This is a genomic window from Bradyrhizobium sp. USDA3010 (genome assembly GCF_056429065.1).
In genome coordinates this window covers 1-51700 of sequence record NZ_JBWJZD010000042.1, presented here as the reverse complement: position 1 = coordinate 51700, position 51700 = coordinate 1, and the positions used below count along the sequence as shown (strand labels likewise).

41 protein-coding genes and 3 pseudogenes are annotated in these 51700 nt (G+C 59.2%); 20 read left to right on the top strand and 24 right to left on the bottom strand.

What is annotated here, in order from left to right; genetic code table 11:
- The coding region (locus tag AC066Y_RS37395) for a hypothetical protein (RefSeq protein WP_478278225.1) at window positions 1-232 on the bottom strand (232 nt) is incomplete at its 3' end.
- A 1644-nt stretch (window positions 233-1876) separates the two neighbouring features.
- The gene (locus AC066Y_RS37390) at window positions 1877-2395 is read right to left on the bottom strand and encodes an N-acetyltransferase family protein (protein ID WP_478278224.1); all 519 of its coding nucleotides are present in this window, start codon (window positions 2393-2395) and stop codon (window positions 1877-1879) included.
- Between the two features lie 117 nt (window positions 2396-2512).
- Between AC066Y_RS37390 and AC066Y_RS37385 the strand changes: the two genes are divergently transcribed.
- Genes AC066Y_RS37385 through fabI form a run of 4 tightly spaced genes read left to right on the top strand, consistent with a single transcriptional unit; the run spans window position 2513 to window position 7723 of the window.
- Window positions 2513-4723 carry a DUF3141 domain-containing protein gene (locus AC066Y_RS37385; protein ID WP_478278229.1) on the top strand — a complete coding sequence of 737 codons (2211 nt, stop codon included), beginning with the start codon at window positions 2513-2515 and terminating at the stop codon, window positions 4721-4723.
- Between the two features lie 26 nt (window positions 4724-4749).
- A complete protein-coding gene (locus tag AC066Y_RS37380) occupies window positions 4750-5715 on the top strand; it encodes a phosphate acetyltransferase (protein WP_478278223.1) in 966 nt (321 codons plus the stop codon).
- A 5-nt stretch (window positions 5716-5720) separates the two neighbouring features.
- Entirely contained in the window at window positions 5721-6935 is a 1215-nt protein-coding gene (locus AC066Y_RS37375) for an acetate/propionate family kinase (RefSeq protein WP_478278222.1), read from the top strand.
- Window positions 6932-7723, top strand: a complete 792-nt coding sequence (fabI, locus tag AC066Y_RS37370; RefSeq protein ID WP_478278221.1) for an enoyl-ACP reductase FabI — start codon at window positions 6932-6934, stop codon at window positions 7721-7723. The genes AC066Y_RS37375 and fabI overlap by 4 nt, the downstream gene beginning before the upstream one ends.
- A gap of 16 nt (window positions 7724-7739) precedes the next feature.
- Here fabI and AC066Y_RS37365 read toward each other — a convergent pair whose 3' ends face one another.
- The 5 genes from AC066Y_RS37365 to AC066Y_RS37345 form a co-directional block, all read right to left on the bottom strand.
- Window positions 7740-8198, bottom strand: coding sequence for a MaoC family dehydratase (locus AC066Y_RS37365; RefSeq protein WP_478278220.1), 459 nt, complete (start codon window positions 8196-8198; stop codon window positions 7740-7742).
- 18 nt (window positions 8199-8216) lie between these two features.
- Entirely contained in the window at window positions 8217-8867 is a 651-nt protein-coding gene (locus AC066Y_RS37360; RefSeq protein WP_478278219.1) for a 3-oxoacid CoA-transferase subunit B, read from the bottom strand.
- A 3-nt stretch (window positions 8868-8870) separates the two neighbouring features.
- Entirely contained in the window at window positions 8871-9518 is a 648-nt protein-coding gene (locus AC066Y_RS37355) for a CoA transferase subunit A (RefSeq protein WP_478278218.1), read from the bottom strand.
- 93 nt (window positions 9519-9611) lie between these two features.
- Entirely contained in the window at window positions 9612-10217 is a 606-nt protein-coding gene (locus tag AC066Y_RS37350) for a hypothetical protein (protein ID WP_478278217.1), read from the bottom strand.
- Window positions 10214-11140, bottom strand: a complete 927-nt coding sequence (locus tag AC066Y_RS37345; protein WP_478278228.1) for an alpha/beta fold hydrolase — start codon at window positions 11138-11140, stop codon at window positions 10214-10216. The genes AC066Y_RS37350 and AC066Y_RS37345 overlap by 4 nt, the downstream gene beginning before the upstream one ends.
- Before the next feature lie 130 nt (window positions 11141-11270).
- On the opposite strand from AC066Y_RS37345, the gene AC066Y_RS37340 reads away from it, so the two are divergent.
- The 4 genes from AC066Y_RS37340 to AC066Y_RS37325 all read left to right on the top strand — a co-directional run bounded on the left by AC066Y_RS37340 (window position 11271) and on the right by AC066Y_RS37325 (window position 16949).
- A complete protein-coding gene (locus AC066Y_RS37340) occupies window positions 11271-13757 on the top strand; it encodes an alpha/beta hydrolase (RefSeq protein ID WP_478278227.1) in 2487 nt (828 codons plus the stop codon).
- Window positions 13758-14144: 387 nt separating this feature from the next.
- On the top strand, window positions 14145-15017 hold the full coding sequence (locus AC066Y_RS37335) for an alpha/beta fold hydrolase (RefSeq protein WP_478278216.1): 873 nt from the start codon (window positions 14145-14147) through the stop codon (window positions 15015-15017).
- Window positions 15018-15805: 788 nt separating this feature from the next.
- Complete coding sequence (locus AC066Y_RS37330; protein WP_478278215.1) at window positions 15806-16039, top strand: hypothetical protein; 234 nt, start codon at window positions 15806-15808, stop codon at window positions 16037-16039.
- Window positions 16040-16772: 733 nt separating this feature from the next.
- The gene (locus tag AC066Y_RS37325) at window positions 16773-16949 is read left to right on the top strand and encodes a hypothetical protein (RefSeq protein ID WP_478278214.1); all 177 of its coding nucleotides are present in this window, start codon (window positions 16773-16775) and stop codon (window positions 16947-16949) included.
- A 15-nt stretch (window positions 16950-16964) separates the two neighbouring features.
- Here the strand turns inward: AC066Y_RS37325 and cax are convergent, their stop codons facing one another.
- Window positions 16965-18068 carry a calcium/proton exchanger gene (gene cax, locus AC066Y_RS37320; RefSeq protein WP_478278213.1) on the bottom strand — a complete coding sequence of 368 codons (1104 nt, stop codon included), beginning with the start codon at window positions 18066-18068 and terminating at the stop codon, window positions 16965-16967.
- A 386-nt stretch (window positions 18069-18454) separates the two neighbouring features.
- Between cax and AC066Y_RS37315 the strand changes: the two genes are divergently transcribed.
- Complete coding sequence (locus tag AC066Y_RS37315) at window positions 18455-18829, top strand: Spy/CpxP family protein refolding chaperone (protein WP_478278212.1); 375 nt, start codon at window positions 18455-18457, stop codon at window positions 18827-18829.
- A gap of 83 nt (window positions 18830-18912) precedes the next feature.
- Here AC066Y_RS37315 and AC066Y_RS37310 read toward each other — a convergent pair whose 3' ends face one another.
- The gene (locus tag AC066Y_RS37310; RefSeq protein WP_165128458.1) at window positions 18913-19176 is read right to left on the bottom strand and encodes a hypothetical protein; all 264 of its coding nucleotides are present in this window, start codon (window positions 19174-19176) and stop codon (window positions 18913-18915) included.
- Window positions 19177-19207: 31 nt separating this feature from the next.
- On the opposite strand from AC066Y_RS37310, the pseudogene AC066Y_RS37305 reads away from it, so the two are divergent.
- Window positions 19208-19669: pseudogene (locus AC066Y_RS37305) on the top strand (universal stress protein).
- A gap of 275 nt (window positions 19670-19944) precedes the next feature.
- Here the strand turns inward: AC066Y_RS37305 and AC066Y_RS37300 are convergent.
- The 7 genes from AC066Y_RS37300 to AC066Y_RS37270 all read right to left on the bottom strand — a co-directional run bounded on the left by AC066Y_RS37300 (window position 19945) and on the right by AC066Y_RS37270 (window position 28795).
- Window positions 19945-20595 carry a COG3904 family protein gene (locus AC066Y_RS37300; RefSeq protein WP_478278211.1) on the bottom strand — a complete coding sequence of 217 codons (651 nt, stop codon included), beginning with the start codon at window positions 20593-20595 and terminating at the stop codon, window positions 19945-19947.
- A gap of 938 nt (window positions 20596-21533) precedes the next feature.
- Entirely contained in the window at window positions 21534-23522 is a 1989-nt protein-coding gene (locus AC066Y_RS37295) for an AI-2E family transporter (RefSeq protein WP_478278210.1), read from the bottom strand.
- Window positions 23523-23672: 150 nt separating this feature from the next.
- On the bottom strand, window positions 23673-24086 hold the full coding sequence (locus AC066Y_RS37290) for a DUF1236 domain-containing protein (protein WP_478278209.1): 414 nt from the start codon (window positions 24084-24086) through the stop codon (window positions 23673-23675).
- A 274-nt stretch (window positions 24087-24360) separates the two neighbouring features.
- Entirely contained in the window at window positions 24361-25551 is a 1191-nt protein-coding gene (locus tag AC066Y_RS37285; protein WP_478278208.1) for an HWE histidine kinase domain-containing protein, read from the bottom strand.
- Between the two features lie 434 nt (window positions 25552-25985).
- Window positions 25986-26237 carry a hypothetical protein gene (locus AC066Y_RS37280; RefSeq protein WP_478278207.1) on the bottom strand — a complete coding sequence of 84 codons (252 nt, stop codon included), beginning with the start codon at window positions 26235-26237 and terminating at the stop codon, window positions 25986-25988.
- 1572 nt (window positions 26238-27809) lie between these two features.
- Complete coding sequence (locus tag AC066Y_RS37275; RefSeq protein WP_478278206.1) at window positions 27810-28013, bottom strand: DUF3606 domain-containing protein; 204 nt, start codon at window positions 28011-28013, stop codon at window positions 27810-27812.
- Window positions 28014-28579: 566 nt separating this feature from the next.
- Complete coding sequence (locus AC066Y_RS37270) at window positions 28580-28795, bottom strand: hypothetical protein (protein ID WP_478278205.1); 216 nt, start codon at window positions 28793-28795, stop codon at window positions 28580-28582.
- Window positions 28796-28984: 189 nt separating this feature from the next.
- On the opposite strand from AC066Y_RS37270, the gene AC066Y_RS37265 reads away from it, so the two are divergent.
- The 5 genes from AC066Y_RS37265 to AC066Y_RS37245 all read left to right on the top strand — a co-directional run bounded on the left by AC066Y_RS37265 (window position 28985) and on the right by AC066Y_RS37245 (window position 34770).
- Window positions 28985-29440 (top strand): TspO/MBR family protein, encoded by a 456-nt coding sequence (locus tag AC066Y_RS37265; protein ID WP_478278204.1) that lies wholly within the window; start codon window positions 28985-28987, stop codon window positions 29438-29440.
- Between the two features lie 1054 nt (window positions 29441-30494).
- Complete coding sequence (locus AC066Y_RS37260; protein WP_478278203.1) at window positions 30495-31190, top strand: CarD family transcriptional regulator; 696 nt, start codon at window positions 30495-30497, stop codon at window positions 31188-31190.
- A gap of 277 nt (window positions 31191-31467) precedes the next feature.
- Entirely contained in the window at window positions 31468-31833 is a 366-nt protein-coding gene (locus AC066Y_RS37255; RefSeq protein WP_478278202.1) for a hypothetical protein, read from the top strand.
- 609 nt (window positions 31834-32442) lie between these two features.
- Window positions 32443-33036 (top strand): TMEM175 family protein, encoded by a 594-nt coding sequence (locus tag AC066Y_RS37250; RefSeq protein WP_478278201.1) that lies wholly within the window; start codon window positions 32443-32445, stop codon window positions 33034-33036.
- Window positions 33037-33333: 297 nt separating this feature from the next.
- Window positions 33334-34770, top strand: a complete 1437-nt coding sequence (locus AC066Y_RS37245; protein WP_092121980.1) for an alpha/beta fold hydrolase — start codon at window positions 33334-33336, stop codon at window positions 34768-34770.
- A 303-nt stretch (window positions 34771-35073) separates the two neighbouring features.
- Here AC066Y_RS37245 and AC066Y_RS37240 read toward each other — a convergent pair.
- Window positions 35074-35242, bottom strand: a pseudogene (locus tag AC066Y_RS37240) (tyrosine-type recombinase/integrase); the annotation flags it as partial.
- A gap of 219 nt (window positions 35243-35461) precedes the next feature.
- Here AC066Y_RS37240 and AC066Y_RS37235 point away from each other — a divergent pair.
- Complete coding sequence (locus AC066Y_RS37235; protein ID WP_478278200.1) at window positions 35462-36961, top strand: MmgE/PrpD family protein; 1500 nt, start codon at window positions 35462-35464, stop codon at window positions 36959-36961.
- 274 nt (window positions 36962-37235) lie between these two features.
- On the opposite strand, the gene AC066Y_RS37230 is transcribed toward AC066Y_RS37235, so the two are convergent.
- Window positions 37236-39020: an adenylate/guanylate cyclase domain-containing protein gene (locus AC066Y_RS37230; protein ID WP_478278199.1), complete on the bottom strand. Its 1785-nt coding sequence runs from the start codon at window positions 39018-39020 to the stop codon at window positions 37236-37238.
- 724 nt (window positions 39021-39744) lie between these two features.
- Here AC066Y_RS37230 and AC066Y_RS37225 point away from each other — a divergent pair.
- The 3 genes from AC066Y_RS37225 to AC066Y_RS37215 are packed head-to-tail and all read left to right on the top strand — an operon-like array spanning window position 39745 to window position 43528.
- Window positions 39745-41649: a DUF3604 domain-containing protein gene (locus AC066Y_RS37225; RefSeq protein ID WP_478278226.1), complete on the top strand. Its 1905-nt coding sequence runs from the start codon at window positions 39745-39747 to the stop codon at window positions 41647-41649.
- Window positions 41646-42509 carry a peptidyl-prolyl cis-trans isomerase gene (locus tag AC066Y_RS37220; RefSeq protein WP_478278198.1) on the top strand — a complete coding sequence of 288 codons (864 nt, stop codon included), beginning with the start codon at window positions 41646-41648 and terminating at the stop codon, window positions 42507-42509. The genes AC066Y_RS37225 and AC066Y_RS37220 overlap by 4 nt, the downstream gene beginning before the upstream one ends.
- Window positions 42506-43528: a HupE/UreJ family protein gene (locus tag AC066Y_RS37215; RefSeq protein WP_478278197.1), complete on the top strand. Its 1023-nt coding sequence runs from the start codon at window positions 42506-42508 to the stop codon at window positions 43526-43528. Before AC066Y_RS37220 ends, AC066Y_RS37215 begins: the two co-directional genes overlap by 4 nt.
- A 636-nt stretch (window positions 43529-44164) precedes the next feature.
- Here the strand turns inward: AC066Y_RS37215 and AC066Y_RS37210 are convergent.
- The 5 genes from AC066Y_RS37210 to AC066Y_RS37190 all read right to left on the bottom strand — a co-directional run bounded on the left by AC066Y_RS37210 (window position 44165) and on the right by AC066Y_RS37190 (window position 48509).
- The gene (locus AC066Y_RS37210; protein ID WP_478278196.1) at window positions 44165-44437 is read right to left on the bottom strand and encodes a hypothetical protein; all 273 of its coding nucleotides are present in this window, start codon (window positions 44435-44437) and stop codon (window positions 44165-44167) included.
- Between the two features lie 158 nt (window positions 44438-44595).
- The gene (locus AC066Y_RS37205; protein WP_478278195.1) at window positions 44596-45630 is read right to left on the bottom strand and encodes an IS110 family RNA-guided transposase; all 1035 of its coding nucleotides are present in this window, start codon (window positions 45628-45630) and stop codon (window positions 44596-44598) included.
- Between the two features lie 256 nt (window positions 45631-45886).
- Window positions 45887-46459, bottom strand: coding sequence for a TetR/AcrR family transcriptional regulator (locus AC066Y_RS37200; RefSeq protein ID WP_478278194.1), 573 nt, complete (start codon window positions 46457-46459; stop codon window positions 45887-45889).
- 32 nt (window positions 46460-46491) lie between these two features.
- Window positions 46492-46983, bottom strand: coding sequence for a DUF302 domain-containing protein (locus AC066Y_RS37195; protein ID WP_478278193.1), 492 nt, complete (start codon window positions 46981-46983; stop codon window positions 46492-46494).
- A gap of 62 nt (window positions 46984-47045) precedes the next feature.
- A complete protein-coding gene (locus AC066Y_RS37190) occupies window positions 47046-48509 on the bottom strand; it encodes an amidase family protein (RefSeq protein ID WP_478278192.1) in 1464 nt (487 codons plus the stop codon).
- Between the two features lie 553 nt (window positions 48510-49062).
- Here AC066Y_RS37190 and AC066Y_RS37185 point away from each other — a divergent pair.
- Window positions 49063-50505: a DUF1254 domain-containing protein gene (locus tag AC066Y_RS37185; protein WP_478278191.1), complete on the top strand. Its 1443-nt coding sequence runs from the start codon at window positions 49063-49065 to the stop codon at window positions 50503-50505.
- Between the two features lie 452 nt (window positions 50506-50957).
- Here the strand turns inward: AC066Y_RS37185 and AC066Y_RS37180 are convergent.
- A pseudogene (locus tag AC066Y_RS37180) lies at window positions 50958-51291 on the bottom strand (hypothetical protein); the annotation flags it as partial.
- Window positions 51292-51700 lie beyond the last annotated feature (409 nt).

Here is a 51700-nt window from a genome sequence, read left to right as displayed (position 1 = left end):
AGTTCGGTTGCGGGCAAGCCGCCACCGCCCCGTCCCATAACTGGTTCTTGAGTTCAAGCAGCTTCTTTTCTTGCTGGTCCGAGAAATCTTCCGCCCGCTGGACCAGCAAGAAATCATGCGCCATTTGCGCCTCCTCATCATCGGCAGCAGTGCGGTCGTGCAACAGGCGAGGAAACGCGGCGCGCCAAGGGAGTTCGTGGCTCGAACAGATGCTGGCTCGCAAACCGCGCATGCGCGGATCGTCTTGACGCTCCTTGTGAAGCAGGGGAACTACAGGGCTCCGGTTGCCGCCAAGGCGTGATCTTGGCGGCCCAGAGGTCGCCAGAGATGCAGTCGGTCGAAGGAGAGTATGGCGCAACAGTCGGCGAGACGGGGCCGGAAGAACCAGATGTACTCATCGTGCCTCGAGCACGCCTTTATGATTTGGTTCCGGTCCGTGAACTCCCTAACGGGCCCGCAGCTTCATCGCTGCACCATCAGATGCCGGACAGATCGCAGCATCCGACTACGTGCCGATCTTCTTTAGAAATCGCTTGCATCTCGCGGGGCGTCCACAGATGAGTATACGCCCTAACGAATCAGTAAGCTCGCGACCAACGCGACCAAGACAGAACCGTCGCCAAGCTGGCCGCGCATCCCCGGGCGCTGGCTGATGAAGTCGAGCGGACCATAGGACAGCACCATCAACCGCAGCGGCCATCGGGTCAAAGGACATATCCCCACCTACATGCCATGTGTAGGAGAGGCTAGAATAGTTCTAGAGTTTGGCCAATACGAAAGGGCGTCTCAGTTGGCGGTCTTGTTCAATTTTGATGCTTTGGCCTCGCAAGTTTTGCTAAGCCGTCATTGACTGGTTTGGCTTTGGGTGAGGCATATGAGTAAGACGGACGCGACCTGTCCGCGCTGTGGAGCTGGTTTCCGGCGGTTGGAACTTTGGTGCGGACGAAGGTCCGAAGGAGAGTACCGCTGTCCTGTGTGCGATACGTCGCTTGAGGTTTTTGATGGGAGTAAGTCGGTTGCCTACCGGCTTACGATCCAACCATCGCGCCGAGCTATGGACCGCTGGCGAGGCCACCCTGGGGCCGGGAACCCGAGTTGACCCCGCCGCCCGCGCTAGCGGTCCAACCCGCAGGTTAAGCACGCGACAATCTCACCAAGGCTGCATTGCAGTTTCGGTGACATGACGGTTGTTGTCCACAATGCAACGCCGCCCAAGCGGAATATGAGTCGCTTGGCGGCGTTGGATCGACACCGGGCCCCTAAAAATCCCCCGGCAGGTTTTACATTGCCACAGGATATGTTGCGGGTTCGTGACACCCGAAGGCCGCCTCAATCGCGGCTCTCACCTGAGCCGATGCGGCAGGCAGTCCAAACCTTGGAGGCCGAACCGAGCAACCAAAATGCACCATAGCGCCACGTCACGCCGTTCGGTCGCTGGCCATTGCCCGAAGGCATGGCAATAGTCGCGAGCGCGGGGACATCGACTTTCGTCAATACTGGCGGCGCCGCCGGCGCTCGGGCGGATACTGCCAATACTTCGCTGATGCGCGCCCGGCCCCCCAATTGTCCCCGCCCGCCGCGCCGGCCACCAGCGGAAACGCTAGATCCGCGGTTTCTTAGGACCGGTTTGCCAAGTGCCGTTTTTGCAGAGCCAATCAGCCAAGTTGACGTTTGCGCAGTCCCAAATTTCGATGCTGGGTAGAACATCATTCCTTTCAGCTGCGTCGCTCGCTTCGGCGCGACGGACGTTCGGGATGCTGCTTTTGGCTCGTTCGTCTGTATGTGCTTTCCTCATAGTGACCTTCCGTCGAGGAAACTAGGCAGGGAGCGTCCGGTGATCGGTGGCGTGCATGAGCCTGGGCCGGGAGCCACGGCCCTAGAGGGGCAGCACCAGGCTAATGATCCGCGGATCCCCTCCGCTCCGCTTGTGAAAGCCGAATTTGCTGAAAATCTTTCGCATCGCCGCGTTCTCCGGCAGGACTTCGGCGACGATTTGCTTGAGGCCGGCCGTGCGCGCCAGGATGATGAGGTGGTGCATGAGCAAGGTGGCGACGCCCTGTCCCTGGTAGACGTCGATCACCGCGAAGGCGATCTCGGCTACTCCCGAGGCCGAGACGATGTAGCGACCGCTGCCGATGATCACCTCACGTCCGTTCTCGTCGGCAAGCGCGACCAAGGCGACGTGTTTGGCAAAATCGATGTTCATGAAGAACGTAATTTCCCTTTCCGAGAAACTGCGCTTGGGAATGAAGAAGCGGCGTTGAAGTGATTGATTGCCGGTGCGGCTGATTGCAGCCAGCATGTCGTCTTTGTCGTCAGGCCGTAACGAGCGGATATTGACCCTTCGGCCATCGCGCAGACATTCGTTCGCTGCGTAATTTTCAGGCACCGGCATGACCCGTCCTCCCGGCGCCAGAAAAGGGCGCAGGGCCGTGCTCGTGGCTTGACCTAGATCAACATTCCGGGCGCGCAAAACACTTTCAATTGGATTGCTGGCGGAAGGACCGAAATGATGTCGCTGGACAATCCGCAACTCGCGGGCGGGCCCATGTCGGGGGTCATCGCCAAGGCCGTGGAATACATGGTGGATGCCGGACAGCGCAGCGTGCTGCTTCTGGACATCCTGCGCCGGCGCGGTGATCAGTATCGTGAGCACGTCGCCCAGACGGCACCGCACGTGTTGAGCTATGCAGCCGAGTTGATACTGGACGGCCGCAAGCTGGAACAGCCTGTCAATTATGCGCTGGTGCGCATTATCCCGCCCAAGGGCGTAGAAATCGATCTCAAGCGCCGACCGTTTGTTATCGTCGACCCGCGCGCGGGTCATGGACCGGGGATCGGCGGCTTCAAGGCCGACAGCGAGATCGGTGTCGCCATGAAGGCGGGGCATTCCTGTTACTTCATCGGCTTCCTACCCGAACCCATGCCGGGCCAAACGATCGAGCGCATTGCGCGCGCCGAAGCCATCTTCATCGAGAAAGTCATTGAGCGGCATCCCGAAGCTGATGGTAAGCCGTGCGTGATCGGCAACTGCCAAGCCGGCTGGGCGATCATGATCCTTGCCTCGCTACGGCCGGAGCTGTTCGGTCCGGTGATCGTGGCGGGAGCGCCGCTCGCTTATTGGGCTGGCGTCCATGGCAAATATCCGATGCGCTATTCCGGCGGACTGCTCGGCGGAAGCTGGTTGACCGCACTTTTCAGTGACCTCGGCGCAGGCAAGTTCGACGGTGCCTGGCTGGTGCAGAACTTCGAGAACCAGAATCCCTCGAACACGTTGTGGTCCAAGCAGTACAACGTCTTCTCCAAGGTCGACACCGAGGCCGATCGGTATCTCGAATTCGAGCGCTGGTGGGGCGGGCACGTCAACCTCAATGCCGAGGAGATCCAGTTCATCGTCGATGAGCTCTTCATCGGCAACAATCTAGCTGCCGGCCGTGTCAAAATGTCCAACGGAGCCGCGGTCGATCTGCGCAATATTCGTTCGCCGATCGTGGTATTCTGCTCAAAAGGGGACAACATCACGCCTCCACAACAGGCGCTGCACTGGATACTGGACCTTTACGCGGATGTCGACGAGATCAGGGCGCACGGGCAGACCATCGTCTACACCGTGCATGAGACGGTCGGTCATCTCGGCATTTTCGTTTCGGGCGGTGTCGCCAAGAAAGAGCATGCGGAATTCTCGAGCAACATCGATTTGATCGACGTGCTACCGCCCGGCCTTTACGAGGCGACGTTCGAGGCGAGGGGATCCGATACGCTCAATGATGAGTTAGCGGTTGGGCAATGGGTGATGCGCTGCGAGGCCCGCACGCTCGACGACATTCGCGCGATGGGCGGAAATTCGCCCGAAGATGAGCGGCGGTTCGAGACTGCCAAGCGAGTCTCGGAAATGAATCTCGCCGCTTATCAGAAATTCGTCCAGCCATGGGTCAAATCGATGGTGACGCCACAGATGGCGGAGATGATGCGCAATTGGCATCCGCTCCGCCTGCAATACGAGGCGTTTAGCAGCGAGAACCCATGGATGAAAATGGTCGAGAACGCTGCGGAGAAGGCGCGCGACACGCGCAAGCCTGTCGCCGAGGACAATCCCTTCCTGGCGTTCCAGGAGCTGCTATCCAAGCAGATCGTTAGTTCGCTCGATCAGTGGCGCGACTCGCAGGAGGCGCTGAGCGAGGCGATGTTCCTTGCCATTTATGGCTCGCCGGCGCTGCAAGCCGCCGTCGGGGTTGATCCGCAGTCGGCACCCTCACAACGCCGCGAGATGGATCCAAAGCGCCGCGAGCTCTTGCAAGCCCGCACAGCGGAGCTGACATCCAGGATCGGCTCTGGCGGTATGCGAGAAGCGGGCATTCGGGCCTTGCTCTATGTCGGATCGGCCCGGGGCATGGTGGACGAGCGCAGTCTTGAAGCGCTGCGGCGGCTTCGCCAGGCCGATGAGGCCGCGCGCATGACGCTCGCGGAGTTCAAGATGCTGGTCCGTGAGCAGTTCTTCATGTTGCTGCTCGATCGGGAGGGCGCGCTCGCGGCCATTCCGAAACTGCTGCCGGACAATTTCGACGAGCGTCGCAGGGCCTTTGCCGCCATTCAGGACGTGTTGTCGGCAAGCGCGGAGATATCAGGCGAAGTGGCCAAGCGTTTGAAGCAAGTCGCCGGACTGTTCGGGCTTGACGGTCAGGACAATACGGTCCCTTTCGATCCAAAAGCCCGCGCATCATAACAACGCAGAGCGGAGCGAAGGGTATCATGGCAACCGGAGCGAACGAGACCCAGCCGGGCTCGAAATACGATCGCCTCATAGTCGCCGCGAAGGGCGTCCCGTCGGTCTCCACGATCGTCGTGCATCCCTGTGACGAGAGCTCACTACGAGGGGCAATCGAGTCCGCTGAAGCCGGGATCATCAAGGTGGTTCTTGTCGGTCCGGCCGCGCGGATCCGGGATGCCGCAGCGAAGCACAATCTCGACATCGCGAGTTATGAGATCGTCGATACGCCGCCAACAGAGGCCGCTGCCGCGGCCAAGGCTGTCGAGCTGATTCATGAAGGCAGAGGCGAAGTCCTGATGAAAGGCAGCCTCCACACCGATGAGCTGATGCGCAGCGTGACAGCAAAGGTCGGTGGGCTGCGCACCGACCGGCGCATCAGCCATGTGTTCGTCATGGATGTGCCTGCCTATACCGAAACGGTGTTCGTCACCGATGCCGCCATCAACATATTTCCCGATCTCGACGACAAGCGCGATATCATCCAGAATGCCGTCGATCTCTATAATCAGGCCGGCTTCGGCACGACACCGCGGGTGGCAATCCTGTCGGCAGTCGAGACGGTGACGTCGAAGATCCCGTCGACCATCGAGGCGGCTGCGCTCTGCAAGATGGCGGACCGCAGGCAGATTACCGGCGCGCTGCTCGATGGTCCACTCGCTTTCGACAATGCGATCGACATGGAGGCGGCGCGGATCAAGGGCATCAGGTCTGAAGTTGCTGGCCGGGCCCAGATTTTGGTCGTGCCCGACCTCGAGTCCGGCAACATGCTGGCGAAGAATCTGGCTTATTTCGCCAAAGCGGATGGTGCCGGCATCGTGCTCGGCGCGCGCGTACCGATCGTGCTCACATCGCGCGCCGACTCTGCGCGGTCAAGGATGGCATCCGCCGCCGTGGCTTGCCTCTACGCGGCTGCACGACGTCGCAGTGCTCCCATCGCAGCAGCGTGACCGCCATGGATACGATCCTCGTCGTCAATGCCGGCTCCTCCAGCGTGAAATTTCAGGTCTTCGAGGTGGAAGGCGAGGGTCGCCTGTGGCGGCAACTGAAGGGCCAGATCGATGGCATCGGCAGCCGGCCGCGGATGCGTGCCAGCGGCTCTAGCGGCGAGCCGCTGGTCGACCGCGCTTATCCGATCGAGGCGATTGCCGATGTTCCTGCCGCCATGTCCGTCGCGGGCTCCTGGTTGAGAGATGAGCTCAGCATCAACCCCGTCGCCGTCGGCCATCGGGTTGTTCACGGTGGTCCGGACTACGCGCGTCCGGTGCTGATCGATCCCGTGGTCGTGTCGCGGCTGGAACGCTATGCGCCGCTGGCGCCGCTGCACCAGCCGCACAATCTGGCGCCCATTAAATCCCTGCTGACCAATTTTCCGGGCTTGCCGCAGGTGGCCTGCTTCGATACGGCGTTCCACCGCGATCATGACCCGCTGGCGGACCATTATGCCATTCCGCACCAACTGTACGCCGAAGGCATCAGGCGCTACGGCTTCCATGGCTTGTCCTACGAATATGTGGCCAAGCGGCTGCCGCAAATGGCGCCAGAGGTCGCGGTCGGGCGTGTAATCGTGGCCCATCTCGGCAGCGGTGCCTCGATGTGTGCGATGCGGGCAGGTCGGAGCGTCGAGAGCACGATGGGATTCACGGCTCTCGATGGTCTTGCGATGGGAACGCGACCCGGCCAGATCGATCCCGGTGTCGTCCTGTACCTGCTCACCGAGAAGGGGATGTCCGCGCCCAAGGTACAAGACTTCCTGTACCGCGATTGCGGCTTGAAAGGTCTGTCCGGCGTCAGCAACGATATGCGTGAGCTCGAGAATAGCGCCGACCCGCGGGCTGTCTTTGCGATCGACTATTTCGTCTATCGCATCGGTCTCAACGCCGGCATGCTGGCAGCCGCGCTGGAGGGGCTCGACGGCTTCGTCTTCACCGCGGGGATCGGCGAAAACTCGGTTTCGATCCGTGCCCGTATCTCGGAAAGGCTGGCATGGCTCGGGATCGAACTCGATCCCGTTGAGAACGCACGGCATGCGACCAAAATATCTCGATCAGACAGCCGAGTTCCCGTCTACGTCGTGCCAACCGATGAGGAACTTATGATCGCGCAGCATACGTTGACGCTGCTCGTGAGCCAGCCATTGCCAAACTCAAAACGCGAGAGAGTGTCATGAGTATCCCGGTTTATCCTGAGACCAAGATCGCGCTGAAGGGCAAGAAGGGCTTGATCGTTGGTATAGCCAACGACCAATCGATTGCCTGGGGCTGTGCCAAGGCGTTTCGCGCGCTCGGTGCCGACCTCGCTGTCACTTATCTGAACGAGAAGGCCAAAAAGCACGTTGAGCCGTTGGCCAAAGCGCTGGAATCGCCGATCTTCATGCCGCTTGACGTGATGATCGAGGGCGAGACCGAGAAGGTATTCGAGCGGGTCGAGAAGGAGTGGGGTCAGCTCGACTTCCTGCTTCACTCGATCGCGTTCTCACCGAAGGAAGCGTTGCACGGCCGTGTGGTCGACGTCGATCGGGTGGGCTTCCAGAAGACCATGGACGTGTCCTGCTGGTCGTTCATGCGCATGGCCCATCTTGCGGAACCGCTGATGAAGAACGGCGGCACGATATTCACCATGACCTACTACGGCAGCCAAATGGTGGTAAAGAACTACAATGTCATGGGCGTCGCGAAGGCGGCGCTTGAGGCGGCGGTGCGCTACATTGCGGCCGAGCTCGGGCCGAAAGGCATTCGGGTCCATGCCATTTCGCCTGGGCCACTCGCCACGCGCGCGGCATCCGGGATTCCTGAGTTCGATGAACTGATGGACAAGGCGCAGTCGCAGGCGCCGACGCGCAGTCTCGTCAGCATCGATGACGTTGGCAAGGCCACGGCGTTTCTCGCGCTCGACGGCGCCAAGCTGATCACGGGAAGCGTGCTTTACATCGACGGCGGTTACCACATCATCGATTAGAGCGCGGAAAGTCCGGCTACCTGTAATGCAGGCCGATGACGTCGGCGACGCAAGCGGGGCGCGTGCCACCCTCCATCTCGATCGCCACGCGGTAGTGGACCCTCAGCCCGTTCGGCGGCACGTCGACCGCTTCGGCAATGCTGACGCGACCGCGCAGCTTTGATCCAGCAGGGACCGGCGCCAGATACCGGATCCGGTCCGCTCCATAATTGATTGTGTTTTTCAGCCCTTTCAAGCCCATCACCGAGCGGATGAACATCGGTGTCAGGCTGAGCGACAGAAGGCCATGCGCGATGGTCATGCCTCCAGGCATTTCGGCCTTCGCGCGCTCCTGGTCGACATGGATCCATTGCTCGTCGCAGGTGGCAGCCGCGAATTTGCTAATGCGCTCCTGCGTTATCTCGAGCCAGTCACTGACGCCGATTTCGGTGCCTACCGCTGCCTTGAGTTCGTCAAACCCGTTAAATATCCGCATGGCGTCGGCTCGCTCTCTTCAGAGGATCATTTCCGGAACTGCATCGGGAATTGTGAGCTCGGCCTCCGTCACCGCCAGGACCTCGGCGATCGTCAGGCCCGGCGCCGTTTCCAGAAGGGTCGCCTTGCCACCCGGGAAGGCGATCACCGCAAGATCGGTCACCACGAGATCCACGGGGCGCGCGGATGTCAGAGGCAAGTTGCATCTGGCGACGATCTTCGACTTTCCCTTTGCCGCATGTTGCATGGCGACGATGACGCGCTTCGCGCCGCTGACGAGGTCCATGGCGCCGCCCATGCCTGGCACCATTTTACCCGGGATCATCCAGTTGGCGAGGTGGCCGGCGGCGTCGACCTGCAGGCCGCCCAGCACCGTTATGTCGACGTGACCGCCGCGGATCAGGCCGAACGACATCGCACTGTCGAAAATGGCCGCTCCCGGCAATGCGCTGATCGGCTTGCCGCCGGCATCGGTTAGCAGCGGATGGGTCATGCCCTGTTCGGGAATTGGACCAGTGCCAATCAAGCCGTTCTCGGACTGGAAGAATACCTTGAGCCCGGCGGGAACGTAGTTTGCAACCAGGGTCGGAATTCCGATGCCGAGATTGACGAGGTTGCCGGGCCGTAGTTCCTTCGCTACACGACGCGCGATGATGGTTTGTGCATCCATGGGTCACCCGTTCGCGACGAGATAATCGACCAATGGTCCCGGCGTGATGACGTGATCGGGAGCAATGACGCCGACCGGAACGATATGTTCGGCGGTCACGATCACGGTATCGGCCGCCATCGCCATGACTGGATTGAAGTTTCGGGCGGTGAGAGCGTAGGACAGGTTGCCGGCGTAGTCGGCCAGGAAGGCGTGTACGAGCGCGAAATCGGCGCGCAGCGCGGTCTCCAGCAGATACGGCTTGCCGTCGACTTCGATCTTCTGTTTGCCTTCCTCGACCAGCGTGCCGACGCCGGTAGGCGTCAGGACGCCGCCAAGACCACAGCCGCCCGCGCGGATGCGTTCAACGAAAGTGCCCTGCGGAATCAGGTCGACCGTGATCTGCTTCCCCAGCATCTGCTGCTGCGCCTTCGGATTCAGTCCGATATGGGTGCCGATCATGCTCGACACCTGCGAGCCTTCGAACAGTTTACCGACACCCTTGCCGGGCGTTGCCGCATCGTTACTGATCAGCACCAAGCCCGATTTGTTCTGTCGGACCAGTTCGTCAAGCAGGCGCTCCGGCGTGCCCACGCCCATGAAGCCGCCGACCATGACGCGCGCGTTGTTCGGGATCATCGCAACAGCTTCTTCGGCGGATACGGCCTTCATGTTCGAGCTCCCGCAATCGATCCGAGGGGGACGATTCAGGGAACACTGTCGCTTGGCGTGATGGCATCGTTGATCTGGGTCAAGGTCAGGGCGTCATTCGTCGTCTGTGCGATGCCCAATCCCGATACTATTCAGTACTTCCGCCCATAATTTGCGCACCTGTCGATGCCGGTCGTTGACGGCTGCACTGACGGCGTCACGGACCGGTTTGAGCTCGTCACCTTTCAGAAAATGGATCTGTGCCTGGATTAGGCGGCTGCTTTCAAATTCGATGCGCCGCAAAGCCACGACGAAGGGATCATCCGCGGACGCCTCGAGGGGGAGGATGGCGGCCGGCCGGATCGCAGCATGCGCGGCATGGCTGAGCGCCGCAATGTCGATGGCTGTGGCAAGTCGCTGATCGGCAACACCGGAAGCCGGGTTGGGCAGCCACGCCGTTTCCCAGGTCAGCGCGTGGTAGGGAATCATGATGTCCGGCACCCACGAGGTCGCGCGCATGAGCAGCGAAACGATCTCTGTCTCGCGATAAAGCTGTGCGTTCAATTCAGTTTGCCAGCCGGCCTTGAACTGGCCGGGCAGCGTGAGAGCCAGCTGTCGTGCCAGCGCGCCATGCACCGAGACCAGGAATGATGCGACCCGAGTTTGCTGCAGCGGCGGCACGCGACCGAGGGAATCGAGCGGGCCGAAGAACTGATTCATGGGGCAGCTCTTTGCACGGGAATTGCGCGCAGGTGATCGAAGCCGGCCGGAAAAGGCAACATCTCGCCACCGGCGTCGTCGGGCGCGATCCATACCGCTTGCTTGCCCTGCCAGCGCTTCGCCAGCACGTCTTCAGCGAAACGTGCGAGCAGGTCGGCGGTCAGGACAGCCTTCTCGAGTGTAAAGGCGTGATAAGCATTTGGAATGATGACCAGTGAGCTGTCGGGTATGTGAGTGCGCAGTGTTTCGTGCAGGGAACGCGGAGTTAGGAAGTCAAATTCGCCGTTGAGGATCATCGTCGGCGTCTTGATCGACGCCAGTTGCGGCGTCAGCGGCTGGAAGTCGAGGAAGGACTCCATCAGATTTTGCAGCGCATAGACGTCGTTGACCAACCAGCCCTGCCGTTTCACCGCATCGAGATTGCAAAGTAGCGGCTTGAGCCATGAATCGGAGAGGTTCATCGGCAGTAACAAATCCTGCAAATAGCTGGTGCCGCCCAGGATCAAGGCGGTGCGTAGTGCATTACCGAGCAGAAGGAGTTGCGGCGACAGTTCTGCGAAGGCGCTCATAGGCACCAGGCCCGACAGCCGATCTCCGTGCAAGATCGCATAGCGCAGCGCGATCAGCGCGCCAAAACTGATGCCGCCGAGGAATACTGGACCTTGACCGAGTTCAGCAATTAGCAGCCGCAGCGCCTCAACCTGATCATCCTGGCTGATGAACAGCTCCGGTTTGGCCGAGGCGCCCTGGCCGAGCAGATCGAAGGTCGCGACACGAAATCCCTTACCGACCAGCGCATCCCGATAAGCTGCCCAGAGCTCCGAATATTGGGTAAGCCCGTTAACGAGCACGTAGGCCGGCGCGTCGGTGGGGCCGTCCAGCTCATAACGGATGCGGTGCGACCCATACGATAGGAACGGCATTCGCTTCACTTGGTCGATGCTTTCGGGCATCACGTTGGAGCGCGCACCCAGCCGTTCCCTTGACTTAGGTCAACGTCGGCCGCGCGTGGCCGACGGAATCTCCCCCAAAACCCGGTCAGGGAGAATTTCCATGAGGCGTCTCTTCATTGGCCTGTTGCTGCTCGCCTTTAGCGCATCGGTTGCGACCGCCCAGCCGTTCACGCGCCGTTCGTCGCAAGTCCAGCATGACAGCCTGAAACAATACTACGAGATCGCCGACTTCAAGCTCGGCGGCAAGTATGACCTGGCTAATCCTTCCAAATGGGAAAATGGCGGTGAGGGGGGCGTCACCCTAGAATCGCTCGGTGGAGGAAAACTGCGCACTGCCTATATTGCGGTTGGTACGCCGCGGCGCAACGCCGCCGGCGAGATCACCAACGCTGTGGTTATTAACTCCTATTACTCCGGCGACTCCACTGACATGTATGAGCAGTGGGTCAAAGGCGCCGCGCTCTCGGGTAGTGTCCCGATCATCGGACCGGGCCGCCCGATCGACACTGACCGCTATTACGTCGTGATGGTTGATCCGCTGGGGACCTGGGGCGCAAGCAAGCCCTCGGATGGCCTCGGGATCAAGTTCCCCCAGTACACCTATTTCGACATGGTGCAGGCGAACTACCGAATGCTTCGTGATCATCTGAAGATTGCGCGGGTCGCGCTCGCTGCGGGCGTTTCGATGGGAGGCACGCAGACCTATGTCTGGGGCGTCATGCATCCGGAATATGTCAGTGCGCTCATGCCGATCGGCGGTACGACACAATCGGACGCCGGTGATCCCGTCGGCAATTGGACGTTCCAATTGATGACGGCTGCAATCGAGGCCGATCCGGTCTGGCAGCAGACCGACGGCGACTACTACAAGCTGCCCAAGGAGAAGCACCCGCTGATGGGCATGGCGTTCGGCTGGTCGGTGCTCGGCCTGACCGGCTACGATCTGTCGTACCGGTCCACGCAGGCGTTTACCGCAGTGCAGCCGGAAATCTTCTATTGGGATCCGCCAAACGAGAAGGCCGGGCTCAACGTCATCAATCGCTCCAAGCTGTATGACGCCGTTGACCTTGTTTGGCGCAACCGCGTTGGCGAGCTTCACAACATCAACAGTGACCTCGGCCGCATACAGTCACGCACGCTGGTCATGCACATCAAGAACGACCTGTGGCTCAACTTCAAGCTTGCCGAGAGAGCGGTCGAAAACATTCCGGGTGCCGACCTGATTGCCGAAGAGAGCCCTGTTGCGCATTACGGCGTATTCTCGATCATCAATGGCCACAAGAACGATCCGAAGTTTGTGGCATTCATGGACGACGTTGCCAGCCTCGATAGAGCGCAGCAGTTTGTCGACAAGAATTTCCGTACGCCGGGCGTGGCGTCCGACATCGATCCGAAGAAATCGTTCTGGAAGGACTACGTCACCTATCCCTATCCGGTGAAGTACGCCAACGCCAAGGACGCCAAGGGCACGGCTTGGCAGATCGGCTACATGGATGAATACTATGGCACCGAGAATGATCCGAAGGTCCTCGTCATCATTCATGGCAAGGGGACGTTCGCCGGCCACTATGGCAATATCATGCAGTATGCGCTGCGCAGCGGGCTGCGTGTGATCGCCCCCGACTTGCCACACTATGGCATGTCAGGTCCCGGCAATCTCGACAAGAGCCCGGCGCGCACCATGCAGGACATGCGTGAGGTGGTCTATGACCTTGTCGTCAACCAGCTCAAGGTCAAGCAAGCGACCTATCTTGGCCATTCGCTGGGTGGCCAGTTGATCCTGGGCTACGCGCTGACATATCCCGACGCTGTGAAGAGCCTGATCCTCGAGGCGCCGGCTGGTTTGGAGGAATATCCGCGCGAAGTAACGATTGCGCCGGGCAAGACTGCAAAGCTGTTCGACGCCTCGCTCGAACGCAACTTCGAGAAATGGAAGGATGTCTGGGGACCGACCCAGATCCTGGCAAACGAAATCGCCCGTCCGGAGCAGAATATCCGCGACTTCTTCTATTTCAAGAAGCGCGATCCCGTCACCGGAGTGATCGGGCGTAGCAAGAGCGGCTACTTTATGAACGACAGCGAGTATGCGCGGTTGCATACCGAGCAGCGTGTCGGCCTCACCAAAGGCAATCCGAGAGAGCTCGAGCAATGGGCCACTGTGTATATTCTCGACATCTACGGCATGGTGTCGGAGCTGCAGCAGGATGATCCAAAGAATCTCTATCGGAGGCTGACAGATATCAAGGTCCCGATCTTCCTGGCCTTCGGTGACAAGGAGCCCTTCATTCCCGGCAATCCCTTTAACGGGTTGAAGGACCTCGGGCGCGACATCATCACGCCGTTCATGACGCGGATGACGCGCGCGAACAACCGCCCGATCCTGAAGATCTATCCGGATACTGGGCATTTCATCCATACCGACAATCCAGTGGAATTTCCGGCCGACGTGACCGATTTCGCGTTGACCGAAAATCTCGATACAAGTTCGCCTGTCGAGACCGACCGCCTTATCAATGGCGTGGTTTCGGCGATGGCCGTTGCGCCGACGCCGGATGGACCAAATCCGACAGCCGGTTTGAACAAGTAGTTTCGAAGGTGAGTTGCGCATCGAGGGATAAAGCCTGCAGCAAACGGATGGGGCGCCGTTATCCGTTCCCTGGCTTCGCTTGTAGCGTTGGCTCGGTATCAGCTGGAAGCACCTGCCTATGTCAGACGACCCTACAGATGCCATAGCAACTGCCATTCGGTCGGCGTTCGCGTTCTATCCAAAAGAAGGCGATCCAGATTGGCGGGGTCCCGATTGGATACTACCTGAGGAATGCGCGCACCTAACCAAAACAATCATGCGTGAGTTGGAAGCGAGGGGCTTCCAAATCGTGAGATCGCCCCTGGGCAGCGCGTCGTAGAACACGCCGAGGCGGCAATGAGAAGTACGGGTTGTCTGCTGGGTTTCATATTGAATCGGTAGCCTGCAATGCCCAAAGTTCGCGCCGGAGAGGTCAGCCTTGGCTGGCGGGAGTGGGGCCAGGGCGCCACCACCGTCGTCTTTATCCACGGCAATCTTGCCAGCAAGGATTGGATCGAGCTCGCCGCCTCCTTGTTCCCGAGCGGCCTCAGGGTCATCGGAGTCGACTGGCGCGGTTGTGGCGACAGCGATCGCCCACCTGCGACGGCCGACTACGCCAATTACTCGATGCAGCAACACGCACTCGATATGCTAGCAGCGCTTGATGCACTACAGATCCCGTTCTGTCATCTCGCGACGCATTCCACCGGTGGCATCATAGCAGCGCGCATGCTGTTGATGCAGCCGGAGCGGTTTGGCCGGGTATTTGCGCTCGATCCCGTGACGCCACTTGGGATCGCGTTCAATGCGGAGCAGATTGGGCTATTCCGTGCGATGATGGCGAGCCGGGAGGTGACGCGCGCGGTGATGGCAACGGCGGCATCTTCCTTGTTCCTTCCGGACAGCATGGTGCCAAATGCTGTGCCGAGATTCCGCGAGGGGCTGGGCGCGATCCAGGCCCTGTTCGAGCGCATCCTGGATCAGACGTTCGGCGTCTCTGAAGGAATATGGATCGGCACTCCGGTCAATCTCACGCGGGAACGGGAGAGCCGCGAGCTCGAGCGGCGGATGCCCGAAATCCGACATCCACATCTCGTTGTCTGGGGGGAGGGAGACGGCTGGATTGCGCCGGCCGACCTGCGGAGCATGGCGGCGGCGATGCCGAGCTGCCGGTTAGTCGTCGTGCCGGGCGTCGGCCACTCGATGAATCTGGAAATGCCGCCGCTCTACGCCGGCTATTTTGGCGCCTGGTTTGGCGGCCTAAGCGGCCGGGGACGGTGACGCATATGCGCGCGCTTGCGGGTCCAGGGGCGCCAACATGAAATTGCATTCGCTTTGATCTACGTCAAACGTCTGCATCCGCAACTTCGCAGTTTGATCGTTCGCTAATTCGTTCGTTGAGGAGGACCTCCCATGCTTCGCTGTGTCTTCATCGCGCTGGGAATACTGGTTCTGACCGCAGTGTGCTTGGTTCCCGATGACGCCTATGCCCGTCGTGGAGGAGGCGGCGGCTTCCGCGGCGGAGGGGGTGGATTCCACGGCGGCGGTATGCGTGGCGGAGGCATGCATGTCGGCGGCGGAAGGTACCATGGCGGCGGGTATCGAACTGCGGGCCGTGCGCGGCCTTCGCATCCGATAGCGGGCCGCCCGATTGCTGGACGCCCGGGCCGTCCGATCGCGGGCCGTCCAGGCTATCCGGGCCGACCGATCGCAGGTCGCCCCGGCCGTCCAATCGCAGGCTATCCCGGATATGGCGGCGGATATTATCGCCCTGGCTGGGGCTACGGGGCCGCAGCCGTCGGCGCCGCGGCCGCTGCCGGGGGGTATTATGGCAGCTACGGCTATTACGGAAACCAAGGCTGCTATTACGATCAGTACGGCCAAATGGTCTGCCCGCAGTCCCAGTATCAATACTGATCCGGCTGAGCGGTGGTGGATAGTTCAGCCGTTGCTCCGCAAGGTTTCGCGGCCGCGCTTCAGCACGAACGGTTTGATGGGTCGCGCACGCAAAATGTCGCTACGATCGCCGTCGTGGCGACCTCCCTTGTTTGCTTTAATGGAGACGAGCGATGGAGTACGGCGCGTTCACCGACGCGAGCCTGAAGATGATGTACGAGGCTGTTCGCGGCGCGCTCGAAGCCGACGATGAGTTCGAGGCTAATGGCGAAGATCCAAAATTCCGGGTAAGGTCGACGGCCGAATGGAAGCTGCATGCGAGCAAACTTGAGACCGAGATACTAAGGCGAGGGCTCCAAGTCCATATCATCGACTGGACCAACGGTCAGGGCGAGCTTTCGCGCTAAGATCTCCGCGGGGCAGGGCTGCTGCTGTGCTGCACCAGCCCGGAAACTGCGCGGGCTGCGAATGAGTGGCGTCGGTTGGTCGACGGTATGGCTGCTCGGACTGCTAGTTCGATGTCCCGCCATTGCACAGGACATTCCAAACGTATTTCGAAAAGCTTGATCCCGGTCAACGGTTCCGGCGTCCATGGCTTTCAAACCTGTCTCGTTGGGAACGTCGGATTGGAGAAAAAGTCGTGAGGATAAACACAAAGCAAATCGCATTTGCTACGTCCATCTTGGGGTGTGCCATGCTGTTATCCTTCGACTGGTCGGCACAAAGCGGCGTGTCGATATCTGTCGAGAGCGCACAAGCCCGAGTTGGCCGTCCCCTGACGCCCGTGAGCGTTGCGGGTGTTGCCCGCCGCCAGACACGAAGGGCGGTTTACGGCACCGCGACGGTTGGAGCAGCAGCGGCCGGCGCTTACGGATATTACCACTATCCCTCCAACGGTCAGGGCTTTGTATGTCAACCTGGCACATATTTCCGTGGGGAGGATGGCCGCCAGCACCTCTGTCAGTAAGCAGGGGTATCGAAGCGAGCTGGACTGAAATCGTTGCCGATCACTCGAGGGCAGAGGAGAAGCCTAACGCGGCACTCAGATCGTTGTCCCATTGCCGCATTAAAGGGGATCTCGTTTCACCTCCGGTAAGCTATCCCACATTCAACGACGATTAAATCGCTTCGGAGGACCCAATGGCCGACACCCCAAAGCTCTCGGTCGAGAAAGCGCTCGAAAAGTTACGCAATAGCGATAAGCCAAAGTCGAAGGACGAACGCCACGACGAGAAAATGAGTGCGCTCGACGAAGAAATCAAGCGCATGAGAGCGCAAAGGCTGCGCCTGGATCGGCCCAAACACAAGCGCGACTAGGCGATCCGTTTTTGCTCAAATCGGACCGTGCGATCCAGGCGGCACTAGATATAGCGTCATGGCGAAAATCGCATAGATGAGCACGAGCAGGGCGCCAATAAACCATGCCGACCGTCCGCTGTTGGTGATGAAACAGGACGTAACGGAGGCAATCATGACCATCGTCACGGCGCCCGGCCAGAACTGCAAGTCCATTGGCCTCGGACCGATGACGTAGCTCAGCAGGACCAGTGCCGGAGCAACAAACAGAGCGATTTGAGAAGCACTTCCGAGCGCGATGCTGACGCTCATATCAAGCCGGTTCTTGCGCGCCGCGGAAAATGCGACCGCCATTTCTGCCGCAGCGCCGACCAGCGCGACGATGATGAAGCCGACGAACGCCGGGCTTAATCCAAGCGTCTCACCCGCTTTCTGTACCGAACTCACGAATATTTCACTTACCAGGGCAACCAGCACCGTGACCGCGATGAGTGTGCTCAACGCGAGTCCGATTGGCCAGCCTGCGCCGCCAGTCTCGCCATGCTCCTCGCTTGCGAACAGCTCCCTGTGCGTCTTGAGCGAGAACAGTAAGCCTAGCCCATAGGCACACATCAACAGCACAGCGAGGCCCGAACTGAGATTCTGCGCCAACGCATCGCCTCGTGCCGGATTTAGATCAGCGACCGCTGCTGGTGCAAGCAGTGCAATCGTTGCCATCAGCAGCAGCGCTGCGTACATCCTCCCGCTGGCCCGATTATACTCCTGAACGTGATGGCGTAGCCCACCGAGCAGAAAGGATGCGCCGAGCATGAAGAGTGAGTTGGTGACAATGGCACCGGCGATTGATGCCTTGACCAGCATGTATTCTCCGGCATGAAGCGCTGCGATCGCGATGATCAGCTCGGTCAGATTTCCCAAGGTTGCATTGAGCAAGCCCCCGATTGCATCGCCCGTTTTTTCCGCGACGCTCTCCGTCGCATGGCTGAGAAGGGCAGCCAATGGCACGATGGCCAGCACAGCGAGCACAAATAGAGCTGTGTGCGCGGAAGGAGCTGCAGTTTCTACCACCAGCACGATCGGTACGAAGATCAACATCCAAAGCAGCGGATTATGTCGAATTTCCTTGAGCAGCAGGTGCATTGTATCGCCCGGTCGAAACGAGTTCGAGCAGTTCTGAACTCCAGGGGCGGCCTCATCTTGATTTAGCTCAATCCGACGCCACCGTTGCGGTCACAGCCCGAGCCGGGCCGGCCTGTTCGCAGTCGCACGGCATTTCTTGAACAGTCAGAAGCGCGTCCATATTTCGCCCACCGCTCTTTGACTTAGATCAATCCGCGGCTGGTCGAGTCATGTGGTTCTTCTCGGGACGTCTACGACGAGAGCCTCAGGAGTTTGCAATGACAAGACAATCAGCTGTCATAGCGATTGCACTTTTGTTGACAACTTCGTCTCTCGCCTGCGCGGCGGAGACATCTTCGACAGTCGGAGTAGCGCAACCCACCACCGACCTGAAAGCCTTGACGGAGATGCGTGTCGGCATCGTCAAGGCCGCCCTGCAACTGACGCCCGACCAGGAGAAATACTGGCCGGCCATCGAGGATGCGATCCGCGGGCGAGCGAAGAACCGGCAGGCCCGATTGGAGCGGATAGCCGAATTGCACGAGAATGGACCGATGGGCGTCCTCGGTGACGGCAGTCCGATCGAACTTATGCAGCGGCGGGCGGATCGGCTGATTCAACGCGGGACTGATCTCAAGAAGCTCGCCGATGCCTGGGAGCCGCTCTACAAGACGTTGAGCGGCGATCAGAAGAGGAGAATGGCCTTCGTATCGTTCGCCGTCATGCGCGGCATGCGAGACGCAATCGAGCATCACGACGAACCGGTGGACGAGGACGAGTAGAGACAGGCCGAGGGGCCGGCCCGCATGATCGGCTTTGCCGCCGGAGTTCGGCGAAAGTGGATGATTTCGCCCGTCGGGAACTGTTATTTCGGAAGGCATTCCACATTGTAGGCAATGATGATCTGCGCCGGGTCGGCCTTGCCGACGCTCTTCAGGTCCTCCAGGCCGCTTCTGAGCTTGGCTCCCGCCTCCTTCAGGCTGCCTTCAAGTGTGGCCTTGGCCGCCTTGCATCGCTCCTCGCTTGTGAACTCCTGGAACACGACGGTTGGGAGCAGCCTCCATTCCGCCTTGTCGATCGTAGCGGCTGGGCTGACCGAATAGGAGAACACGTACATCAGCACCCACATCAGCCGACTCCTGTTCGATAAGAGGATCGCGATGGCCTGCGCATTTTCGCAGGGAAGGAAGCGGCTAGCCGTCGCCAACGTGATGTGGTGGCGGGAGTCCCGGGTCCGCCATGATCTAGATCAAGGGTGCAAGCAAGCGTCCACGCTTCCTATCGACCGAAGTTTTCTTGCTTTAGATCAATTGCAGAGATCCGGAATAGGAGGACGGTACCGCGAGTTGCTCGCAAGATATACCGAGATACGCAAGGGGGAGGCCACGAGCGCGCTGGATCGCGCGGCACATGCGGCCAAGGAGGCCGGTGTTTCCTGTGAGACAAGTCAGGTCGAGAATGGGCAACCCCATCAAGCCATCATCGCAGCAGCCGCCGATAAGGGCTGCGACCTCATTGTTATGGCATCGCACTGACGCAGCGGGCTCTCCATGCTTCTCATCGGCAGTGTGACAAACAAGGTGTTGACGCAAGCGAAAACCCCCGTGCTGGTTTGTCCGTAAATGTGCACAGGTCGCTTGAGGAAAAAAACGGGTACGGCGCGGTGGCGCGCCATGAACCGCGCCGGCTAAGTTTGAAAGCCTCTTGGTGCGGAGCGAAGACGAGTTTTCGCGGTATGCGTGCATATCCTCGCGCTTTGCTCTTAATGATGTGCAGCGTCGGTTTACCGACGTGCGCTTAGCGGACGACTCTCCCGTTGGATCGTCAGCGCGCAGCCCGTCAAGGCGTCCCGGGTGTGGCACCAGACCGGTCGATAGGAAGGCGCGCACGCTTGTCGCTACCTGTTCGGTCCCTCGGAGGTCTCGACGCGCCCTAAGAGAGTGCCGCCATTTGCGGACGCCTCTACGCTCTCCCGATTGATGCAGTTATGAGCACCAACGCCGGCTTTGAAGGGATCGCGGAAGATTATCTTCAGAGCGGAAAAGTCCGTCTGATCGAGAAACGTGATTTTTCCGGGGGGCGTCGTCACCATCTTTCCGATGGTCGAACTGGGAATGCCGAATTTCGCGAACAGCCGCGCGAACCAAATCGTGTCCCGGATAGTACCAGAATCCTCATTCCCGTAATCGTTGCCAACTGCGTGAACGCCGATCTTTGCCTCCTTGGAAGCATACCGTCTCCTGCCAACAAGGAAGATGAACGCGCAAGCGGAATCGCATTCCTTCGATACGAACGTCGAAAGCTGCTTTTGGCGTGTCAGAGCCGCAATGCGGAAGCCCTCGTAAAGCGAACCTCCTGGGGAATTGAGATCCAGTCCGGCGATCCGTCGTTGATGGCCAAAATAGGAACGGAACTTCACGTAGTCGCCGGCCTCGATATCTCCACGTACTTTCAGCACATCACCACCGGTGCAGCTCGTAATGCGCGAAATCTCCATGCCTCCGCACGGAACCGCGGTCAGCGAAATGATCAGTACGATTCCGGCCATTCGCATTTTGATCTGCGCTCACTTTTCTACATCAGTTACGTGCGGTGGTATCATCAATGACATTGATACGGATTTTGCTGGGGGCATACATGCCGCCGTGCCGTAGTTCCGGTAGCATCCGCCGTAATGCGCGCATGCCGCGCCTGCGCCATAGCCCGAGCCAAGACGGTAGCCATGATAACCTGCGATCGGACGGCCGCGATCGGATGTGATGGGTGCACGCGTCCCGCGAAGCGATGACCGCCGCCATGATATCTTCTGCACCGCCGATACGTGCGCATGCATGCCGCCGCGATGGAGGGCACCTCCGCCGCGGCGGCAGGCATAGGCATCATCGGGGATCACGCAAACCGTGAGGAGGGACCATTGCGGCCAAAGCGGCGAGAATACAACGAAGCATAGTGCGTACCTTCCTGTGGACGATCTTCCGAAGGGAGCAGGCTGCGGCGCTTTCCAGCGGGAAGGTTGATGCAGATCAATGGAAGCCAACCACCGGTCTCGAGCGCGAGCCCGCAAGTGCGCTCCCCGATCCCACTTCGCTCTCAGCAGCCTTCCACGTCGGAACATCGGAAGCGGGCACTCTTTCGAGCTCGAAAGCGCGGTTACAGTCGTCTTAACGAATGGTTACGGCTCCCGGATAGCTTCTCGACACATGGTTTACCTGACGCTTACTTCGCCATCATACGATCGCCAAGTCATCAGAGACCGATGGCACTCCCCGCTGACTGAATGGATTGAGCATATCAATGGGGAGGTGAACTGCACAAGGTCGGCTTTGGGTCAATCGCGTCGGCTTGACGCCCGCTCACTACTTCTGGTCCACACCTCAGTCAGCCGACATCGCGAGGCTGACTGAGGTCGTCGGTTTCGGGCCATCAACTGAAGCTCATCCCTAGGTCATCGCGGTCGGTTTCCGCTGGGAACGTCAAGCGATTATCTCAAGCGGCGGCGGTAGTGGATTTCTCCTGCGTGGAGGCCGCGGTGTTCTGATCCAGTACCCCGGTTGCCTCGATGCAAAGCTTGACAGTCTCACCTAGGCTCGCGGCTACGAGATCGGCTTTGGCGCTGTCGCGCAACGCTTCCAGCGCGTCTGGATCGATGTCCTTGACCCAACAGCCCAGGATTATAAGGGCCTTCGGGAGCTTCCGCCTTAGGCGCCGAACCGAATAGCGCATATGTGCCGGTCCGCTCGAATCGAGATAGACCAGGCAGGCGATCACCACACCTGTGCCATCAAGTCGGATGACGTTGGCACTGGAGAGGGCATCAGCGCCTTCAACCCGTGCTGTGAGACCGTGTGCAGTCGAAAGCTGAGCGAGCATTATCGCAGCCGCTTCATCGATAAGACTGCGTCCAGCCAAGCAAAGAACGGGGTACTGACCGAGCCAATTGGACGGCAGGTTTTCCTTACTAATAATGGGTAGGTTTTCGTGGGCCGCATTTTCCGCGACGCTTTCTACTGCAGACGAGGCTTCTGCATCGGTGGTTACATTAACCTTCGCCGGCGTTCTGTCATCTTGATCGGCAACGTCGCTGGCAAACTCCGCGACGGCATCACGAATCTTCGTGAGACGCTCCGGGTCGAGCGCTCCGCGCGCGGCATCAGTTTGCGCCAGCTGCAAACCCCTCAAGGCCACCTCGTCATAGTATGAGGCCAAAGAACGTTCTTTTAGGAATTGTTCGGCTTTTTCGGCAGCCTCTGCCGGGTCGCCGGCCAGCATGCGCTGATAGAAGATTTCAGGCGGCGAAAGGGCCGGACGGTCCCCGAACATGACGTCAAGAAACTCCAAGCGTTCTACATGGCGCCCAAGCACGACAAGACATACCGTCAAAGGCGTGGCGAGAACGAGCCCAATCGGTCCCCAAAGTGCGGTCCAGAACGTGGCCGCCGCAACCACCGCTACCGGGGAAAGCCCTGTACTATGGCCATAGACCATTGGCTCGATGACGTGGCCCACGACCGGCTCGACAGTAAAAAAGAGCGCGAGCGTCCATAGCAGCATCGACCAGCCGGGATCTACGGCTACTGCCAGAGCAAGCGGGAACGCGGCCGCGATGACGGCGCCGATATAAGGCACGAAACGAAGGACTGCCGCCAAAATGCCCCATAGGATCGCGCTTGGTGTGCCTATGAGCCATAAGCCCAACCCAATCACCATGCCAAATGCGCTGTTTAGAATGAGCTGGGTCAGGAACAGCCGGCTAAGGCGTGTCGCTGCGTCGTCCAGCGCCGCTGTGGTTCGTTGCAGGTCGTAGGAGCCAGCCAGCCGAATGAGCCGATTACGGAGATCCTCGCGTTGAAGAAGTATGAAGATCACGAAGATGATGATGATGCCGGTTGTTGCGAGAGGATGAATAAGCGGAGAGATCAAAGTCCGCAGGTTCTCCAGCGCACCGGGATCGGGCTGGCGTACTTCCACCGGAACGGGGGCTTGCGGGGCACTGGGATTGACTATTGAGGAGCTCAGTCCCCGCGAAGCCGCGGGCTCTTTCGGCCTATCGATCTCCTTACTGAGATCTTTCAACATGTCGGAGGCGCGTTCAAGCGTGCCTCTCCCGGCTTTTGTATCTCGAAAAGACTGGATCTTTTCGCTGATCGTCGACTGATAACGTGGGAGATCTCCAGCGAGCTGCGTCAATTGCGTAGCGAGAAGACTCCCCATCGTAAAAATGAGCGCGAAGGCGAGCAGAGCTACGCTTACGACTGCCAATCCGCGCGGCACATGGATTCGCTGCAATATTAGAACTACCGGTGCCAAGACAAAGCTGAGGAGAATTGCCAATGCGATCGGGACGAAGATTTCGCGCCCGAAATAGAGCATCGCAACGATGATGACAGCCAGGATCGCAGCGGCCACCGTGCCGAGCAGGGACACAAGCTCTTCAGTCGTACGTGCTTTGAACGGCTGCCTGATCACAGGCATCATTTGCTGGCCCAGCTTCGGTTGTCACGAAATAGTTTAACGAATGGGCGTTCAAGCGCGGCATTCGCATGGCCTAGGTACATGAGCAGTGTGCCGGCGGCCCGCATTTGTCGATCAACGAAAAAGGCCGTCTCGAAAGACGGCCTTTGGTTGTTATTCGACAATCTCGACGATCCGGCGTGTTCGCGGTTCGACCAACACGGTGCGACCATTCACCACCGTATAGCGATACTCACGGGCGCCATACTCGGCCGGTACATCATAGTAGCTAACGCCCTCTTCTGGAAGAACCGCCCCAACTCTTACATCTTCGCGATACTGGTACGAGGGACGTCTCTGTTCGATAACGTAAGAATGAAAGCGGGGACGCTGATCAACACCAAGAACTCCCGCTACGCCGCCAACGACGCCGCCGACTACGCCTCCGACGACTGCACCGACCGGGCCCGCCGCTCGCTCACCATCCCGCGCGCCCCGCTCGGCGCCTCCAGGGACACCCTGCGCCTGGGTCGCAATGGGAAATAGGACCGCAACAGCAACAGCGGCGGCAGCAAAACGGCAAATCATGACAGCTCCTAAGGTGAGGGTTCGTGAGTAATGAGTAATTAAATACCGAGACGTCGTTAGGTTCCTGAACGTTGCGACGTGGCGCTCAGGTGCGCGCATTAGAGTCTATTACGGCGGGCGAACACGAGCCTGATGTTCTCAATGAACAATCAGCCAGCGTCGTTCACGTCGATTGCTACTAAGTCGCCTCTGACTTCCGGCCTACCCTCGTCCCTGGACAAATCGCTGCACTGCGCCAACTGACGCGCGGGCCCAGAAGAGGAAATGACAATATTCACGGGAGCGCCGCGACCGAGCTAATTGGCACATCCAACGAGTAGACGAATCCACTCGGTTCATAGGCGAGTTGCACCTGGCCGTTCAATTGTTGGCCGAGAGATCCCATCATTCTCGTGCCGAAGCTTCGTCGGGCTGGAGGCTCGACCGTCGGACCGTCTCTTTCTGTCCAAACAAGGCGGATTCTCTGCTTCAGCTCGTCGATCGTCCATACGATTTCCACGCGGCCTGTGGGGCCGGACAGAGCTCCAAATTTGGTAGTGTTGGTGCACAACTCGTTAAACGTCATCGCAAGTGCGATGACTGCTACGGAGGTAATCCTGATATCCGGTCCGTTGAAATGGAAGCGTCGGTCTCCATGACTATCATAAGGCTCTGTCGCACTGCTTAGCGTGTGAGTAAGGCTCGCATTTGCCCAACTGACCTGCATCAGTAGGTCGTGAGCCCGCCCCAATGCGATCAACCTGCCTTCCATTGCCTTCTGTCCGTGCTCGATACTGGGCGCTCCACGGAAGCTCTGGGACGCGATCGCGCTGACCATGGCGAGAGTATTCTTCACGCGATGATGAAGTTCCCCGAGGATCAGCTTTTGCAATTTGTCAGCGGCGTCGCGCTGCTCGGCTTCGATCCCAGCCTGAATCAGCAGGGCCTGCGCATCTATTTCGGCTTGTTCGAGCAGGATGCGAAGGCTGTCGTTCTCCGCCGAGAGGACGGTCTCCTGCGCGGATCGGAACGAGGGATTAACCGTTTCCATGGCGTGTCGCGCCTGATCCGCCGGCAAATCGGTTGCGTTCGGAACGATCCTTAGCGCACCCGCGCCCACCATCGCCTGCAACTCGGTAATCATTTGCTCGACGCTAAGCGGTTTGCCGAAGAAGCGGCTGTTCTCTGGCCTTTCCGTGTCAGATGGCTTCATTTGACCAGAAACCAGTATGATCTTGATCGAGGGCCAGCGTTCGTGCACGGCGTGGGCGAGTCTCAGGCCGTCAATGCTGCCGGGCATCTGGATGTCGGTGAATAGCAGCGAGATGTCCGATCGGGACTCAAGAATCGATATTGCCTCATCGGCGTTGACGGCCTCAATGGGACAAAACCCGGCATCCTCCACGATGTCGACTGCGCGCATGCGCAGGATCATCTCATCTTCCACGACGAGTACATTTGGCACCGGAGTCAGATCTGTCGACATTTATAGCGTCACTCTCTTACAGGGAGCCAAAAGAGTTGCTCGAACTTGTCTGCGAACACCGAATGGCACTTGCTTAGCGGCTTCCGAGCGGCACCGCATCAGCCATTGCTTCGCCTTTCGAGCAAGGATAGCGAGCTAAAATTCACAGCGCCCGACAGCGGGTCACATCGATACCCTGACGGACGCCATGGCTCGACCGAATTAGGCGGGGCACGGGTGAGAGAGGCTCATCGCGCAATCGTCTCATGAGCATCATCAAATGCGGCGGCATCCCAGCGAGCGTCGGTTTCATACTGATGGCAAGCCGTTCACTGATTTCCTTGCAGATCGCCTCGTTGTGGAACCGACTGATCTCGACGTCGCCCTGTCGTGCGCAATAAGTCATGAAGTAATCCAATACGTCAGTGAAGGAAACGGATGAGACGGGACCGGCACTATCGGCGGGCGGTCACAAGACGGGCTTCCAAAATTTTCCCTCCAGAGCCCGCGTTTCGCAAACAGGATGCGGCGAAATCCGGCCAGACCTGTGTAGAGCAATTCGAGGCAGCAACTCGCACGTCAAGCCGGTCGCCCTTGGCCAGCGCCACGACCTCATTCGTTTGCACTTTGGGGGCAAAACCTGGCAAAGCTATCACCGACGCTCCGAGGAGCGAGACTACGGCAAGGGCTGACAGTAATTTGACCATTTTGGGCTGCTGACTGTTTCATCTTCGATGCCCCCGCTTCTGGGGACCGACAACACAACAACTAGAACAAGTATAAGTTCCGGGATGACAACCTATTCTTGTCTAGTCCTATTTTGGCCTCTCTTGTTGACGACTTCCGCCGCATCCTATGCAGGCTACAAGTCGGGGCTGAGTTAGCGAGCCGGGGGGCCGAGGGCCTGTCGTTCACCAAGCGTCTTACCCGGGGCGGCCCTCGACCGTCCCCTGGCCGAAGGCTTGGCCGACGAGCGCAGGAGTTTTGCCGCCGTGATGAGGACAGCGTTGGCCCGCGAGGGCTTGCAGGCGGGCTGTCCCCCGGCTGGCCGGCTGTCGTGACGCGGTCGTAGACAGGCGCGACGCAACATCCCACGATCGGACGACAAAGAGAGACCGCACGCATATCAAATGCGGCCTCTCCCATTGATTCAGGACGTCACCACCAATGGCGGTGATGATGCCGCCAACCGTAGTGATGGCCCCGGTGCCAGCCATAGTGATGACCGCGGCCCCAACCGTAGTGATGGCCGCGCCCACCGTGATGGCCCCACCCGTGTCCATGTCCATGCCCGTGGCCGCCTCTGACCTGGATAACTCCATCGTCCGTGCTACCCAGGGTATGTGGCGTTGCCATCGGCATGGCCGATACCGACAAAATTGGCGTGAGCGAAAAAGCACAGCCAATAAACGCGATTGCGAGAAGCCGTTTCATCTTGTGAGTCTCCACCCTTTTTGACTAGTAACCTAACAGATTATCAGTTGCGTGTTGGAATGCCCGCTGAACGATGCGTTCACCTCCGGTTCACGACCGCTGCGTCCGGAGCCATGCAGAACTCGCGCACTCTTGCGACGGCATCGACCAAGAGCCTGATTAGCAACATTCATGGAACGTCGTTCGGATCGGGTGGTTGGTTGGCGGGGCTCACTCTGGAGGACAAAATGAAGCGCACAATCATCGCACTTTCTGCGGCATGCCTGATGGCTTCGAGCACCGCCGTCTTCGCACAAGGCGTCTCGAGCAAATCTCCTGGCCATGAGATGCAAGACAGGGGCTCCAAGAAGGGAAGCCCCGGCGCCTCGGGCTATGCGCCTGGACAGGAAATGCAGGCAAGAGGCTCGAAGGCTGGCAGCCCCGGCGCCTCGGGATACGCTCCTGGTCAGACGACAGGGGCCAACACGGGCGTGAAGTCGGGCGGCTCGACCAGGTCCAAGTAGCCGCCTTGCGGGTCTTCCCAGCATTCGGCTGGGACGACCCGCGTTATCTCGGCCTTGGGCCGCGCGGCGCGGTGGCAAAGTTTAGACCTAGAACCTTGGCTCTGAGCCGTACCGCTGATTCGCTGCGCCTCATCTCGACGGCGATCTCGACAGCGTAGCGGCCTTCCGTGATGAGTTTATGCAGAAGGTCGTCTTCAGCGGGATCCCAGGGGCGGTTCTTTGGCATCGTGATGCAAATCAGTCTGTAAAGCCAATTCGTACTGGCGAGCCTTTTCCAGCAGCGCGTCTCTGACAGGACCGGGCGGCAGAAGCGCGGCTTGCCTTCGCGCCTCCCGTGCACATTCAGCGCTGATTTCTTGTTCTCTCGTCACGATTCGCCTCCAGCTCCTTGCGGACGGCCGCGGCAGAATTCCCGACTTTATCGACGACCTTACGAAGCTCTTCCTTCGAGACTCCCAGCGCATGAGCCCAGCACTTCATTTGATTAGGCGCGTGCAGATAGATTTTTGAGCGCTCGAATTGATCTCTCTTCGTAAGGCTGTTCATTCTCAAACAACTGCGACTCGGGCGCTACGTTCCTAAGTAGGAACTAGCGGCATGATTCGTGTGTTCATCTGATCAGGAGGTGCCCCATGGCAAAAGCAGCATGGAAGCGACCGGGCTCACCCATCGGCAAGAAGGGCCCACGCAAAGCCAACCCAAGTACAAGCGCCGTTCGCGCCAGCCCTGGACGGATAAAGAAGTCAGACAGCTTCGGTCGCTGGCGAGAGCGAACACCCCAACAGGCGTCATTAGCTTAAAGATGCAGAGGCCGAAGGGCTCGATCGCGAGCAAAGCGCATCGGGAGGACATTTCGCTGCGGCCGATAAATCGCTCACCGTACAACCGCCGCAAGAAGGTCACGCGGCCTTAATTCTTGGTGGGCGGGTTCTCCTCGAGGACCCCGCTCACATCGGGCCTCTCAACGCCTACATCAATGTCGTCGGAGCTGTTGCACGCGCACCTCATCCCTGCGCCACACTGGCAACCACGCGGAGCCTTCGTCCACGGCAAATGCGGATGGTTTTCGCAGACCCAGCCCAAACCGCCGCAGATCGGACAATTGGGATTGATCATGCCGCGAGCAGGCGCTTGTAGCGCCGATATGCGTCGATGGCATGGTTCGCGAGCATCAGTGGCCGATGCTCACCAGCCCGCGCCATGTCGTCGATGTTTCGAAGAAGGAAGCGGCTCGCGTCGTCAGGATCTGTGATTTCGCCGGAGCGCTCAAGGAAGTCCCAGGCGATCTGAATCGACTTTTCCACGAGGATTGGCAACAGCTCACTCATAGGAGTCAAGAACAGACGTCGATCTCGATGGTTCCTGTTGCAAATTTCGCCGGCTCGCGGACGCATTGCCCCTGCCGGAATAACTTAGTGTTCCATCGGGCAACGCCGCGAATGGCCGCCGGGGTAATTGACCCGCCGATGCCTGTATTGTCCTATTCCTGACCGTTGCTGAACGGGCAATATCGGATCATGAAAGCACGAAATCGAAGTCTGCTCATCTTTCTTGTAGCCGTTGTGGGTGTTGGTTGGCTGATCGGCGCAACCAACTTGCCGGGCGCATGGTACGCTGGGCTGCAGAAGCCGTCATTCAATCCTCCAAACTGGGTGTTCGCGCCAACCTGGTCCATTCTGTATGTCATGATCGCAATCGCCGGATGGCGTACCTACCTACAGGAGATTAATGGCCTCGCCTTGCAAGTTTGGCTCGGACAGATGGTGCTTAATTTTCTTTGGTCTCCCATCGTCTTCCGATTGCACAACCTGGCTATGGGACTTTCGGTCATCGTTCTGCTGCTGGGCTTGATACTGTTTTTTATAGTCCTGCAATGGCAGGCCAATCGACTCGCTGCGCTTCTATTTATCCCCTACGCGGCCTGGGTGGCGTTTGCGGCGCTCTTAAACTTCTCTCTGTACCGCCTAAACTGATCCCGGCAAGTTCATCGCACGCGAGCGTGAACGAGCCGGCACCTGACACCGGCGCTCGCCTCGACCGTGCATCGGACGGGTGGGGATCTTCGTAAACAGTGCACGATTGCATCGCACAATGAGGTTCGGGGTTTCGAAAGGAGCCGACGGATGTAAGTTACAGCGTGCTCACACGCCCGGGACCGGCGGCATGCGGCGGACACCACTGATCAACCCCTTTAATCAGGTTGACCAAAAGTACTCGATCGGAGTCACGTGATCAATGTTTCCATTCCAAGTGATTTGTAGGACGATTAATGAAGAACGCAACACTGTTTGTTATCGGTTTGCTAGCGGCACAAGACAGCGCGAGATGTCAGACCTCGCTTTCTCCTCCCCTTTCGATTGCGCCGCCGCCGTCGAATGAGCGAACGACATCTACGGCCGCAACCAACAGCGTCTGGCCGCCGACGGCGACCGCTAAGAGTTCGGTGTCCCGAGCCGCTAAAGATTATCCGCCACGCTCTGCTGCCCCACGATCTTCAACTGTCGAGCACACGCCGTTAAAGCCCGACAGCGTTTCGCAGGTACAAGTGATCGACAGGTCGCCGCCGTCGGCTAGACCTGTTCCCGATTACGATGGTTTTAGCGTCGGCATCGACGACGACACGTCAAGCCGGGCGACGCGACCCGTCAGGTCGCACCGGGCAAAGCATCCCGCGCTCGATCAAGAATCAGAGCCTGTCTCTGTGCACCAATCGGTCGATCCCGGCGACGATGACAAGCTAAAAGCCAAACTTACGATTTGCCGCGGCTGCAAGTAAAGGCGTCACTCAGGGCGGACGTCTAGATTGGCCCTTCATTTTCTAGAAGTCTTGCAGAGCAAGAGTTGTTGTCCGTAGCAGATTTCTTAAGCTGCCGCCCGGCGTCGCTCTTTTGACCCAAATGAGCTTCGTTGATTCCTCGATAGGGAACAAGTTGCCAAGAAACCACAGCCATCGAAGGGAATGTCAGTTGACCGTATTTCTCGTGGCGACGCTCGTGCTCGAGGCCTATTGGTGAGGGACTGCAATCAATGATTTTAGTCCAGCATTTTCGTTCTGACGTGCTGATCACAGCGGGAAATGGCAACGGAGCCAATTCCTCGAGCCGCGGGGCAAATCGCGAGATGAATTTTAGCAGTCAATCGCAGTGCAATCGTTCGAATTCTGCGCATTCCATACCAGTGGCCCCCGTCGATCAAACGAGTGGGAACCGTTGCATCGAAGCGCGCTTTGGATTCAAGGCAACTGATCTGATCGTGTACCCGGCTCACGGCGTCGGCCAGATTGTCGCGATCGAGGAACAGGCGGTGGCAGGAGCTCAGCTTGAGTTCTTTGTCGTTTATTTCGCGAAGAGCAAAATGACGCTACGAGTTCCTATAAGAAAAGCGGCAAGCGCCGGAATGCGTGAGCTTTCCGATCCGGCTGCCATCCAGCACGCGCGAAGTATCCTCAGTCAAGCGCCTCGCAGAGCGCGAGGTAATTGGTCCCGGCTTGCTCAGGAATATGAGAGCAAGATCAAGTCGGGAGATATTCTCGCCATCGCAGAAGCGATGCGCGATCTCTATCGGCCGGAGTTCAATTCTAGCCAAAGCTACAGCGAACGACAGCTTTATGCGTCTGCACTCGAGCGCCTGTCGGGAGAGATTGCCGTTGTCGACGGCGTCACCGAAGCCACGGCGGTCAGAGAGCTTGAAAGTCTGATGACTGAGGCAAGGCGAAGCGCCTAGAGCAGTCTGTGGAAATCGGGACGCCTCTGGCGAATCGCGCGGATATTCCCAATTCGGACGCCGCACTACCAGAGAGCAGAGCATCGCGGTTGGGCTAGCGGGCCGCCGATAGCCAAAGTTGTTAAATTGCGCGTTGACCCCCGGCGGATCGTCAGGGATTCTCGAGGCGACAACCGAGAGCCATTGATCCACGACAAACTAAATCTAAACCGCGGGCAGCGAAGATCGCGTGCCCGCGACGTCGTTGTCGGGCGTAAACGTAACCACGAGAGTACTGATGATCACCACCGTCGCTGCATTGCCTATGATCACCACTGCCCCGACTACCGCACCGGCGTTGAACAACGCCCTAGATATGGGCCATTCAACCGCATTCGCGCGAGCTGAAGATGCCATAAACCTGCTACGCACGCGCTATATCTGTGAGGGCTGGAAGCTCGATGAGCCGGCGGCCGAGCAGGCGCTTGCATACTGTCAGAAATTCGCTGAGGACGGCTCGGCGCCTGACGAAGAGCAGGATGCAGCTGCAATCGATTTCTTTAATCGCCATGGCGTCTCTCTCGACTGGATATTCCGAGGCGACGTGAACTCCATGATATGCGAATTGGCGAGCTATTCAGACCGAGCAAAGTTGTTTGCCTAAGGCATCGGCTCCCAAAATCCAAAAATCGAGCTCAATCGAGCGCTTGCTCGCGCCGATGCCTGCTCATGTCAGGTTGCATACGGTTTCCCGACGGAGGTAGAGCGCTTCGACTGGCTGATGGGGTAGGGGTGGTAGTTTCCTCAGGGGAGGGCTGCTCGCGGACCGGCCCCACTCTCATTCAGGTTTTTTTTCCGGTCTGGCGAGAGTTTCGGTCCGATTTACCAAAGTGTGCCACAGTGGTTTTGGAAACAAGGTAGATATTTCAAGCGCTTGGTGGAAGGCCGGACATCGACAAGCAGGGCTCCTCTGGCAAGAGCGAGCAATTATTTTCGGGAGTGCCGATGCAAGAGCTACGCGCGCGAAGCGATTGCAAGCAATAGTCGCGAAATTAGGAGGGCGAGGGGATGCCGAAGAGAACGAATGAAGCCAGGTGATCGGGTATCCCAATCACAATCAACGTGCATTGATAATCATTCCAAAAGCTTCGCGACTTACTGAATCAAAAGAGTGGCACAAGGAGCAAGTTATATCCGGCAATCCTACAGCTGGTCGGATCTCAAGCGGCGCTGCTCCGCGAAGGGTGTCCGGCACTTTTGAGGGTGAGCGAGTTTGACCGAGATCGGTCTTTTCGAAATGCGTCGATTGGAGGCGTTGAGCAACACCATTTTCGGTGTCGCGATGACGCTGCTCGCCTACGATCTGCCGAAGGCCAGCAGGTTCGCGAAGGCGCCGGCCTGGATAGACCTTGTCAGCGCCTACGCACAACCTGTCATCGCGCTGATCATCAGTTTTATCGTGGCAGGCGTGTTTTGGCTCAGCCATCATCGGCGCCTCACCTTCGCGCCGGAAGGCAGCCGCGGCGAAGTCTTCCTCAATCTGATATTCCTGCTATCGATTGTCATGCTTCCCGTGACAAATGGACTTTACGGCGCGTATCGCCTCGATAGCATCGTCGCAGTAAGCTACGGCTTCCATCTAACTGTCATTGCCTGCTTGAATGCGCTGCTATGGGTTCTGGCGCTGCGAGGTCGCCGCAATCCCGAGTTGCTGGCAACCGCGATCTTTCCGATCTTCGCACTTCTGTTCGGAACGGTGATGGCCGTCGTCGCGCCGTTCGTTGCGCAATTCACATGGTGCCTGGCATTTGGCGCGCCTCTGGCGGGGTGGTTGGCGGCCCGGCGTTGTCCGCCGAGAACGAATTAGCGAGCTCGATCTCTGCCAAAGCGACCTCGTATGCAATCAATGCCTAACGGCCTTGCGATAGGTCTTCGCAAGAGGGCGCACCGTTCGTCTCGATATCGACTATGAACCGCGCTTCCCCCTCTTGGCCGATGGCGTCAGTTAACGCAGTGCAGCGGCATGTCCGAAGCTAAGGGTAAGACCGAAAGTAGCTAACCGACTGCAAAGACGACGAGATTGACCCGAAGGGCACATACGCTTCAGCCTTGCCGTGGTCACTGATTGCAGGCAGACTAGTACCGGCATGAGAGGACAAAGGCCATGCAGCGTCGGCTCGCAGCCATTTTAGCGGCGGATGTGGTCGGCTATAGTCGGCTGATGGGCACCGATGAGATCGGGACTCTCAATTCTCTCAAATCGCATCGCCGCGAACTGGTCGACTGCTGCATTTCCGAGCATCATGGTCGCATCGTCAAAACTACTGGCGATGGGATGCTAGTGGAATTTGCCAGCGTCGTGGATGGGGTCGCTTGCGCGGTCAAGATCCAGCGCAGCATGGTCGGGCGCAACACAGGCATCGCTGCGGAGCGGCAGATCGTGTTCCGGATCGGAATCAACGTCGGCGACATCATTATCGATGGCGACGATATCTTCGGTGACGGCGTCAATATCGCAGCCCGGCTGGAGGCGCTCTGCGAGCCCGGTGGGATATGCATATCGCGGGCGGCGAACGATCAGATCCGGGACAAGCTGTCGATGGCATTCGCCGATCTGGGCGAGCAGGCCGTGAAGAACATCTCGCGAGCGGTCGGCGTATTCGGGCTCACAGCCAAGGACATCGAGGCAATTCCGGACGCCGCGATTCCGTCGTCTGCGGAAGACACTGTGGCGGCGTCGACGGTCCGGCGCCAACAGGAGATCCACTTCTGCAAGACCGGCGACGGCGTGCAGCTGGCTTATGCCCGGATGGGCCAAGGGCATCCGCTGGTCAAGACCGGACATTGGATGACCCACATCGAATTCGACTTTGAAAGTCCGATCTGGCGGCACCTCTACCAGGAACTGTCCAACGAGCACGTTTTCATCCGATACGACGCCAGGGGAAATGGGCTTTCAGATCGTGATGTCCCGGACGTGACATTTGAGCGGTTCGTAGACGACTTGGAGGCGGTAGTCGACGCCGCGGGCATCGAGCGGTTTGCGCTGCTCGGCATATCGCAGGGTTGCGCGGTCTCGATCGCCTATGCGGTCCGGCATCCGGAACGGGTGTCGCACCTGGTTCTCTACGGAGGGTACGTCGTTGGGTGGAAGAAGCGCGCCAAGACCGAGGCGGAGAAGGCGGCCGGAGAAGCAATGCTGACGCTGATGCGGCTGGGATGGGGGCAAGAAAATCCGGCCTTCAGGCAGATGTTCACGACCCAGTTCATTCCGGATGCCAACAAGGAGCAGGCGGACTGGTTCAACGAGCTTCAGCGGATCTCGAGTTCGGCCGAGGACGCCGCGCGCAATCTTTTGGCAAATGGCGAAGTGGAAATCAGCGCTCTGCTGCCCCAGGTCAAGGTACCAACCCTCGTCATGCATTGTCGCAATGACGCCAGAGTGCCGTTCGAGTCGGGACGCCGGCTGGCGGCGGGAATTCCCGGCTCCCGCTTCGTCCCCCTTGAGGGTCGGAACCACATCATGCTGGAAGGTGAGCCAGCTTTGGCACGTTTTCTTGATGAGGTGCGGTCATTTGTTGCCTCCGATATCAAGCGCTAATTGAATTTGGGCTGGGTATGGCAGGCCCGGTTTTTGCCCGCAGAAATGGCCCGCGTTTTCTCTTCCTGTCTGCTCTTTGCCTTCACGACATGTTGGGCGTCGTGGCATTTCGGTCATGAACCGAGCGCCGCGGAAAGCCGATGGGCGGTCGTATGTGCAGAGGGCGACGCTACGGCAACCTTGCAAGGCCCAAGCTGACAAGGTTTGGTGGTGTTGCGCCGAGGTCCGCATCGGGCCGAAGCCGCCGACAATGGATGGGCAGAGCATGTCCGCTCTGCCCAGGTGAGTCAGACATCCACTTGTTTCGGCAATAGCGAGGGCGTCATCAGCCTCGATGCCAAGATAGCGGAACGGCCGAGCAAGAGCTGCACCGCCCGTAGGTTCCTGTGCGTCCGTAGATTAGAGTTGCCTTAGTGCGGCGTAGTGGGTGTGTGCCGAACATCTTTGGATCGAACCCAATGCTTGCCACCCAACCGGAGAAGGCGAGCATATTGAGCTTTGCAAAGCCGTATCACTCGCTCATACTTGGGTTGTTGGAGCACGGTTGTACTTTTGGCTTCCCGTGCTCCGTTCTTTGACTGCGCGGCCATTGTCGATTTCTGAATTTTTCCACCAAGCCTATTGCGATTTCGTTGCCGCCCTTAGTGTCGCGCGATCGGAGCTGTGCAGCAATTTCATAGCGGAGGCTTCCATGAAACGTCGCGAATTTCTGGCGCGATCCGCAGCGGCCGCATACGCAAGTTTCCTTCTGGGAAATGGCTCCAACGGTTCTCGCTTCGTTGGATCAGCGGTTGCCGCTGAGGACGGGGATCGGCAGAAAGTGACGCTTGAGCAGAAATTTGCCGAATTCGCACTTTCAGTTAAGTATGAAGCTCTGCCCGCCGACATTATCACGTCGGCCAAGCGCGTCCTTCTCGACACCCTCGGATGCGCATTCGGATCCGTGGGATCCGAGCCTTCCAATATTGCTGAAGCTACAATTCGCAACACTTTCGGAGACGGCGATACAGCCACAGTGATCGGCTATCCGCGGTCTGCTACCGTAGAAGGCGCGATATTCGTCAATGGCGTGCTCGTTCGATCCCTCGATCTGAACGATACCTATATTGGCACCGAACCACTTCATCCGAGCGAGATACTGCCGACGGCGATTGCTCTGTGCGAGGAGAACGGACGATCTGGCCGCGATCTCATCGAAGCGATAGTCGTGGGCTATGAGGCCAGCATGCGCGTTAATGATGCCATTTCCTTCATTGAGCGCGGCTTCCATCCCCTTTGCGCGGCTTCCTACGGCATCCCTCTGATTGCGGGCAAGATCTGGGGGCTTTCTAGGGAGGCCATTGCCAACGCGGTTGGAATTGCCGGCGCCCGCGGCTTCACGAGCTTCGTCATCAACAGCGGCGCGATCAGCATGATGAAAGCCATGGGACTTGCCGCCACAGCCGCAGACGGCGTTTTCGCAACGCGTCTCGCTGCCGCAGGCTTCACCGGGCCTTCCGGCACGCTGGAATGGCTGGCATCGAAGATGAAGCCGGTCAAGGAGGGGTTTGCCGTCGACCTCGAGCTTGCGCGATACCGGCTGCCGCAGGTGGCCTTCAAACGCTTTCCCATTCAGATCGAGTTGCAGGCCGTAGCCGAGGCCGGCGCGTCGCTTTCCACGAAGGTCAGCGATCGCATACAAGATATCCGGGCGATCAATGTTGAGACCTATCCGGGTATCATCGAGCGCGTCGCCGACCCTGCGAAGTTCAAGCCGGAGACAAAGGGTACCGCCGATCACAGCCTTCCGGTCTGCCTTGCCATGGCGCTGCTGGACGGCGATGTGACGGTGACTCAATTCGAGAAGGGCCGCTGGCGGGGCCGGGACGTGGTCGCCCTGATGGAAAGGACCTCGGTGAAGCCCAGCGAAGCACTGATGGCCAAACTTCCTAAAGGACGCGGCACAAGCATCGAGATTGTATTCGCCGATGGCCCGAGCCTGCATGAGACCGTGGAAGTTCCTGAGGGCGACTCGAAACGCCCGCTCTCGCGAGAGTCGCTCGAACGCAAATTCCTGAACTTTGCGGTTCCTGTCGTTGGCAAGGCCGGCGCAGAGAGCGTCATGTCGCTCGTCGATGGACTCGACGAATTAAGGGATGTCCGAGAGTTGACCCGAGGTCTCAAAGGGGCCGGAAAACAAAATCCGGCGTGAGCCTGAACACCTTGTCCACGGGCAACGGAAAGCTGTTTCGTCTATCGGCCCAAAGCCGAAAGTCTACTGGTCCATCAGCACGTCAGCTTACTTGGGTAGAGCAGACGCCGCTCGGTTTGGCCGCCATAAGCGGCCTTTGGTCCTCATGCCGGACGGCCGTGACGAAGTCCGCTTCCGAATGAAGACCGGAAGTGCCGACCCGCCAGTGCGAGGTCTCAGTTTGATCCCGAGCCGGACGTGTCGTACACCGACATGGCGTACCACACTCGTTCGATTATTCGGGCATGCCAGCCCTACGTAGGGCATCTTCCCATCGCGCCAGCACCTCGGGCTGCCTGTGCGGCAGCCGGTACTTCACGTTCTGAATCCGAAAACTCGGGTCACTCGTACGCACCAGCTCCGTCGCCCTCTTGGCCGCGTCTAGGTTGCCGGCGAGCGCGTTCGACGCAGCCGCGACGAGCGATGCAATGAAGTTGTCCGATTGTTCGAGCATTGCTTTGTTGGCGAGGGACGCGGCCACTTCGAAGCGGCCGGCCGCAAAATGCGCCGCGGCGATTGCGGCCAGCATTCCTGGTCGTTGTGGATCCAGGGGACTGAGACGAACGGCCCGCTCGAGATGTGTGATGGCCAGGTCGGGATTGCCGGCAAAGCATCTGATCCAACCGCTGAGATGAAATGCCATGGCGAGGTTGGGGTTTAGTTCTTGAGCTCTGTCCAATAACGACATGGCGCGCTCGAAGTCGCCGAACATGTAGCCGATTGCGATACCGCTGCTTGCAAGTGCCACGGCATCTTTGCTACCGCATTCGATGGCGCGTTTGACGAGCCGCTCGGCATCCAAAGTTTCGGCTGACTGGTCGTCCGTCCAACCGTTGAGCTTGCGCCGGGCATAACACCAGGCGGCCATTCCGTAGGCGGACGAATAGCGCTCGTCAAACTCGGTGGCCTTATGAAACAGGCGAATGGCCTCCTTGATGTCCTCCCTGCTGGCCTTGTGAAAACCGGCCATTGCCCGTAGGTGGTAGTCGTACCCGTCGAGACTCTCGGTCGGCTTGCGCATCGACCTATCGATTTCGGCGTTCTCCAGTTTGGGGGCAATCGCGCCAACGACTTTCAGCGTGATGTCGTCCTGGAGATCAAAGATGTCTTCCATCGCCCCGTCGAAGCGGTCGGCCCAAAGATGCGCCCCGGTCGAAGCGTCGATCAACTGTCCCGTCACCCGGACGCGGCCGGGGATCTTGCGTACGCTTCCCTCGAGAACGTAACGGACGCCGAGTTCGCGTCCCACCCGCTTGATGTCAACCGCTTGCCCTTTATAGGCGAAGCTGGAATTGCGCGCGATGACGAACAGGCCGTGATAGCGCGACAGGGCTGTGATGATGTCTTCCACTATGCCATCGGCAAAGTAGTCCTGCTCCGGATCGCTGCTCATATTCTGGAACGGCAGCACAGCGATGGAGGGCTTGTCCGGAAGCGTAAGCGCTTGTGCCAGGGCCGGCCGCTCTGCCGAGAGGTACTCTGCCGACTTCGCATCCACGCTCAATCGCCAGGCTCGCATTGGCTCGGCGATATTCTTAAGGTTTTGCGGTCCCATGTCTTCGAATGGGCTGTCGAGCTTCCCGCGGATCTGGCGTTGCGCGTCATCGGAAATGCAGATGCCACCGGGTTGAGCGATCCCTTCCAGCCGCGCAGCGATGTTCACACCGTCGCCGAAGATGTCATTGTCGTCGACGATAATGTCGCCTACGTGAATGCCGATGCGAAACTCGATCCTGACGTGCTCGGGTACGTCGACGTTCTCGAGAGCGACCCCTCGCTGTACCTCCACCGCGCAGCGCGCAGCGTCAACGGCGCTGGCGAACTCGACCAACATGCCGTCGCCTGTCGTCTTGACAATTCGACCTCGATGAGCCGCGATCGTGGGATCCACCAGCCTCGTCCGGAAGGCTTTTAGCTGGGTGAGTGTCCCTTCCTCATCCCGCCCCATCAGAAGACTATAACCGGCAACATCGGCGGCCAGAACTGCAGCTAGTCTCCTTTCCATTCGTTCATCAGCCAAGGAAAACCCCACTAGCCTAACGAGTTCGAGACTACCGATACGTAAGGCAGTAGGTAAGGCTAGGAAGGTCCTCGAGGCAACAGCCAAATCGCCTCAAAGTGTGGCTTCATGCGCCGCTATTTTCGGTGATTCCGGCCGCTACGCCGCCACGGTGCATCGTCCAGTTGGTCGAAAACGTTTGCCAGCTGCAGTCCGACCATGATCTTATCGTCTGATCCTCTGAGCGGGTTGATCCTGAACTGGATCAGCCGCGGACCGCTCAACGGGACCGTGTGGCGTTTCGAAAGAGGATAAACAATGAAGCTCTCGATTTCACTGTCAGCCGTGGCTTTCGTTTGTTGCATGGTCGCGAGCATTGAACCCGCCAGTGCCGTGGTCTACTGCCAGTACATCAGCTATCCGGCTGGCTGTATCGTAAGGCCCGGCGTCAGACTGGTGGCTCGGCCCGTTGCTCGTGCGGTCACCCCTGGACGGCCCATGAATCGTAGTGGTCGGGTTAATCGGGTTGGCAGGCGCTGACAAACAGCTTCTATTGAACTGCAGGTCAGCATTACGGGCAATCAAGAAAAGTCCTGTGAGACAGATGCTGGCTTGGATTCCGCTCCATTTGGCGCAAGTCCAGGCCATGCGCCGGGTTCAGATCACTTCGGAAATATTAGCCGCGATTGCAGGGGCGCTCACGATGAGCCGTTTGTCACATTTCTCCTTGTCCGTGTGTGCCGGTATGTGTGCGGCGTGTGTATTTGTCGCTGCGGCTGGCGCCGAAGATCAAACGACTGACATCGGAACGCTCGACAAGGAGACCGCCGACAAGGCTTTTCCTGTCAAGCCACCTTATTCGCCATATGCAGGTCGCAATTTCCCGACGCGACCGTATTTCGGCGACACGCACACGCACACGTCTTACTCGATGGATGCTGGCGCGTTCGGTGCCCGGCTCGGCCCCAAGGACGCTTATCGCTTTGCCAAAGGCGAGGAAGTCATCTCGTCCAGCGGACAGCGCGCCAAACTTTCGCGACCGCTTGATTTCATGGTGGTTGCCGACCATTCGGACGGCATGGGCTTCTTCCCGCAACTGATCGGGGGCGACGCCGCCCTGCTGGCGACGCCTCAGGGTCGGAAGTGGTACGACGAGATCAATTCCGGAAAAGGGGCGCAGGCGGCCCTCGATATCATCACCAGCTTCGGCAGGGGGCAAATGCCCAAGGGCTTCCCCACGCCGGGCACGCCAGCATATCGCAGCGCGTGGCGCGAGACCATCAAGGCGGCGGAAGAAGCCAATGAGCCCGGCCGCTTCACAGCTTTCATCGGCTATGAGTGGACCTCGAACGCCGGGGGAAACAATCTCCATCGCAACATCATCTGGCGAGACAATGGAGCAAAGGCCAGCCTCGTCGAGCCCTACACCACGTTGCCGCCGCTCGGCAGCCCGAATCCTCGCGATCTCTGGAAGTGGATGGCGATGGTCGAGGAAAAAACCGGTGCGGAGATTCTTGCCCTCGCGCACAACGGCAATCTCAGCAACGGCCGGATGTTTCCGATCATCGAGTCATTCAACGGCAAACGGATCGACCGTGAATATGCGGAGAACCGCACGCGTTGGGAGCCGCTCTACGAAGCGACGCAAATGAAGGGCGACGGCGAGACCCATCCATTCCTTTCACCCAACGATGAGTTTGCAAACTACGAACGTTGGGACAAGGGCAACCTCGATCTGACGGAAGTGAAAAAGCCAGAGATGCTGGAATTTGAGTATGTCCGTTCTGCGCTCAAGAACGGCCTCAAAATGGAAGCCGAACTTGGCCTAAATCCCTACAAGTTTGGCCTGGTCGGTAGCACCGATACGCACACCGGGCTCGCCGCAGTTGAGGAGGACAATTTCTTCGGGAAGACATCTTCTTCCGAACCAAGCGCCGGTCGCGCGACGCATCCTTTCGTCAAGACCGACAGGGCCGTCATCATGGGCTGGGAGACGACGGCCGCCGGATATGCCGCGGTATGGGCAGCGGATAATACCCGCGAGGCAATCTTCGACGCCATGAAGCGGCGGGAGACCTATGCCACCACCGGTCCGAGGATGGTCGTCCGCTTCTTCGGCGGATGGGACTTCGAGGCGGCCGACGCCAACAACCGGATGCCGGCGCGGGTTGGCTACACCAAGGGCGTGCCAATGGGCGGAGACCTGACTAGCGCGCCAAACGGAAAATCGCCTTCGTTCCTTGTCGCCGCGTTGAAGGACCCTATCGGCGCAAATCTGGATCGCATCCAGGTCATCAAGGGTTGGCTCGGAAAAGACGGTCAGACGCAGGAACGGGTCTACGATGTGGCAGTGTCGGGCGGCCGCACGATCGACGCCGATGGTCGCAGTAAGGCGTCTGTCGGGAGCACCGTCGATGTCGCGAACGCGACCTGGACCAACACAATCGGGGCCGGCGAGATGATCACCGTCTGGAAAGATCCGGATTTTGATCCGGCGTTGCGCGCCTTTTACTATGTGCGCGTCATCGAAATTCCGACGCCGCGCTGGACCGCTTACGACGCGAAATATTTCGGCATCACCATGCCCCCTGAAGTCAGAATGACGACCACCGAACGGGCTTATACTTCGCCGATCTGGTATACGCCTTGATTGTCCGGCTGCTGCGGGAGCCCTTGCTCCAGTTTCTCGCGCTGGGTGCCGCGCTGTTCGCGATCTACGGGCTCGCCGGCAAGCGAGGAGTGGACGCGCCCGAGAAGATCGTCGTTTCCGCGTCGCAAGTCACCAACCTTGCCGACGCCTTTGTGCGAACCTGGCGGCGGCCCCCCAACCAAGAGGAACTGCGCGGCCTGATAGAAGATTACATCCGAGACGAGGTATTCTATCGCGAGGGCAGAGCTGCCGGCCTGGACCGCGACGACATCATCATCCGTCGCCGCGTACGGCAGAAGATGGAATTTCTCGCGAATGAGATGTCCGTCCCCGAACCCAGTGAGGCGGAGCTTGCGGCATATCTCGCCTCCAATCCGGAGCGGTTCAGAGCCGAAGATCAACTTACATTCCGTCAGCTGTTCCTCAGCGCCACGAGGCGCGCTGATACCATCGACAGCGACAACAAGCAGCTTGCGGGCGTTCTGGCGCGAGCTGACGGAACCGTAGATGCGACGGCACTCGGGGATGCATTCCTGCTCGGCGAAGAGTTTCGAGACGTGTCGCCGACCAAGCTAACGAGCATATTTGGGGAAAGCTTCGCCAAACAGCTATCCGTCATGGAAAAAGGCCGCTGGCAGGGACCGATTTCCTCTAGCTTCGGGCAGCATTTCGTCTTCATAAGCCAGCGGGCGCCAGGAGACTTGCCGCCGCTTGAGGCTGTTCGGCCCGCCGTCCTCCGCGAGTGGGAGAACGCGCGGCGTCTGGAGACCGAACAGAAGCTGTATGCCTCGCTTCGGAGCCGCTACGAAGTCGTGGTTGAACAGCCTAAGGCAAGGGCGGCAGAGGCCGCCAGCCGATGAACGGCTTCTGCCTGATCTTTGCGGCTTTGGCGGCGCTGCTGGCGCAACCCGCGCTCTCAGACGAGCTTCGGCCGGGCTATCTCGAGCTGCGCCAGACCGGCGCCGGCTGCTATCGTCTGCTGTTCAAGATCCCCGCCCGGGGGGACGACTTGCGGCTCGCGATCTACGTCAGACTGCCCGATGGCACTCAAGACACAAGCCTGCCACGCGTTTCGCTCAGCGACGGAGCCTATGTCGAGCGCCGTACCATTCGGCGGGATGGAGGACTGGCCGGACAGGCAGTATCGATTGAGGGCCTGTCGGCCACGTCAACGGATGTACTGGTTCGGATCGAAAGCCTTGAAGGTGCAATCCAGACCGAACGACTTTCTTCGACCAAGACATCGTTCGTGGTTCAAGCCGTGCCCGGTTCGGGAGAAGTGGCCGCGACGTATCTGCGGCTCGGCGTCGAACACATTCTGTTCGGCTTCGATCATCTGTTGTTCGTACTGGCGCTGGTGATCCTGGTTCGCGACTGGCGCCGCGTCGCCATCACCGTCACGGCTTTCACCATTGCGCACAGCATCACGCTTGTCGCGGCGACGCTGGGTTTCGTGCAGGTGCCGGGGCCCCCTGTAGAAGCGGCGATAGCTCTGAGCATCATGCTGGTCGCCGTCGAGATCCTGAACGCACGCCGTGGAAAGCCAAGTCTCTCGGCGCGTCTGCCATGGCTGGTGGCCTTCAGCTTTGGACTTTTACACGGTTTTGGCTTTGCCGGTGCCCTGGCAGAGGTGGGATTGCCTCACCATGCCATTCCCATTGCTCTGCTGTTCTTCAACCTCGGCGTCGAGATTGGACAGTTGGCATTCGTAGCTGCGGTCCTTCTGGCGGGCAATTTATTGCGCACCGCCATCGCGTTTCGTCTCAGACCTACCCTAGTTCAGCTGGCAGTCAATCGGCTCGACATCGTCGCGGCGTACGCGATAGGCGCGGTAGCTGCGTTTTGGCTAATCGAGAGGACATCTGCGTTCTTTGTGTGATACCCGCCAAAGCGTTGAATTAGTCGAGCCGGTGATGTCTTCTCATGATACACCAGCGCAATATTCCTCGCCATTTATTGATCGCCTGCTTGTGGCTCAGGGCTGGTCGCGCTCATGGTTCAACAAAGCCGGAGGGGCGGCGCTAGACTCGCTTCCAACGGTCAGGGCACTTTCCAAGGCTGCCGTTTGCCCGTCTGAGAGCCTCCGATTTCGGACGCTCTCGTAGCTATGCGCCGTGACCTCGGCCATTGGCGGGGTTATTCCATAACAACAGATACTCGAAATTCGGACGCTATCCGTTGAACGGCTATGTGGATATTGCCCTTTGGAAGAGGGAGCACGTGCTCTGGCGTCGGAGTTATGGATCAACATCAGAAGATCAGCACCGAGTCCACCGCGTGGTCGCGCGGTGGACTCGTCAGTCGCTCAAACACTCCGCAATATTGCTGCCGCAATATCTCGCGAGCGCGGCTCCTCTTCGCCGCCGATCGATTTTATCCCAAACGGTCTGCGCAACGCACCGGTTGATAGATCTGCTGGCTATTGGCAGCGCCACGGTCACGATCGCGGTAGTCGCATAGATCGTGAATCAACCGAGAGAAGTCGGAAGCGGAGTGCATCTCGTCATTAAAGACTTCAAGTGCTCGAAGCGTCCTGAACGCCCAGATCGTTCGATAAAGTCCGCTGCCTTTTCTCGCTTGATGCAGAAACAGCATACGTTCCGCGGTATGTAATGCCGTCTGGAGTCACGTCGTCGAGCTTGCTTTCGTTGGCAATCAGCCACTTTTTGAAATCAACGTGCTTGTTGAATGGAACGTCGTACCACCATTCAATCACAAGGGACCCAAGCAAAACGCTATCATTGAGAAGGTCATCAATCTCCTGCTGACCTTCGCCATGTTTGATCAAGTCGCAGAAAGGAAAGAACCCGCCCGATCGTACCTCTGGTTCGATTGACGTAACAGTCGGCGGAGTAACATCTGGTTCTTCCGGCCCCGTCTCGCCGACTGTTGCGCCATACCCTCCTTCGACCGACTACATCTCCGACGACCTCGGGCCCGCCAGGCTCACGCCTTGACTGCGACCGGAGCTCTATAGTTTTCCTGCTTTACAAGTAGCGCCCAGACGATCTTCGCCAACTTGTTGGCGAGCGCGACGGTTACCAGCGTGCGCGGTTTGCAAGCCGGCATCTGTTCGAGCCAAGACCCCTTTGGCGCACCGCATTTGCTTACCTGTTGCACGACGGCGCTGCTGCCGATGATGAGCAGGCGCCTGAGCGTGCGTTCGACCATTTTGGATGTCGCACCGAGCTTCTGCTTGCCGCCTGTCGATCGTTGAAGAGGGGTGAGACCCAGCCAAGCGGCAAAGTCGCGGCCCTTGGCAAAGGTCTCGGCCGGCGGTGCTAGAGCGGCGATCGCGGTGGCAGAGATCGGGCCGATGCCAGGAACGGTCATCAGCCTGCGCGATACTTCATCCTCGCGAGCACGTCGCGCGATCTCCTGGTCGAGATCCGCGATCTTGCCATTGAGACCGGCGAACAGGTCTAACATCAATCGGAACATGGCGTGGGCCGCTTCGGGAAGCGAGTTGGCCATCTCGTCTTCCTCGATAAGGTCGGCAAGCATCGCCACATGCGACGGGCCTTTGGGCGCGATCCAACCATATTCCGTGAGGTGTCCTCGAATCGCGTTGATGAGCTGGGTTCGTTGCCGCACTAACAGATCGCGGGTCCGAAACACCAGGCCCGCCGCCTGTTGCTGTTCGCTCTTCACGGCCACGAACCGCACGCTCGGCCGTTGCGCCGCTTCGCAGATCGCCTCGGCATCGATCGCGTCGTTCTTCTGCCGCTTCGCGAACGGTTTTACATAGGCGGGCGGGATCAGCCGCACTTCATGGCCAAGCTGGGTAAGCTGACGGGCCCAGTGGTGAGCTCCACCACATGCCTCCAGCGCTACGGTGCACCTCGGCTGGGCTGCGAAGAAATCCAGCAGTTTTCCTCGGCTGATTTTTTTGCTGAATACCGCGCCACCCCGCCCATCCGCGCCGTGCGCGTGAAAAACGTGCTTGGCGATATCCAGACCAATTGTGATAACCTCTGACACGGACGCCTCCCTTAAGTGGTGCTCAACACCTCCACTTTGGCACATCGATGCCTTCGGCGGGGCGTCCACCCCATCATAAAGGCCGCGTCCGCTTTGCCCTGAAAAGGCGACATAGAAGCAATCTGAATGCACGTCGGCGTTGGGCCCAGGAGGAGACATGGCCCTCGGTTAGCGGTCAGTCCGGAGTGTCACGGCTCGTTCCGGGGTGGCGTGCAAAATCTTTCCGCACCTCTCCGCCCTTCCTAATCTAGCAAGATCAAACTCGCGCCAAGTGCAACGCGGCCTCAACGCCGCCTTCCAGGATCTGCTCCGCCTGGACAGTGTCGGGGACGGCCCGCGCGAACTGGAGGGTGCCCACCATGAGGCCGAAGATGGCGGTCGCGCGGCGGCAGCTCGCTGCAGAATCGGCATTCGGAAGTACTGCGGCCAGAGACAAAACGTAGCTTCGCAGCGCTTTCTCGTAGTCCTGCCGAGTGGACAGGGGCTGGCGGGCGATTTCCGGGAGCAATGCCGCCGAAGGGCACCCTTCCGCGGGGTCTTCGAGGTGAGCGCGGTTGAGATATCTCCGGATCGCCCCCTCGAGGGCCAGGCCCCTCCGTTGATCCTCATCGAGGCGATGTTGTTGGTCGCTGAGCGCGCTCGCCAGCGCCTCGCGAACGAGCGCGTCTTTGGACTCGAAGTGCGGAGAGAATGCGCCTTTGGTCAGGCCAGCCTCGCCCATGATCCCGGCGATCCCAGCGGCGGAGATGCCGTCTCGGCGCATGCACTTCGACGCCACATCGATGATGTGCCGTCGCGTCGCTGCCTTATGACCTTTCTCGAAACGCATCTTCTTTCCACTCCACCAATATCCCGCAGCCGTTAGGCTGCAGCTGCTTCCAACAGGGCTTGGAGGTCGCGATCAAGCTGCTGGGCTACTGCATCGACATTATCGCTGCCAAACTGACCGAAAACGGATGCTGGTCGATCATATTCAAACGCGACACCGCTATCGTCATCCTCGCGCAATAGGACGCGAATCTCCGCATACAGCCCCGCCGACAGTTGATGGCGGGTCATCTTGGATGCGGTGAGCGGATTTCCGATATCAAACTGGATGGATCGGCGCGTCAGCCCAGCAATAGCTAGGAGTGCCCCATGGTCGCGCTGATCGAAAATAGTGAGCTGCGGACCGGCCTCCAACTCTCGCAGTGCACGCGTGCCTTCACCGTATCGCAAGAGAGTGGAGATCCCGTCATCAATGTGGGGTGCCAAGGTCGCGAGCTTGGCTCGAACGTCCTCGAAAGGCTTTGTTGAGCGGATGGTAACGTGCTCGACCGGAATGACACGCGTTGAGTGCAGTGCATTGGCCATCTGTTGATCCTCTAATTGGTTGTTTGCAGGTGACCCCTTCTCCACGCGAAGCGGCCACGACGCTAGATCGCACTCGACTTGGCGCCCAAGATGCCTTCGATGCCGCGGGCAAGGTTTAGAAGCCTCCGGTCGCTCCCTAAGGGGGCATCCAGCTCGAGCCCAATCGGCAGCCCCGCGCGAGACAAGCCAACAGGAAGGCTGATACCGGGCAGCCCCACGCTGCTTGCCGACACGGTGTGGTTCGCCAAAGCGAGGTAGCTGACTTCTTGCCCCGCGATATGGACGGTAGCCTGCTCTTCAATCAAAGGCGCCGTGCAGGGCGTGGTCGGTTGCAGAATGACCAGCGCCCCATGAGAGACGAACGCCGTGTTGAGCCGGCGCTGGATTTCCGGCCGGCTCACGTCGAGCGCCGCCTGATAGGCCTCTGCCGACGTGGCACCTGCACCACCCGGCAGTACGATGTGCCCCCACGCCTGCCGAAGTTGGGGCTTAAGGCCCTCATAAATGGCCTCGAACGTCGTCGGAATGTCATGGAGGCGAAGAAATTCCGAAATTGCGCCCATCGTCTCATGAGCGAAGATGCCCCATGTGGCGGTTTGGATGAGGGCGTTGAAATCGTCACCAAGGTCGACCTCAACAACCTCGGCGCCAGCGTCTCGTAGCTGCCGAACCGCGTCGCGGAACCGGATCTCGACCTCCGAGTCCACCAGATCGAGGAACTGTCGGGGCGCGAAGGCAAGTCGAACTCCCCTCAGATCGTTGCCGTCGTTGGAGAACTCGGCCGTTTGTTCACCCGTCACGACCTGATCCAGCAAAATGCAGTCCTCAACGCTTCGGGCGAATACGCCCGTCGTGTCGAGCGTATGGGAGATCGGCGCAACGCCGTAGCGCGGCCAACGCCCGGTGGTTGGCTTGAAGCCCACGACGCCACAGAACGATGCGGGTACCCGGATGGACCCAACGGTGTCACCGCCCAAGGACGCGGGAACGAGCCCAGCGGCCACGGATGCGGCGGAGCCGCTCGAGGAGCCGCCCGACACGCGATCTCGTGCGTGCGGATTCTTCACCTGGCCGTAACGTGCGTTGTGACCGGTCAAGCCGTACGACATCTCGACGAGGTTGTTCTTGCCGAAGACCAAAGCGCCCGCACCCTTAATGGCCCGGACAGCGTCGGCATCTTCGCGTGGCACGAAATGAGCGAGCCCTTCGACGCCCAGGCTGGTAGGTAGCCCTTTCGTCAAATAGCTGTCCTTCACCCCGAGCGGCACGCCAAGGAGCGGGGCGGCCGATCCGGCCGCACGCGCCTTGTCCGCGTCCCTCGCGGCCGCCAGCACCGCGGCCTCGTCGATGGTGATGAAGGCGTTCAGCTCGGCAAGTGCTCGGGCGCGCTGTAAAAGCGCCGCGGTGTAGGCCTCCGAGGTGATGTCGCCGTTGCGAACCGCTGCTGCAGCGGTTGCGAGCCCAAGCGAGTCGACATCTGTGGTTTGCGATGCGATGTGGCGTGAAGTGGCGGTCGTGTCATGCATGCGATCCTCGCAAAGAGCTGTTTGGCGGCATCCCGCTGCCGCCGAACAGCGGCTCAGCCCAATTCCATTACGATCATAATATGACATTACGATCGTACTTCAATGGTAATCCATGCTGTGTTGCCGGACACATATTCGTGAGGCGCCGATGACACCGTTGATCGAGCATTAGCAATCAACCGTTCGACGAATGACCATCAGTGACACAGGGCCTGAACACACCCTTTATTCACGCTTCCAACCCGCGGCGCGCGTGCTGGCCTGCGTCATACCGAAGCAGGGGGCGGCGTTCGTCAGGCCGAGTAGATGGCTTCTGCATTGGGTCAATCTGGTCAGTTTGCCCCTAAGTCGGTGACTTCCGGTTTGCCCTCGACTCCCGACATTGTCGCTGCCGTGCGCCAACCGACGCGATGGGCCAACAAGGACTTCCGGGCATGCTTAGGGTTGTTTGATTTTGCATTGTCAACTACTGCGCCAGGTGCGAAAATTCTCAGGACCAATTGATCTGCGAGCACGATGCTCGCTTGAGCACAAACTGGAAGGACTGCCGAAAATGCTTACTAAGCGCGAGCTTCTTCGTTCGGCCGCCTTGGCTGCCATCACTGCGTCGACGGCGAAGTCTGTCCCCACCTACGCGCAGACCGGCGCCGACCGCCCAGGTTTCTTCAAGGCAAAAGACATTGCCGAGGAAGGGTTCATCTATGGTCTGCCTATCGTGATGAACTATGCCGTCATGCATGAATATGCGATCGATCGCGGCTCAGGGCAGTTCAAGGCTCCGTTCAATCAGATCAAGAACGAACCCAACGTCTTCACCTACAAAGATACGGCAATCGTCACGCCAAATAGCGACACGCCCTATTCCTTCGTCTGGATGGATTTGCGGGCGGAGCCGGTGGTGCTTTCGGTGCCGGCGATCGATCCGAAGCGCTACTACTCGGTCATGCTTTGCGACGGCAATACCTACAATTACGGATATATCGGCACCCGTGCCACAGGCAGCGAAGCCGGCGACTACATGGTGGTCGGGCCCGACTGGAAGGGCGACACCCCACCGGGTATCAAGCAGGTGTTTCGTTCGAGCACACAGTTTTCCGTCGCGGGCTATCGCACCCAGCTCTTTGGCCCGGATGATCTCGACAACGTCAAGAAGGTGCAGGCTGGCTACAAGGTGCAGATGCTCTCAGCCTATCTGAAGCAGACGCCGCCAGCGGCCGCACCAACCATCGAATTCCCCAAGATCGATAAGGAACTCGTGAAGACCAACTTCTTCGATTATCTCGACTTCGCGCTGCGATTCGCGCCGGCGCAGGGCAATGAGAAAGAGATACGCGCTAAGCTGGCACTCATCGGCGTTGGGCCTGGCAAGACCTTCAACTTTAAGGACCTCCCTCTGGAGCAGAAACTGGAGATCGGCCTCGGTATGAAGGAAGGCCAGCGGAAAGTCGACGAGGCCGTCGCCAATGTCGGCAAGGCGATCAATGGCTGGCGGGTTAGTGGTCTTCCAGGCGATAGCGCCCACTACAATGGTGACTGGTTGAAGCGTGCTGTCGCTGCTCAGGCCGGCATTTATGGTAATGATCCGGCGGAAGCGACCTATCCATTCACGCGCGTTGACAGCGATGGCCAGACGCTCGACGGTAGCAAGAACAGTTACACTCTGACATTCGCACCGGGCCAGGAGCCACCGGTGAACGCGTTCTGGTCGCTGACCATGTATGACGGCAAGTCCCAGCTTCTGATCGAAAATCCGATCAACCGCTATTTGATTAATTCGCCAATGCTACAAAACATGAGGAAAAATGCGGATGGATCACTAACGCTCTACATCCAGAACAAGTCGCCCGGCGCTGACAAGGAATCAAATTGGTTACCGGCGCCCAACGACACGATCTATCTTGTCATGCGGCTCTACTGGCCGAAGACCGAAGCACCTTCGATCTTGCCGCCGGGCGAAGGGACATGGCAGCCGCCCGGCATCAAACGAGCCGCATAGAGGGACACAGAGAGCGGGCACGGGCACCGCGCTGGAGACTCTCAGTGCGTTGGCCGATTGAAGGCATCGATGGCGCCTTAGGGTCACAAGGCGACATCGTTTAGGACACGATCACGTGTCGGCTTTGCCCTGAAAGCGGACATCCCGGATTTATGAGTGGTCGCTCGTACAGGACTGAAAGCACACGTTCCCTTCAGAGCATCCTATGCAGCTTGCCGGGCGGGATTCGGGCTAATTTGCATGGCCTACGTGATACGGAGAGCCCCGGAGGTTCGGATGTTATCCCCTAGCGAGAGCACCTCAGCCGCAGCAGAGGAGCAAATTTTTTTCTAGATTCTCTTCCTCCAGCAAGGCGAGTACTTAAGTTACAAAGTGAACAGTAAGACATAGGGCAGAATCCCGAAAAGGCATGGAACGTTTGACTTGGGGCGCGCCCGCGTTGCGTCCTTATGCTACCGCTCTCCGGGCCACCAAGTCGACGGAGGGTGCATGGCGGAAATCCTGTTGGTCCGCAGCGCCACGAGATGGCTGCGCTTAAAGGGGTGACCTTGGTGGCGAGCAATCCTTGCACCGCATGTAGCGCTCGAGCTCGTGGATCGGCGTCCATTTCGGCCCCCGGGCGATATCGAGCGCGACCGTCTGATGCGTCTCATCGCCGAGGCACTTCACCTCAGGGTACCGATAGCCGGCGCTGAGGATGTCACCGAGCGCGGGGGAGGGTTGGGCCGGCCCCTGGAAGGCGAGCATGCGGCCGTTCCACGCCTGGCAGGCCAATATGTCGGCATCCGAGCATCGGCAGCACGCTCGGCCAGATGTCTGAGCGAAGCGGGGCGATTGTTTCTATGCGGTGGGGCGTGACCGTGCCACGGCGTCAGTGGTCGAAGGGGGTGTCAGGCCGATATTCCACTCTCTCCAATGGGTCGGGTGAACCAGCACGGGTCGATTTGAATCGGCCTTGACCCATCCGCCTAGAACTCGGCAACAGGGGAATATGAGCGCGTGGAGGCCGTCCGAGTCCACTACGGCCAATTTTCAAGACGCGGTTGAATGGCGCGGTTTCAATATTGTGCCAGATCATGATGGAAAGAGTAAAGCCATCGGCGGCGTCGGAAGTTGACTACGAGCAAAATCGAAAGCCGTAGTGCGAGAAACTACGGCCAAATGGCCGGTGCTGCTCTGGCGGCTCTGGTAGTCA

What these genes read in the sequence shown, in the direction of transcription:
- AC066Y_RS37390 (WP_478278224.1), bottom strand. Translation starts at nt 2,395, where the DNA reads ATGCCGGTGCCTGAAAATTACGCAGCGAACGAATGTCTGCGCGATGGC.
- AC066Y_RS37385 (WP_478278229.1), top strand. Translation starts at nt 2,513, where the DNA reads ATGTCGCTGGACAATCCGCAACTCGCGGGCGGGCCCATGTCGGGGGTC.
- AC066Y_RS37380 (WP_478278223.1), top strand. Translation starts at nt 4,750, where the DNA reads ATGGCAACCGGAGCGAACGAGACCCAGCCGGGCTCGAAATACGATCGC.
- AC066Y_RS37375 (WP_478278222.1), top strand. Translation starts at nt 5,721, where the DNA reads ATGGATACGATCCTCGTCGTCAATGCCGGCTCCTCCAGCGTGAAATTT.
- fabI (WP_478278221.1), top strand. Translation starts at nt 6,932, where the DNA reads ATGAGTATCCCGGTTTATCCTGAGACCAAGATCGCGCTGAAGGGCAAG.
- AC066Y_RS37365 (WP_478278220.1), bottom strand. Translation starts at nt 8,198, where the DNA reads ATGCGGATATTTAACGGGTTTGACGAACTCAAGGCAGCGGTAGGCACC.
- AC066Y_RS37360 (WP_478278219.1), bottom strand. Translation starts at nt 8,867, where the DNA reads ATGGATGCACAAACCATCATCGCGCGTCGTGTAGCGAAGGAACTACGG.
- AC066Y_RS37355 (WP_478278218.1), bottom strand. Translation starts at nt 9,518, where the DNA reads ATGAAGGCCGTATCCGCCGAAGAAGCTGTTGCGATGATCCCGAACAAC.
- AC066Y_RS37350 (WP_478278217.1), bottom strand. Translation starts at nt 10,217, where the DNA reads ATGAATCAGTTCTTCGGCCCGCTCGATTCCCTCGGTCGCGTGCCGCCG.
- AC066Y_RS37345 (WP_478278228.1), bottom strand. Translation starts at nt 11,140, where the DNA reads ATGCCGTTCCTATCGTATGGGTCGCACCGCATCCGTTATGAGCTGGAC.
- AC066Y_RS37340 (WP_478278227.1), top strand. Translation starts at nt 11,271, where the DNA reads ATGAGGCGTCTCTTCATTGGCCTGTTGCTGCTCGCCTTTAGCGCATCG.
- AC066Y_RS37335 (WP_478278216.1), top strand. Translation starts at nt 14,145, where the DNA reads ATGCCCAAAGTTCGCGCCGGAGAGGTCAGCCTTGGCTGGCGGGAGTGG.
- AC066Y_RS37330 (WP_478278215.1), top strand. Translation starts at nt 15,806, where the DNA reads ATGGAGTACGGCGCGTTCACCGACGCGAGCCTGAAGATGATGTACGAG.
- AC066Y_RS37325 (WP_478278214.1), top strand. Translation starts at nt 16,773, where the DNA reads ATGGCCGACACCCCAAAGCTCTCGGTCGAGAAAGCGCTCGAAAAGTTA.
- cax (WP_478278213.1), bottom strand. Translation starts at nt 18,068, where the DNA reads ATGCACCTGCTGCTCAAGGAAATTCGACATAATCCGCTGCTTTGGATG.
- AC066Y_RS37315 (WP_478278212.1), top strand. Translation starts at nt 18,455, where the DNA reads ATGCGTGTCGGCATCGTCAAGGCCGCCCTGCAACTGACGCCCGACCAG.
- AC066Y_RS37310 (WP_165128458.1), bottom strand. Translation starts at nt 19,176, where the DNA reads ATGTGGGTGCTGATGTACGTGTTCTCCTATTCGGTCAGCCCAGCCGCT.
- AC066Y_RS37300 (WP_478278211.1), bottom strand. Translation starts at nt 20,595, where the DNA reads ATGGCCGGAATCGTACTGATCATTTCGCTGACCGCGGTTCCGTGCGGA.
- AC066Y_RS37295 (WP_478278210.1), bottom strand. Translation starts at nt 23,522, where the DNA reads ATGATGCCTGTGATCAGGCAGCCGTTCAAAGCACGTACGACTGAAGAG.
- AC066Y_RS37290 (WP_478278209.1), bottom strand. Translation starts at nt 24,086, where the DNA reads ATGATTTGCCGTTTTGCTGCCGCCGCTGTTGCTGTTGCGGTCCTATTT.
- AC066Y_RS37285 (WP_478278208.1), bottom strand. Translation starts at nt 25,551, where the DNA reads ATGTCGACAGATCTGACTCCGGTGCCAAATGTACTCGTCGTGGAAGAT.
- AC066Y_RS37280 (WP_478278207.1), bottom strand. Translation starts at nt 26,237, where the DNA reads ATGGTCAAATTACTGTCAGCCCTTGCCGTAGTCTCGCTCCTCGGAGCG.
- AC066Y_RS37275 (WP_478278206.1), bottom strand. Translation starts at nt 28,013, where the DNA reads ATGAACAGCCTTACGAAGAGAGATCAATTCGAGCGCTCAAAAATCTAT.
- AC066Y_RS37270 (WP_478278205.1), bottom strand. Translation starts at nt 28,795, where the DNA reads ATGAGTGAGCTGTTGCCAATCCTCGTGGAAAAGTCGATTCAGATCGCC.
- AC066Y_RS37265 (WP_478278204.1), top strand. Translation starts at nt 28,985, where the DNA reads ATGAAAGCACGAAATCGAAGTCTGCTCATCTTTCTTGTAGCCGTTGTG.
- AC066Y_RS37260 (WP_478278203.1), top strand. Translation starts at nt 30,495, where the DNA reads ATGATTTTAGTCCAGCATTTTCGTTCTGACGTGCTGATCACAGCGGGA.
- AC066Y_RS37255 (WP_478278202.1), top strand. Translation starts at nt 31,468, where the DNA reads ATGATCACCACCGTCGCTGCATTGCCTATGATCACCACTGCCCCGACT.
- AC066Y_RS37245 (WP_092121980.1), top strand. Translation starts at nt 33,334, where the DNA reads ATGCAGCGTCGGCTCGCAGCCATTTTAGCGGCGGATGTGGTCGGCTAT.
- AC066Y_RS37235 (WP_478278200.1), top strand. Translation starts at nt 35,462, where the DNA reads ATGAAACGTCGCGAATTTCTGGCGCGATCCGCAGCGGCCGCATACGCA.
- AC066Y_RS37225 (WP_478278226.1), top strand. Translation starts at nt 39,745, where the DNA reads ATGTGTGCGGCGTGTGTATTTGTCGCTGCGGCTGGCGCCGAAGATCAA.
- AC066Y_RS37215 (WP_478278197.1), top strand. Translation starts at nt 42,506, where the DNA reads ATGAACGGCTTCTGCCTGATCTTTGCGGCTTTGGCGGCGCTGCTGGCG.
- AC066Y_RS37200 (WP_478278194.1), bottom strand. Translation starts at nt 46,459, where the DNA reads ATGCGTTTCGAGAAAGGTCATAAGGCAGCGACGCGACGGCACATCATC.
- AC066Y_RS37195 (WP_478278193.1), bottom strand. Translation starts at nt 46,983, where the DNA reads ATGGCCAATGCACTGCACTCAACGCGTGTCATTCCGGTCGAGCACGTT.
- AC066Y_RS37190 (WP_478278192.1), bottom strand. Translation starts at nt 48,509, where the DNA reads ATGCATGACACGACCGCCACTTCACGCCACATCGCATCGCAAACCACA.
- AC066Y_RS37185 (WP_478278191.1), top strand. Translation starts at nt 49,063, where the DNA reads ATGCTTACTAAGCGCGAGCTTCTTCGTTCGGCCGCCTTGGCTGCCATC.